Annotated in this window: 51 protein-coding genes and 1 tRNA gene; 25 read left to right on the top strand and 27 right to left on the bottom strand. The window is 35.5% G+C overall.

The features are described 5' to 3' along the window. Positions 1-81 precede the first annotated feature (81 nt). On the bottom strand, positions 82-684 hold the full coding sequence (locus tag NK356_RS15055) for an FMN-dependent NADH-azoreductase (RefSeq protein ID WP_034696548.1): 603 nt from the start codon (positions 682-684) through the stop codon (positions 82-84). Positions 685-802: 118 nt separating this feature from the next. Between NK356_RS15055 and NK356_RS15050 the strand changes: the two genes are divergently transcribed. Beyond that, entirely contained in the window at positions 803-1159 is a 357-nt protein-coding gene (locus NK356_RS15050) for a helix-turn-helix domain-containing protein (RefSeq protein ID WP_034696547.1), read from the top strand. 113 nt (positions 1160-1272) lie between these two features. After that, on the top strand, positions 1273-1869 hold the full coding sequence (locus NK356_RS15045; RefSeq protein WP_253317359.1) for a Crp/Fnr family transcriptional regulator: 597 nt from the start codon (positions 1273-1275) through the stop codon (positions 1867-1869). A gap of 28 nt (positions 1870-1897) precedes the next feature. Here the strand turns inward: NK356_RS15045 and NK356_RS15040 are convergent, their stop codons facing one another. Both NK356_RS15040 and NK356_RS15035 read right to left on the bottom strand, forming a co-directional pair. Beyond that, positions 1898-2740, bottom strand: coding sequence for a universal stress protein (locus NK356_RS15040; protein ID WP_253317358.1), 843 nt, complete (start codon positions 2738-2740; stop codon positions 1898-1900). After that, on the bottom strand, positions 2737-3213 hold the full coding sequence (locus tag NK356_RS15035; RefSeq protein WP_253317357.1) for a MarR family winged helix-turn-helix transcriptional regulator: 477 nt from the start codon (positions 3211-3213) through the stop codon (positions 2737-2739). Before NK356_RS15035 ends, NK356_RS15040 begins: the two co-directional genes overlap by 4 nt. A gap of 254 nt (positions 3214-3467) precedes the next feature. On the opposite strand from NK356_RS15035, the gene sph reads away from it, so the two are divergent. Next, positions 3468-5036, top strand: coding sequence for a sphingomyelin phosphodiesterase (gene sph / locus NK356_RS15030; protein WP_253317356.1), 1569 nt, complete (start codon positions 3468-3470; stop codon positions 5034-5036). Between the two features lie 122 nt (positions 5037-5158). Here sph and NK356_RS15025 read toward each other — a convergent pair whose 3' ends face one another. From NK356_RS15025 to NK356_RS15015, 3 genes are all read right to left on the bottom strand, one after another. Continuing rightward, complete coding sequence (locus NK356_RS15025; RefSeq protein ID WP_253317355.1) at positions 5159-6364, bottom strand: MFS transporter; 1206 nt, start codon at positions 6362-6364, stop codon at positions 5159-5161. Positions 6365-6452: 88 nt separating this feature from the next. Further along, positions 6453-7367 (bottom strand): AraC family transcriptional regulator, encoded by a 915-nt coding sequence (locus NK356_RS15020; RefSeq protein ID WP_034696540.1) that lies wholly within the window; start codon positions 7365-7367, stop codon positions 6453-6455. Between the two features lie 166 nt (positions 7368-7533). After that, the gene (locus tag NK356_RS15015; protein WP_253317354.1) at positions 7534-8049 is read right to left on the bottom strand and encodes a hypothetical protein; all 516 of its coding nucleotides are present in this window, start codon (positions 8047-8049) and stop codon (positions 7534-7536) included. 118 nt (positions 8050-8167) lie between these two features. Between NK356_RS15015 and NK356_RS15010 the strand changes: the two genes are divergently transcribed. From NK356_RS15010 to NK356_RS14995, 4 genes are all read left to right on the top strand, one after another. Then, positions 8168-9583 carry a PLP-dependent aminotransferase family protein gene (locus NK356_RS15010; RefSeq protein WP_253317353.1) on the top strand — a complete coding sequence of 472 codons (1416 nt, stop codon included), beginning with the start codon at positions 8168-8170 and terminating at the stop codon, positions 9581-9583. Positions 9584-9891: 308 nt separating this feature from the next. After that, positions 9892-10068 (top strand): histone H1, encoded by a 177-nt coding sequence (locus NK356_RS15005; RefSeq protein ID WP_002978882.1) that lies wholly within the window; start codon positions 9892-9894, stop codon positions 10066-10068. A gap of 218 nt (positions 10069-10286) precedes the next feature. After that, positions 10287-11435 carry a carboxypeptidase-like regulatory domain-containing protein gene (locus NK356_RS15000; protein WP_253317352.1) on the top strand — a complete coding sequence of 383 codons (1149 nt, stop codon included), beginning with the start codon at positions 10287-10289 and terminating at the stop codon, positions 11433-11435. A 189-nt stretch (positions 11436-11624) separates the two neighbouring features. After that, positions 11625-13196: a M20/M25/M40 family metallo-hydrolase gene (locus NK356_RS14995; protein ID WP_034696536.1), complete on the top strand. Its 1572-nt coding sequence runs from the start codon at positions 11625-11627 to the stop codon at positions 13194-13196. 34 nt (positions 13197-13230) lie between these two features. Here NK356_RS14995 and NK356_RS14990 read toward each other — a convergent pair whose 3' ends face one another. The 4 genes from NK356_RS14990 to NK356_RS14975 form a co-directional block, all read right to left on the bottom strand. Next, positions 13231-13797 carry an RDD family protein gene (locus NK356_RS14990; RefSeq protein WP_034696535.1) on the bottom strand — a complete coding sequence of 189 codons (567 nt, stop codon included), beginning with the start codon at positions 13795-13797 and terminating at the stop codon, positions 13231-13233. A 99-nt stretch (positions 13798-13896) separates the two neighbouring features. Further along, the gene (locus NK356_RS14985) at positions 13897-14535 is read right to left on the bottom strand and encodes an HAD family hydrolase (RefSeq protein ID WP_253317351.1); all 639 of its coding nucleotides are present in this window, start codon (positions 14533-14535) and stop codon (positions 13897-13899) included. Positions 14536-14581: 46 nt separating this feature from the next. After that, positions 14582-16705 carry a Tex family protein gene (locus tag NK356_RS14980; RefSeq protein WP_253317350.1) on the bottom strand — a complete coding sequence of 708 codons (2124 nt, stop codon included), beginning with the start codon at positions 16703-16705 and terminating at the stop codon, positions 14582-14584. A 116-nt stretch (positions 16706-16821) separates the two neighbouring features. Further along, positions 16822-19209 (bottom strand): hypothetical protein, encoded by a 2388-nt coding sequence (locus NK356_RS14975; RefSeq protein WP_034696531.1) that lies wholly within the window; start codon positions 19207-19209, stop codon positions 16822-16824. Between the two features lie 327 nt (positions 19210-19536). Between NK356_RS14975 and NK356_RS14970 the strand changes: the two genes are divergently transcribed. Then, the gene (locus NK356_RS14970; protein WP_034696530.1) at positions 19537-20214 is read left to right on the top strand and encodes a YceI family protein; all 678 of its coding nucleotides are present in this window, start codon (positions 19537-19539) and stop codon (positions 20212-20214) included. 90 nt (positions 20215-20304) lie between these two features. On the opposite strand, the gene NK356_RS14965 is transcribed toward NK356_RS14970, so the two are convergent. Then, a complete protein-coding gene (locus tag NK356_RS14965) occupies positions 20305-20661 on the bottom strand; it encodes a hypothetical protein (RefSeq protein ID WP_034696529.1) in 357 nt (118 codons plus the stop codon). Between the two features lie 309 nt (positions 20662-20970). Between NK356_RS14965 and NK356_RS14960 the strand changes: the two genes are divergently transcribed. From NK356_RS14960 to ychF, 6 genes are all read left to right on the top strand, one after another. Then, positions 20971-21225, top strand: coding sequence for a DUF1294 domain-containing protein (locus NK356_RS14960; protein WP_034696528.1), 255 nt, complete (start codon positions 20971-20973; stop codon positions 21223-21225). 109 nt (positions 21226-21334) lie between these two features. Then, positions 21335-21541, top strand: a complete 207-nt coding sequence (locus tag NK356_RS14955; RefSeq protein WP_034696527.1) for a hypothetical protein — start codon at positions 21335-21337, stop codon at positions 21539-21541. A 136-nt stretch (positions 21542-21677) separates the two neighbouring features. Continuing rightward, positions 21678-23483 carry a translational GTPase TypA gene (typA, locus tag NK356_RS14950; RefSeq protein WP_034696525.1) on the top strand — a complete coding sequence of 602 codons (1806 nt, stop codon included), beginning with the start codon at positions 21678-21680 and terminating at the stop codon, positions 23481-23483. Positions 23484-23618: 135 nt separating this feature from the next. Further along, positions 23619-25229 carry a glycoside hydrolase family 10 protein gene (locus NK356_RS14945; protein WP_367399308.1) on the top strand — a complete coding sequence of 537 codons (1611 nt, stop codon included), beginning with the start codon at positions 23619-23621 and terminating at the stop codon, positions 25227-25229. Positions 25230-25474: 245 nt separating this feature from the next. Then, the gene (locus tag NK356_RS14940) at positions 25475-26026 is read left to right on the top strand and encodes a ferritin (protein WP_034696518.1); all 552 of its coding nucleotides are present in this window, start codon (positions 25475-25477) and stop codon (positions 26024-26026) included. A 178-nt stretch (positions 26027-26204) separates the two neighbouring features. Continuing rightward, positions 26205-27296, top strand: a complete 1092-nt coding sequence (gene ychF / locus NK356_RS14935) for a redox-regulated ATPase YchF (protein ID WP_253317348.1) — start codon at positions 26205-26207, stop codon at positions 27294-27296. A 420-nt stretch (positions 27297-27716) separates the two neighbouring features. On the opposite strand, the gene NK356_RS14930 is transcribed toward ychF, so the two are convergent. The 3 genes from NK356_RS14930 to NK356_RS14920 are packed head-to-tail and all read right to left on the bottom strand — an operon-like array spanning position 27717 to position 28344. After that, positions 27717-27875 (bottom strand): hypothetical protein, encoded by a 159-nt coding sequence (locus NK356_RS14930; protein ID WP_185103701.1) that lies wholly within the window; start codon positions 27873-27875, stop codon positions 27717-27719. 53 nt (positions 27876-27928) lie between these two features. Next, on the bottom strand, positions 27929-28117 hold the full coding sequence (locus NK356_RS14925; RefSeq protein WP_034696516.1) for a bacteriocin: 189 nt from the start codon (positions 28115-28117) through the stop codon (positions 27929-27931). A 35-nt stretch (positions 28118-28152) separates the two neighbouring features. Then, positions 28153-28344 carry a hypothetical protein gene (locus NK356_RS14920; RefSeq protein WP_156106467.1) on the bottom strand — a complete coding sequence of 64 codons (192 nt, stop codon included), beginning with the start codon at positions 28342-28344 and terminating at the stop codon, positions 28153-28155. A gap of 236 nt (positions 28345-28580) precedes the next feature. Here NK356_RS14920 and NK356_RS14915 point away from each other — a divergent pair, with 236 nt between their 5' ends. From NK356_RS14915 to cls, 3 genes are all read left to right on the top strand, one after another. Further along, a complete protein-coding gene (locus tag NK356_RS14915; RefSeq protein ID WP_253317347.1) occupies positions 28581-29519 on the top strand; it encodes an AraC family transcriptional regulator in 939 nt (312 codons plus the stop codon). Between the two features lie 89 nt (positions 29520-29608). Continuing rightward, complete coding sequence (locus NK356_RS14910) at positions 29609-30373, top strand: SDR family NAD(P)-dependent oxidoreductase (protein WP_034696514.1); 765 nt, start codon at positions 29609-29611, stop codon at positions 30371-30373. Between the two features lie 80 nt (positions 30374-30453). Continuing rightward, on the top strand, positions 30454-31920 hold the full coding sequence (gene cls / locus NK356_RS14905; RefSeq protein ID WP_253317346.1) for a cardiolipin synthase: 1467 nt from the start codon (positions 30454-30456) through the stop codon (positions 31918-31920). Positions 31921-32011: 91 nt separating this feature from the next. Here cls and NK356_RS14900 read toward each other — a convergent pair whose 3' ends face one another. From NK356_RS14900 to NK356_RS14880, 5 genes are all read right to left on the bottom strand, one after another. Next, on the bottom strand, positions 32012-33160 hold the full coding sequence (locus tag NK356_RS14900; RefSeq protein ID WP_034696511.1) for a methionine aminotransferase: 1149 nt from the start codon (positions 33158-33160) through the stop codon (positions 32012-32014). Positions 33161-33257: 97 nt separating this feature from the next. Then, positions 33258-34280, bottom strand: coding sequence for a hypothetical protein (locus tag NK356_RS14895; protein ID WP_253317345.1), 1023 nt, complete (start codon positions 34278-34280; stop codon positions 33258-33260). A 74-nt stretch (positions 34281-34354) separates the two neighbouring features. Continuing rightward, on the bottom strand, positions 34355-34555 hold the full coding sequence (locus NK356_RS14890) for a hypothetical protein (protein WP_034696507.1): 201 nt from the start codon (positions 34553-34555) through the stop codon (positions 34355-34357). Positions 34556-34662: 107 nt separating this feature from the next. Then, entirely contained in the window at positions 34663-35394 is a 732-nt protein-coding gene (locus NK356_RS14885) for a LytTR family DNA-binding domain-containing protein (RefSeq protein WP_253317344.1), read from the bottom strand. Continuing rightward, positions 35384-38212 (bottom strand): histidine kinase, encoded by a 2829-nt coding sequence (locus NK356_RS14880; RefSeq protein WP_253317343.1) that lies wholly within the window; start codon positions 38210-38212, stop codon positions 35384-35386. Before NK356_RS14880 ends, NK356_RS14885 begins: the two co-directional genes overlap by 11 nt. 219 nt (positions 38213-38431) lie before the next feature. Here NK356_RS14880 and NK356_RS14875 point away from each other — a divergent pair, with 219 nt between their 5' ends. From NK356_RS14875 to NK356_RS14845, 7 genes are all read left to right on the top strand, one after another. Continuing rightward, complete coding sequence (locus NK356_RS14875) at positions 38432-40318, top strand: DNA topoisomerase IV subunit B (protein WP_079241968.1); 1887 nt, start codon at positions 38432-38434, stop codon at positions 40316-40318. Between the two features lie 111 nt (positions 40319-40429). Further along, positions 40430-40936 carry a hypothetical protein gene (locus NK356_RS14870; protein WP_034696501.1) on the top strand — a complete coding sequence of 169 codons (507 nt, stop codon included), beginning with the start codon at positions 40430-40432 and terminating at the stop codon, positions 40934-40936. After that, on the top strand, positions 40911-43502 hold the full coding sequence (locus NK356_RS14865) for a DNA gyrase/topoisomerase IV subunit A (protein WP_253317342.1): 2592 nt from the start codon (positions 40911-40913) through the stop codon (positions 43500-43502). The genes NK356_RS14870 and NK356_RS14865 overlap by 26 nt, the downstream gene beginning before the upstream one ends. A 45-nt stretch (positions 43503-43547) precedes the next feature. Next, a complete protein-coding gene (locus NK356_RS14860; RefSeq protein WP_034696498.1) occupies positions 43548-44189 on the top strand; it encodes a rhomboid family intramembrane serine protease in 642 nt (213 codons plus the stop codon). 31 nt (positions 44190-44220) lie between these two features. Beyond that, complete coding sequence (locus NK356_RS14855) at positions 44221-45309, top strand: AraC family transcriptional regulator (RefSeq protein ID WP_253317341.1); 1089 nt, start codon at positions 44221-44223, stop codon at positions 45307-45309. 158 nt (positions 45310-45467) lie between these two features. Continuing rightward, positions 45468-46253 carry an SDR family oxidoreductase gene (locus NK356_RS14850; protein WP_034696496.1) on the top strand — a complete coding sequence of 262 codons (786 nt, stop codon included), beginning with the start codon at positions 45468-45470 and terminating at the stop codon, positions 46251-46253. After that, positions 46250-47239, top strand: a complete 990-nt coding sequence (locus NK356_RS14845) for an NAD-dependent epimerase/dehydratase family protein (RefSeq protein WP_253317340.1) — start codon at positions 46250-46252, stop codon at positions 47237-47239. Before NK356_RS14850 ends, NK356_RS14845 begins: the two co-directional genes overlap by 4 nt. 17 nt (positions 47240-47256) lie before the next feature. Here the strand turns inward: NK356_RS14845 and NK356_RS14840 are convergent, their stop codons facing one another. The 8 genes from NK356_RS14840 to NK356_RS14805 all read right to left on the bottom strand — a co-directional run bounded on the left by NK356_RS14840 (position 47257) and on the right by NK356_RS14805 (position 54281). Further along, a complete protein-coding gene (locus tag NK356_RS14840; RefSeq protein ID WP_253317339.1) occupies positions 47257-48798 on the bottom strand; it encodes a hypothetical protein in 1542 nt (513 codons plus the stop codon). A 7-nt stretch (positions 48799-48805) separates the two neighbouring features. Beyond that, on the bottom strand, positions 48806-49378 hold the full coding sequence (locus NK356_RS14835) for a hypothetical protein (RefSeq protein WP_051934356.1): 573 nt from the start codon (positions 49376-49378) through the stop codon (positions 48806-48808). Positions 49379-49911: 533 nt separating this feature from the next. Beyond that, on the bottom strand, positions 49912-50271 hold the full coding sequence (locus tag NK356_RS14830) for a DUF4180 domain-containing protein (RefSeq protein ID WP_253317338.1): 360 nt from the start codon (positions 50269-50271) through the stop codon (positions 49912-49914). A 4-nt stretch (positions 50272-50275) separates the two neighbouring features. After that, on the bottom strand, positions 50276-51301 hold the full coding sequence (locus NK356_RS14825; protein WP_253317337.1) for a serine hydrolase: 1026 nt from the start codon (positions 51299-51301) through the stop codon (positions 50276-50278). A gap of 27 nt (positions 51302-51328) precedes the next feature. Beyond that, positions 51329-52177, bottom strand: a complete 849-nt coding sequence (gene prmC, locus NK356_RS14820; protein WP_253317336.1) for a peptide chain release factor N(5)-glutamine methyltransferase — start codon at positions 52175-52177, stop codon at positions 51329-51331. Next, a complete protein-coding gene (gene yaaA, locus NK356_RS14815) occupies positions 52178-52936 on the bottom strand; it encodes a peroxide stress protein YaaA (protein WP_034696491.1) in 759 nt (252 codons plus the stop codon). It lies immediately after the preceding gene. Positions 52937-52940: 4 nt separating this feature from the next. Next, entirely contained in the window at positions 52941-53642 is a 702-nt protein-coding gene (locus NK356_RS14810; RefSeq protein ID WP_253317335.1) for a CPBP family intramembrane glutamic endopeptidase, read from the bottom strand. Between the two features lie 27 nt (positions 53643-53669). Then, positions 53670-54281 carry an L-threonylcarbamoyladenylate synthase gene (locus tag NK356_RS14805; RefSeq protein WP_034696488.1) on the bottom strand — a complete coding sequence of 204 codons (612 nt, stop codon included), beginning with the start codon at positions 54279-54281 and terminating at the stop codon, positions 53670-53672. A 101-nt stretch (positions 54282-54382) separates the two neighbouring features. On the opposite strand from NK356_RS14805, the gene NK356_RS14800 reads away from it, so the two are divergent. Next, positions 54383-54455: transfer RNA gene (locus NK356_RS14800), tRNA-Met, on the top strand. Positions 54456-54459 lie beyond the last annotated feature (4 nt).

Here is a 54459-nt window from a genome sequence, read left to right as displayed (position 1 = left end):
AAAATCATCCTAAAAAAATAATATGGGTAGTTTATAAACAAAAACCGCCTCAAGGAAAATGAGACGGCTTCTTTTTAATTTTTACTCTACAACAATACTTTCAATGCCTTTTTGCAGGGCCGTATCCTGAATAACCGGAACAGAAAGTCCTTCTGCACGGACAACGGAAATATCAGTCATTCCCATAAATCCAAGCGTTTGTTTTAAGTAAGGAACTACAAAGTCATAAGCTTGCCTTTCTCCTTCAGAATATACTCCGCCACTGGAAAAAGCAAGATATACTTTCTTATTTTTTACCAGTCCTTCAGGTCCATTTTCGCTATAGCTGAATGTTTTTCCTGCTCTGGCAATATGATCAAGCCATGATTTCAATGTAGACGTGATACTAAAGTTGTAAAGAGGAGCTTCAATAATGATAATATCTGCTTCATGCAATTCATCAATTACGGTATCTGAAAGTTTTACTGTTTCCAACTGCTCAGAAGTACGGTTTTCAGCGGGAGTAAAAAATGCATTGATATGTGTTTCTTCCAAATGAGGAAAAAGAGGATTGGCTAGATCACGTTTTTTTAAAACACTGTCAGGATATTTGGATGTAATTTTTTCTACAACAGCATTTCCCAGTTTTTTACTGATTGATGACTCGCTTCTTGGACTTGAAGTAATATGAAGTACTCGTTTCATTTTTTATTTTTTTTTAAAATTGATGTTTCAAAATTATTTATATTTACTAATAAAAAGATAGTAGTTACCGAAAGGTTAGTAATAACATTTAGGTTAGTAACAACAGAAAACAGAGACAATGGAAGAAGAAAAAATAGTGTACTCAAGGCCGCAGTGCAGTACTCATCTGGCTGCTACAGAGGATGCTTTGTACGTTTTGGGAGGCAGGTGGACCATTCGGGTTATGATTGCTATTCTGGGTGGGCATACACGCTTCAATGAACTCCAAAGAACCATCAGTGGTATTTCGGCAAGAGTATTATCCAGTGAATTGAAAAAGCTGGAGGTGAATCATCTGGTGGAAAGAACCGTTATCACAGACCAGAAGCCGGTGTTGGTAGAATATGTTCCCACAGCATACAGCGAGTCACTGAAAGATGTTATTGCTGCACTGGCAGATTGGGGAGCAAAACATAAAAAGAAAATTACAGCCTGATATCAGGCTGGATGAGTAGTGTTGATAGTAAAATATACCATGTTTTGGGTATTTGATAAGTTACGGCATTGCTTATGCTTTAAGTATTTTTTATTTAAATTAATAATAACAAGATGGTCATAAATGAAGACTTATTATTTTCTCACGGAGCCACTCTGGAAAACTATGAAGCAGGAGATGCTGTTTTTCAGGAAGGTACCGCAGCAAAATATTATTTCCAGATCAGGCACGGCACTGTGAAACTCAATACGTTTTTGGAAGACGGAAAAGAATTTGTTCATGGGCTTCCCTTTGATGGACATTGTATTGGTGAAAGCTATTTATTTACCGATCATCATTATGCCATTAATGCCATTGCTGTTACCCATTGTGAAATTATTAGAATTCCCAAAACTAAAATTCTCGAAATACTGCTGGAAAAGCCTGAATTAATGCTTGAGATTAATAAATACATGGCTGACAGAATGCATTTCAGATTTATGATTTCCAGCTTTCTGGCAATTTCAGATCCAATCATAAAGCTCATGAAGCTTTTTGATCATATTAAAAAATATTTCGGATTTGAAGAACCTTATTCATTTCTGGTTCCTTACACCAGACAGCAAATAGCAACCTTAACCGGTCTTCGTGTGGAGACGGTGATTCGATATGTCAAGAAAATGGAGGAGCAGAAAATGGTTAAAATTGAAAGCACCAAAATTTATTATTAGCTTTCATTCACTTTATTGGGTTCTTTTATTATTTTAAAATTAAAACAGGCTGATGGGTGTTCTGGTAAATTCCTTCAGAAATACTTCTGCTTGCCAGATAATACAAAAAGCTGTGTTTACCGGGTAGTGCTATAATAAGATCTGCTTTATCAGATATAGCAAAGTTAAGGATACCCTTGATAATATTCTCATCATGAGAATAATGAATACTGCTTGGAATTTCCGTTAAATGTTCACGGATATAATCTTCCAGTTCCTTTTTTTGGCTCTCGTCCTCTTTTTCGCTGGTGTTAATATTCAAAAATGAAAGACGAACATCTTGTTTATGAATAACGGATTTGTGATGAAAAAGTCTTTCCAATCTTTTAATACCTTTGATATCACAAGGAATGAATATATTCTTAACAGGAGTATAATGGTAGCTGTGAGGTACAATCAGGGTTTTCACCGGACTTGTTCTGGCAATACTTATAATATTCTCAGAAACAAAACTATCAGTGGATGAAGTCTGGTCATCACTGCCCAGAATAATCAGTTCCACAGACGGTTGGTTTTTTAAAAGCTCATTAATACTTCTGGTAAGAGTCCAATCACTCAATACTCTGGAAACTTTAACTTCAGGTGACTTTTCTGTAATAATTCTGCTTAGCTCATCAAATAATAATTCTGTTCTCTGCAGCAAATTATTGACACTTTCTTCATTCACAAATGAATGCCCTTCTGCAATATGCAGATAATCAAATTCAGATTCTCCCGCTGTTTTGAGTAAGATGATGTTTTGATATTCGTAGGTTTTTGCCCAATCTGCGGCAATTCTTACTGCATTTTCCGTAGTTGATGTAAAATCAACAGGTACAAGGATTGTTCTCATATTGTATTATGTTTTGGTCCTGATTCTTCCAGGTTGGCTGTCATTTTTTTTACCAGAAGCAATGCTTTAATGATCTCTTCTTCATGAATGCCATCAGCTGCCTTTTTATAAAGATCCAACGCCCAGGGATAAACAGTTTCTACAATCTGTCTACCTTTTGGAGTTAAAAAGATCTGTTTATTTCTCCTATCGTTTTTATCAGCGATCCGCTCAACAAGATCTCGTTTCACAAGACTGTTGATAAGATAGGTGATACTTGACTTGTCTTTGCTTACCTTATTTCCTATTTCCTGCTGGTTGATGCCACTATTGCGTGAAAGCAATCCCAGGATTTCAATCAGTTCAAATGACAAATCCGGATCATATTCATTAATAATAGTCTGGATTTTCTGTCGAAGACGGCTTTTCATTTCACTCATTGCAAGGCCAAGCTCCAGAGCAAGTTCCGATATGTTATTCTGTTTTACGGGCATACTTTTATAATGAAATAGACGGCTAAAACGCCTGTTAAAAAGGATTTTCAGCAAGATTTATCCTAACAAATATACGAAAAATTAGTTTTAATTAAAACTAATTAGGCCGTTAGATTATGATAATTTTTAATAGTTAAATGACGAACCGGAAAATTATTATTTAGATAACATTCAGTTCATTTTTGTTTATGCTGTAAATTTTACTTTGGCCGCAGCAAAACAAAACAATTTTAACTTAAAAACTTATGAATCAAATGAAATTTTCATTATTCCGGTTTCTTCCGGTACTTTGTCTTTTAACCCTTTTATCGTGTAGGTCAGATCAGTTTCAGCCAGATGAGACTCTTCCTAATGCACAGGAAAATGCCATGAGAGGTGGTTTTCCAAATATCAAAGTATTATCGTATAACACATTCCTGTTGAAAGAACTCGCAGTGTCAGGTATGACACAATGGTCACAACAGGCGAGAGCTCAGAAAATTGGTGAAGCTTCCTTTTTGAAGAACTATGATGTACTGATGCTTCAGGAGTGTTTCGATAATGCAGCCTCCGATAAGCTGCGTGAAAAACTTCTTCCTACTTTTCCTTATCAGACTCCAATAGTAGGACGCACAAAAAATGAGTGGAACAATACTTTCGGCCATTGGCGTGAGATTATCTCCGGAGGATTTGAAGACGGTGGTGTGATGATTGCCAGTAAATATCCTATAGAAAGAATGGATCAGTATATTTTTCCGGCAGGATGTGATTTTGATGGTTACTGCCTGAAAGGCTTTGCTTACGCCAGAATAGTAAAAGGAGGAAAACGGATCCACTTTATAGCAGTTCATGCTCAGTCTACACAGTCATCGTGTAATGGAAAAGATGTGGAAATCCGTAAACAACAGTTGGGAATGATGAAATCATTTGTTGACCGTCTGAATATCCCTGAAGATGAAATGGTAATCTACGGTGGAGATTTTAATATTATAAAAGATACACCTGAATATTCTGATATGCTGCAAACCCTGAATGTAAATGCCCCTACATACAGAGGATTAAAATATTCATGGGATACGAAAACCAATACGATGGCTTCTTATCATTACCCTTATCCAGCCAATAAAAGAGAATATCTGGATTATATTTTGGTTTCTAATGATCATCTTGTGCCTCCAACCTGGCAAAATATTGCATTCGATCCTGTGGCTTCAACCCTTATGACGTATACGAATGTAACTGGAATTAAATATCATTGGACAGAATATTCAGATCATTATCCTGTGGAAGCCAATGTTTACTCCGATCAGAAGACTCCTACGAAAAGTTTGAAATTCAGAAAGCATGATCGTATTTCACTGAGATCTGTGGCAACAGGAAAATATATCAGTTCGAACCTTTCAACACCTAATGATTGGCTGACGGTTAATTCTGTACTGCCAAGTGATGCAAGAACCTGGTTTAATATCGTGAATATCGGAGATTCTGACAATTATTTTGATCTGAAAGAAGGATATGTAAGAGTAGAGAGCAGTGAAAGGCTTAACCATTTCTGGTATTGGTTTTCTTCAGGCAGTGGTAGCTATTATTTTTATCCAAAATATGGGAAAACGACTTATAACCTAAGGATTCAAATTGTAAAGAAAAAGGCAGGAAACTTTTCAACAAGTGTGGAAGATGGAGATATTGTTGCCTTCAAGGATACCACGGGAATTGGGAATACCTATTATCTGCAGGTTTATAATAAATCAGGAACAGACTGGATTTACCTGAACGGGACAAGCTTAACGCCTGATGTTCAATTTGAAGTTAAAATGAACAATACAGTTGCACAGCCTTTTTAGAATTATTGATTATCAATTTACACAACAATGTAATAAGCGGTTGCCCTATGGTAGCCGCTTTTCTTATGAATGTAAAGCAACCTATATATTTTGAGCATTTAATATCAATAAAAAAGCAGAGGTTAATTCTCTGCTTTTTCTTTTTTAACGGCCTGATGCATAATAAGAATGATCCCCAAAAGGAAACATGCAATAATCAGATAACGCCAGGAAAGACCTTTTTGATCCGTTACAGTTCCGCTTACTGAGATGATAAAACTTGTTACAGAAGTGATCACATATACCAATCCACCCATCAATCCGCCGGCAGTACCTGCATTTTTCGGAAAGTAAAGCATACTTGTCGTAAAGAAAGAGGTAAATAAAATTCCGGAACAGATATGAATAAAAAAGGCAAAAGGGATCATAATGAAAAGACTTTCTGTAAAATAGCTGGTGATAATCAAGGCTGAGATCAGAATCAACTGAAGAAGGATGGGTTGTAAAATCCTTGGTTTAAAATCAAGAGTCAGTCTGCGTTTTCCAATGAACCCTCCGATCATCCATGAAAATCCTAAGATCAGTGTACAGTATCCAATAACTACAGGGGTAAAATGGAAGGTGTTTTCAATAATAAACGGGCCTGTAATATTAAATAACATCACGATAGAATAGCTCAGTCCTAAGATAAAAATACCCAGCATGAAAATCCTGTTTTTAAGCATCATTTTGTAAAGGCTGATATTCTCTGAAAGATCCAGTTTCTTTTTCTGGGGAAGACTCTCTTCACTGAAGAACCATTCAAAAAGGAATAGGAATCCTGCATATCCGGCCAGAAAATAAAAATTAGCATGCCAGTTAAAGATTTTCTCAAGATATCCTCCGAGGAAAGGAGCCAGAATAGGTCCGCAAGACCATACAATGGTAAAATAGCTCAGGTAATGTTTTACCCTTTCAGCATCATAAATATCCACAAAAATAGCACGAGTGGCCACAACAAGTACGGAAACTGCAGCTCCCTGAAGAATACGAAGCAGACAAATCAGTAAAATGCTGTTCGTCATCGTAATTAAAATACTGGTCAGGATCAATAGGAATAATGCTATCAATTTAGGACGATAGCGCCCGATGCTATCCAGAATTCCTCCAACAAACAACTGTGAAATCCCGTAACTAAGAAGATATGAAGTTAATGTAATCTGGATATCTTTTTCCGATACCATCATTTCTTTGGCCATAGAAGGAAATGATGGCAAATAAATATCTGTGACAAACCCCGAAAGCGGGATAGACACGAAAGCCATAATGGTAATTAATCTGATTCGTTTTTCAGATGCTTCTCTCAACATGTTCATTCATTTTTTACTATGCAAAAATAAGTCAAGAAACAGAAAAGTGAATTTTAAAAGACAAAGTAAAAATTACAAAAATCAAATATTAAGATAAATTCTTAAACTTTAATGGGGAAGTACGGGCATGCTTTTTAAAGAAGTTATTAAAATGTGCAGGCTGGTCAAAACCTAATGTATAACCAATCTGAGCAATATCCCAATTGGTATATTTCAGCAGATTTTTGGATTCTTCAAACATTTTTTCTTTAATAATCTGTGTTGTAGTAAGATGGGTTACAGATTTTACCGAAGAATTTAAATGATTGACATGCACATTCAGATGCTCAGCAAAGTCTGAAGGAGTTTTTAAAGCCAGCGGATAAGCAGGGGAGTCCAACGGAAACTGCTTGTTGAGCAATTCATCAAATAGCTTGTAGAGACGTACATTGGCAGGAAGCTCATTAGGATTGATATCTTCCACACGGTTTTCCAGTGCCAGATGCATAACAGAAGCAAGATTACTTTTGATGCTGCTGCAGCGGAAAGGATAGGTAGAGTTATTCATTCTGTAAATCTGATCAAAATAAAGAGTGGCTAGTTGGGTCTGTTCTTCCGTCAGAAAAACAACCGGTTTGCTCCATTCCTTGAACATTGATGTCTTTTTAAACAGATTGAATTCTGAATTTCCATTAAAAAATTCCTGATTAAACAGGCAGAAATATCCTTCCTGTATATCGCTTTCACATTCCCAGGAATAAGGGATGCTTGGGGAAGGGAAGAATAGGGCAGGACCATCTATAAACAGCTGATGTGAACCATAGTGGATGGTGCCTTTTCCGATGATAAAGCTGATTTTATAATAATCACGACGGTTATAAGGGCTTTTAAAGCTGCAGTATCTCCGCATCGAAATGTTGAAATGGGATTTTCCTGTTTCAAAATCCTCAGAATCAAACATTTTAATCTGATTTTTACGGATACGTCTGTAATAATCTTCTATAGTTTCCAGCTGATCACTCATAGGTAAAAATTATAAAAATCAAAGATAGGTAAACAATTGCTTACCTAAAATAATTTTTAGTGAGATAATAAAAATAAGAACTATAGTCTTTCTCAATATCAATAAAATAAAAAGAAGAACTACCATTAAAGCATACACAAATACCTGTGCAATCTGTCATTAAGAATTAACTTTTATTGATTTCCAATTCCAAAATATGGGAAGGCATTTGAAAAGGGCCAGCCTTCGAACTTTCCGCAGCTATAAAACCACACTCTTTTAAAAAATCAGCAAGCGGATCATGATCCAGTATATTGATCCAAATAATATCTGTGAAACTTACTGCAGATCTGCATTTTTTCCAAAGAGATTCTCTTGTTTCAGGAGTGTCAAACTCTGAAAGAATCACAAAACTTATTTCTGTTGCTCTTTTTCCATCTGGAATTCCTGGGTGTAAAGAACCGCTTTTTATAATGCTGTATCCGATTGGCTTCTGATCAGCATAAGTCATGATCAGTTGGTTGGAGAGATTGTTCAGATCATTGATCATCTTTCTCGGATCAATTTGTTGCTGAATATATTTTTTGATGTCTTCCTCACTTACAAACTCTTTGTGCAATGTATAAACGGAAGAATCTATAATGGTTATAAGATCAGAAATTCCCTCTTCAGAACCTACTGTAAATTTTGAAATGATATCCATGGGATTTTTTTTTATTCAAAATTATAAGATTAATCCGTTCAAAAGGGGTACAGTTTGCTAAAATATAATCGGTACAGAAAGGTATTTTTGTAAATTTGTTCAGTACAGTTGAAGTGATATGATGAAACCTTATAAGTACGAAGTTTTTACGGCTGAAATAGAGAAGCAGATCTACAGTGGAATTTTACAGGAAAATGACAGGCTTCCATCCGTTCGTGACATCAAAGAAAAATACAAACTGAGTACAAGCTCGGTACAAAGCGGATTTGAATATCTCATGATTAGAGGGTTGATCAGAAGTAATCCACGGTCTGGCTATTTCGTCACAGGGATTCAAGAGGAAAATATTCCCGAACTAAGAACAAAGCTTCCGCCTGTAGTGAGAGATGAGGTATTTATGAAAAATATAATGCTGACTTCTAAAAGAACATCAGAATCAAGTTCTTTCAATACCGCCATGCCCGGAGACCTGTTGATTCCACAGAAGCTTATTCTCAGAACAATGCAGGAAGTCATTCGTGAAAAAGGAGCAGCACTGCTCAGATATTACCCTTCAAACGGTTTGGAAGAGCTGAGAAAGCATATTGCAAAACAAATGGGAACCTATGGCTGTGCATTAAACCCTGAAGAAATAATTATTACTGATGGTGCTTTGCAGGCACTGACAATTGCTTTAAAATCAGTTACAAAATCTGGGGATGTGGTTGCTGTTGAAAGTCCCTGCGTGTTTTCTGTATTGGAAGTGCTTGCTCATCTCGAACTGAAAGTTATTGAGATTCCTGTGCATTATAAAACAGGCTTTGACACTGAATATTTCCAGAAGATCTGCAAGGAAAATAAAATCTGCGCTCTTATTACGACTCCCAATTTTCACAATCCCACAGGTTTTGTAATGAAGGATGAAACAAAAAAAGAAATTCTGAGCATCGCCGAAATTCATCAGTTCTGTATTATTGAGAATGATATGTATTCCGATCTTTATTTTGGAGAACAAAGACCGAGAAGTATCAAAAGCTTTGATAAAAAGGGAATAGTGATGATGTACTCCTCATTTTCAAAGACGTTAGCTCCCGGAATTCGTTTAGGCTGGTTGTATGCGGGCGATTTCTATGCAAAATCCGAAAGGGTAAGATTTGCTTTAGGGCGTACAGTTTCTCCCATTTATCAGGAACTGGTGTTGAAGCTGCTGCAGGGGAATAGTTATGAAAGACATCTCCGTTCATTTCGGAAAAAACTCAATCAGCAGGCTGTTCAGGTATTGGAAGCGTTAAGGAAATTCTTTCCGGAAGAGGCTTATTTTCATAGGCCACTGGGAGGTTACAGCATTTGGGGAGAGCTTCCGGAAAATATGGATATGAAAAGATTTTATCAGTATTGTGAAGAGCATCAGATTCTGTTTACTCCCGGAAATACCTTTTCGTTCACTGACAAATACCATTATCATTTCAGGATTGTTTTTGCCGAAAGAATTACTCCTGAAAGCATTGTTTTATTAAAAAATGCAGGCAGGAAAGCAAAAGAACTACAGTTTTGAACGGTTAAAAATAATTAAGTATGATAAGGAAATCAAATGGCTTTGTCAATAAGCTTTTTTAAGAGAATCTTGTTTGTTGTTTTTGTTGATTCTTATTGATTCTGAGTGGTTTATTTAAATATTGATTTCTTCTGTATATAAACCCTCAGATACGTGGTTGATTTTCTACAATAATTTGATTTTATTTTAAAAATTAAATTGAATTTAAGAAAGACTCAGAAAAAATGATTAAATCCACTATTTTTTTTCAACACAATTAGGCTGGAATCACCATAAAACCTATATTTGCAGCCTAAATTTTTAAATAAATGAAAGAACTAATTGAAAAAATCAACGCAGAATTTGAAGCGTTCACAACTGAGGCAAACCAACAAGCGGAAAAAGGAAACAAAGCAGCTGGTACAAGAGCTCGTAAAGCAGCTTTAGAACTAAGCAAATTGTTCAAAGAATTCAGAAAAGTTTCTGTAGAAGAAGCTAAGAAATAATTCACCTTTAGCCGGCTTTTGAAGCCGGTTTTTTTATTTCCGGAATACAAAAAGTGTTTTAATGTGAAATAGATTAAAAATTCCCAGTTTTAGAATGCATTTTGCTGAATTTAAATTTTTAGTGTTAAATAGTATTAAAGTGTACTAAACTTCTGTTCTTCTATGTACTTCCTGATCTATATTTGTGTTATTAATTAAAACTAATATAACAAATAACCATGAAGTCCTTTTATCTTTTATTCATTTTCTTTTTCGGCTTTTTTTCTGCACAGAAATTAAGAGTAGTGGATTCCGAAAATGGAAATCCTATTCCCAATGCAAGAATTATCCTTCAGGATCAAATCATTTATACCAATGAAGATGGTTTTGCTCCAGTGAACTCAGATGCTGTCAATTTTGAAATTTCTGCTTCAGGTTTTCAAAAAGAGAAAATACAAACCTATAACGCCCAGGTAAAACTTAAACCTGTCTATAAAAATATCGATGAGATCAAAATCATCAATGTAGACATCAAAAAAATATTTGAAGACATCAGTAAAAATTATCATAAAAAATATTATGATGATCCTTCTCTTTATGACGTTGTATACAAGGAAAAAGGTTTTGATAATAATAAGCTCTACTTTCTGGTCATTGCAGAAGCCAAGTTCTGGAGTAAAAATAACCAATATAATTTTAAAGATGGTTTTCGTAAAAACTATGATGAAATCCTTCAGATGCAGCTGAATAACGTTAAATATCTGAAGAAAGTAAATACTGATAGCATTTTCACGGGAAAAACCAATGAGTTTTCACATGAATATCTAGGAAACCTCTTTCTGAATTATGAACTTTACAGAACACTCCAGCATCTGAGAATGAAGGATTGTAAATATACCGGAAGGTTGATTTTTGAGGAAGGTGATGAACAGCTGATTACCTTTAAAATAGAATCGGTAAGAGGAATTCAGATGAAAGGTGAATTTAAATATAATAAAGCAGATAAAGTGATTACTTATTTTGAAACGCATTATTATCAGACAGATTTTCCTACCATGAAGAAAACTACAACAGATGGAAGAGAATTTCAGTACAAGCTTGGTGATGCCACACTGATTTTTGATTTTTATAAAAAAGATGGTGTCTATGTACCTGCATTGACGAAGCTGGAAGGAGATGGTTTTACCGTTTTTTATAAAGATGAAACTCATGTAAGGAAATTCAGTCGTGAAATTATCTATACTACTTTTACCAAAAGTGATAAGAAAGGGCTTAATCCGAAGGTTGATTTTAAGATCAGTATCTGGAATAATGTTCCTGTAAAAGAAAAAAAAGCTGGGATAACACTGCTTTCCAAAGAAGAACAGGCGTTTCTCAATGAAAAATAAAGTGTCATTTCTAAAGGCCACAAGACTGTCGTATTGATGGTCTTTTTTTATTAATTATGGTTACTTTCGGAATTTTATTATTTCTTTTGGATGAAACTATTAATAATATAATTGAAAAACCTCTTTTTTAGGCTTAATTCTTCACTATCTCCCCGATTTCTTTTATCTTTAAACCAATCAATAAATAGTATGAGGATAAATAGATTTTTTGCAGTTCCTGCAGTAGTGCTGGCTGCCCAGTTTTCATGGGCTCAGGTAAAGGTTGACCCAAAAGAAAGGCTTAACCCTATCGTAAAAAGTTTTGTAGATGAAGTAAATAATAATTCCCAACTGGAAAACCTTGCGTCTGAGTTGCTTGACGGGATCGGTCCCCGTCTTGTAGGAACTCCCGAAATGCTACAGGCAAACGAATGGAGTGCCAATAAACTTCGTTCTTGGGGAGTAGATGCCAATCTTCAGCAATTTGGGACATGGAAGGGATGGCAAAGAGGAACGACTCATGTTGATATGACATATCCTCGTGTAAAATCTCTTTCAGCAACACAACTTGCATGGAGTCCGGCTACTAAAAAAGCAATTGAAGCCGAAGTGATTATCCTTCCGAAGGTATCTTCTAAGGCTGAATTTGACCAATGGCTTCCTTCTGCGAAAGGAAAAATTGTGCTGATGGCACAATATCAGAAAATAGGACGTTCTGATGAACAAATCAAAGAATTTGCAACTCCTGAATTGTATGAAAAGCTTAAATCAGAGAAAGAGCAGGCTACCAAAGATTTTGCAGCTTACATAAAGAATATCGGATATGATAATAACAGTCTGCCGGAAGCACTGGAAAAAGCAGGGGCGGCAGGAATTGCTATTTCAAACTGGACCGGAATCATGGGAGCAAACAGGATTTTTGGTGCTAAAACAAGCAAAATTCCAATGATCGATATTGATGTGGAAGACTATGGAATGCTTTACAGAATGGCAGAAAAAGGAACTCTGCCTAAAATCAAAATTGATGCTCAGTCAAAAATACTTCCTGAAGCCAAAAGCTTCAATACAATCGGAATGATTAAAGGAAAAGAAAAACCTGAAGAATATGTGATTCTTTCCGCTCATCTTGACTCTTGGGACGGTGCTCAGGGAGCTACAGATAATGGAACCGGCACGATTACGATGCTGGAAACTATGAGAATTCTGAAGAAATATTATCCTAATAACAAGAGAACTATTGTAATTGGGCTTTGGGGAAGTGAAGAGCAGGGATTAAACGGATCGAGAGGTTTTGTAGCAGATAATCCTCAGATTATAAAAGGAGTACAGGCTGCTTTTAATCAGGATAACGGAACAGGGCGTGTGGTGAATATCAGCGGTCAGGGATTTGTAAAAGCTTATGATTACGTAGGAAGATGGCTTGACGGTGTTCCAAAAGCAGTAAGAAGCCATATTAAAACTGACTTTCCAGGAATGCCTGGCGGAGGAGGTTCTGATCATGCTTCATTCGTAGCAGCTGGAGTTCCAGGGATTTCTTTAGGGTCTTTGAACTGGGGATATTTTGGATATACATGGCATACCACAAAAGATACTTATGACAAGATTGTTTTTGACGAAGTGAAAAACAACGTAATTTTAACAGCAGCATTGGCTTACATGGCATCCGAAGATCCTGAATTCAGTAATAGAGAAAAAAGAGTAATGCCTCAGGATGAAAAAGGGGAGACGGTAAAATGGCCGGAAGTAAAAGAACCCAGAAGAAGTTCTAGAGACTATAAATAATAGTTTTTCTATAGAAGAAAGAGTAAAGGCTGTCCTACCGGGCAGCCTTTTTATCTTCTTGTAACAGCATTTCTTGTATTTCTTTTACTTTGCTTTCTTTTACAACATAGGTTTTACAGATCTTATTATTAAGATGCATACTGAAGTTCATATGAGTTCTGGTTTGTGTTCCCATTGCAACAGTTTTTGAAGTATGCTCTGTAAAAACCGGCCTGAAGTTGGCCAGACACAAAAAATTTCTTTGCAGTGATATCGGAAAATCAAGCTGTCTCCCATAATCATCAAGAACTTTAAGGTTAAAAATTCTCTTGCCGAAAGTTGTACCGAAATACCCTTCACAAAAAGCTCCGGAGATGATCACAGACGGAATAGAAAGCAAGATGCCAAAGACGAAAGACTGATGAAAGATCAATACGATGATCATGATAAAAGGAGCCATATCAATCACTTTAGCAAAAAGGCGTTCCGTTTCATTTCCTTTATGAACAGGGTTGTAAGGGAGTTCAAATTCAAACTCGTTATAAATTCTATTGCCCGATTCATCAAAGGATCTGGTAGGCCTATGAATAATTTTCTTTACTTTAAGTTCGGATATTTTCAATGAGTGCTTGTAATTTGTTTTAATGGATTAATGCTTCAAAAAGCTATATTTTTTTAAAAAAGATATGACAGTTTCTCATTATCAATCAGCTGTCACTACTTAAATGTGGCTTTTCAGTTCGTGAAATTTTAAAAGAGAAGGTTTATATCCTGAATTATTCAATGTTCCAAATCCGTATTCACAGAAAATAAACGGTACTCCGTTTACCAGAGCAGAGTCCTGATCTGTTTGGGTATCACCAATATAAATGGAATCTTCGGTCGTCAAATGATTTCTTTCCATAAGAAGCTTTATGTTTTCAGACTTTGGCTTTTGGGTTCGTCCGTGAGACTCAAAATCAACAAACAGATCATTGAATTGATAATAATCTAAAAATGATTCAATATACCCATCCTGACAGTTGCTCACTATGAAAAGGGAATAAGTGTTGGCCAGATTCTTTAAAGTATCTTCTACGCCATCGTATAAAATTCCACCTTCTAAGTGAAGTGTTTTATTTTCTTCGGCTACAATTTCAGAAAGGATTTCTTTGGCTTGCAGATCCGAAATGCCGGGAATAATATCTTTTACAATATCGTGAGCTAGCAGTCCCATATACTGATCCATGTCTTCTGGTTTCAGGGCTTTTTTGATCAACTGATGTTTTTTGCCCAATACCTCATTCCATATTTTGATGATTGTAGCTCTGGAATCCCATAATGTTCCATCCAGATCGAAGATTAGATTCTTTGTTTTCAAAATGATTAATTTGTGGTTTAAATTTAAATAGGGTAATATTTAAAAATTACAAAATCATACTCAGCTGGACTCTTTTTCTTGCTTCATCCACTTCCGTTACTTTTACACGAACATGTTGATGAAGTTTTACTACCTCGTTGACATCCGATACAAATCCTTCTTTCAGCTGGGAAATATGAACCAGTCCGCTTTCTTTGATTCCAAGATCTACGAAACATCCAAAAGCAGTAATGTTATTGACAATTCCCGGAAGAATCATCCCTGCTTTTAAGTCTTTAATGCTTTTAACATTCGGGTCGAATTCAAATACTTTTGCTGCTTTTCTTGGGTCCAGTCCCGGTTTTTCAAGCTCTTTCAAAATATCTTTTATTCCTAAAATCCCGATTTCACCTGTGATATAACTTTCGGGTTTTACCAGGGCTATTTTTTCTTTATTGGCTATCAGTTCATTGGTTTTAATACCTAAATCTTTTGCCATTTTCTCTACAATTCCATAAGCTTCAGGGTGTACAGCAGAGTTATCTAAGGGGTTTGTGGCGTTTGTGATTCTTACAAAAGCAGCGGCTTGCTGGAAAGCTTTTTCTCCAAGTCTTGGAACTTTTTTCAGCTGTTTTCTATCTTCAAAAGCACCGTTTTCAGTACGGTAATTCACAATATTTTCTGCCATTTTTTCTCCGATTCCGGAAACATAACTTAATAGTGACTTGCTGGCGGTATTTAAATTAATTCCCACAGAGTTTACACATTTCATCACGGTAGAATCCAGCTCATTTTTTAATTGAGTCTGATCTACATCATGCTGGTATTGTCCGACACCAATAGATTTAGCATCAATTTTCACCAATTCTGCCAACGGATCAGAAAGTCTTCTTCCGATAGAAACTGCTCCACGTACCGTTACATCATACGACGGGAATTCATCTCTTGCAATTTTACTTGCAGAATAAACAGATGCTCCTGCTTCTGAAACTACAAAAACCTGCAAAGGTTTATCAAAAGCAATTTTTTTGATAAAGAATTCTGTTTCACGGCTTGCTGTTCCGTTACCAATAGAAATAGCCTCAATATTGTAAGCATTCACCATAGAACGGATTTTTTTCATAGCCATTCCACTTTCATTCTGTGGAGCATGAGGGTAGAGGGTTTCGTTGTGTAATAAATCTCCCTTTTCATCCAGGCATACTACTTTGCATCCGCTTCGGTATCCGGGATCTATTGCCAGAATCCTCTTTTCTCCTAAAGGTGGGGCAAGAAGGAGTTGGCTTAAGTTCTCAGAGAAAATTTCAATGGCTTTTTTGTCCGCTTTTTCTTTAGCTTCCTGTAATGCTTCATTCGAAATAGCAGGCTCCAGTAGTCTTTTATAGCTATCTTTTATGGCCAGTGCAATTTGTTCAGAACTTTCATTATTAGATTTGATAATTGCTTTTTCAATGAAATCAATGGCTTCGTCTTTGTCTATTCCTACATTTGTTTTTACAAAACCTTCTGTTTCAGCTCTGAGCATGGCTAAAAGCCTGTGAGAAGGTGTTCTGCTAAGGCTTTCTTCCCATTCAAAATATTGGGAGAATTTCTGGGCTTCTTCTTCGTCTTTTTTAGCTTTTACAACCTTGGAGGTAACTACTGCTTTGCGCTGAAATAGTCTTCTAAGGTTCTTACGGACATACATATTTTCGTTAATCCATTCTGCCATGATGTCTCTTGCTCCCTGCAGGGCTTCTTCTTCGGAAGCAACTTCATTATTCAGATATTTTGAAGCCAGAAAAAGAATGTCATTACTTTTCTGGCTCATAATAATTTTAGCTAAAGGTTCCAGACCTTTTTCCTTGGCTGTATCAGCTTTGGTTTTCTTACGTTTTTTGAAAGGCAGATAAAGGTCTTCCAGTTCCTGAATGTCAAAGCTTTCTTCTATTCTCTGTTGAAGTTCAGGAGTCAATCCATTCTGTTCTTCTATTGATTTTAAAATGGATTCTTTTCTCTTAACAATTTCATCAAATTGCTTGCTGATTTTTGAGATCTGTTCGATTTGTATTTCGTCAAGGTTTCCGGTTTTATCTTTTCGGTAACGGGAAATAAAAGGAATGGTACAGTCTTCAGATAATAGTTGTAAGGTATTGTTGATGCTCTTTTCAGAAATATTGAGCTGTTTCTGTATAAATTCTACGGTCGTCATTGTTCTGTTTTCGGATAGCTAAAATAGGGTTTTGGAATGGAAAAAATGAAATTGAAATATAAAAAAAGCCTGATTACAGAAAATGTAATCAGGCTGTATGAGAATTTTTAAATTAATTAAGGCAAAAATTCATTATAATAAAGTGGGGTATCATTGTTTTTATCATATCCCATGATGATTATTTTATATTTTTTTGTATCATCATTGTTATAAAACTGTACTTTGGATGACTCTTCAGGCTGTGCCTCGAGAAAAGAGTTCCAGTAAAGGACACTTCGGGTATCCTGTGTAACGCTCTTGAATTTTTCATTTCCATAATCAGGACTTTCAAAAGTTGCTTCTTTGTCATATCCTGTTAGAGAGATTTGTCTTAATTTTGACGATACGATTTTGTTAGAGGATGCACCACGACGACTATAAATGGCAATAGCTCCGTTGCCACCACCAAAACCACCAGCAAAAAATCCTTTTATCACCTTTACCATAGCAATATCGGAGGGAGATATATTATCTATTTGACTAGGATCAACAAGCATTTCATCAAGATAGATCCCCACTTGCCCACCTCTCAGAGAAGCAGTGTAACTTCCACGTTGCATTTGAATTGTTAAGCCTGCAACTCTTCCTTGCAGCCATTTCAAAATATTTGTGGAGGTAACCATTGTGGAATCATTTACAAAGTCGAAAACTTGTTCATTCATACTCTTGAATCGTGGGCTGCTCAATTCGTCGTTTAATTTTTTCGTCTTATTCTTTACTTCTCCTTTTAATTTTATTTCTTCAATATTGGTGATGTTTTCACTGATAACTTTCTGAGTATTAAGAGCGGTAAGTGATCTATTGACTTCATTAGAGGGTTTATCATCAGCCGGACGAGGAACCAGTTTGTAGGAACTTGGCGGAAAGTTCTTTTTGTAAGGGATAAAAGCAAATGTAGGTTGGAAGTAAACAGAATAATTATTATTAAGATCTTTTGGCTCAGAATTTAACTGATAAAAAAATTTCATTGTGTCTTCAAAAACCAAATTATTCAATGTTAGAAAACCATTGTTGTCAGATTTTATTTGAGACATTCTGGAACCCGGTTCTGAACCGAAAATTAAATTTACTTCTGTATTAGGAGCGGTTTTCCCCTGAATATTTACTTTCCCTTTATAAGAAAGATAGCTTTCCGGTTGATATTTGATCATAGGATAGTTTCCTGTCATAATTGATTTCCATTCAAAACGCTTCCATTTTTCTGAAATTAAAAGGGCATCCAACGCTTCTGTATTACGGTTTTTTGTAAAATATTGAGCAGGACTAGTAACGGGTGATGTTATGTCTCCGGTCAGCCATAAAGAGCTTAATAAACTTTGATCCTCTTCTGTACTTTTGGTGTTGGCATCAAGTACTAAAACTGTGTAATTGGAATAATTAGCATCCTTAGGAATATCAAACGAGTTCTTACCCCGTGGTATATCTTTTAATGAAACAGCCTGTAATAATGGTTGCTTGAACTGCAACAACTGAGGTTGTACAAAAGCAAGCCTATTAGATACAACATTTTCTTTGTCATCAAAAATGGTAAGTTGTAGGATTCCACTCACAAGTTGGTTGTTGGAGATAGAATATTGAGCTTCGTTATTGATTTTATTAATCTTAGCTTTGTAAACAAGCTGATTGTTGATGGTTCCTAAAACAGTATAATACTGTGAGTCCTGAGACTGATTTTTGGCTTTTATGGTGTACTTTACGTGGTCTTTATCACTTACTACTTGTAGGTTTATTCCAGATGCAGAGACTTCAGGAAGAGCAATATTTTGTTTTTGTCCGCTCTTATCCTGAACAGTCAGTTGGTATCTTTTTCCGGTTTTAGGAGTGATATTAAATAATCCGATATTTTGATCAAACCCTTTAAATGTTGTGATTTTTATATCAGGATTATCAGAGTCTGTGACATACCCTTCCCAGTCAGAAGGCGTTATTCCATTAGATTGTAGCCTTACTGCTACTTTTGTACTGATTCCGTCTATAAAGCTTCCGCTTTCAGGATAAGCTGATACCATCCATGGAGTTGGATTGATTATTAATTTTTCTGGCGATGAAGGGTTATAGACTGTAATAGGTTTTATAAGCTGAAAATCTTCATTAAAGTTAGCCATCCAGCTGGTGTACGCTCTAATATAGTAAATGTCCTCTTTTAAAGAATCCTTAAGGGCAATGTTGCCACTTCCTTCACCATTTATTAATGGAATTAATTTTTTGCTGATCTGATTTTTATTGCTGTCGTACAATTCTACAAATAAGGTAGTCGAAATAGCAGATGTAGTATAGCCATCAAATACAAATGACTTAAACCATAGGTTTTCTCCCACAGTATAACTGCTTTTATCCAATAGCAAGTGTATTTTTTCCTGAGGATATTTTTGCTCAAATGTTTTGAGAGCTTCTTCAGCTTTGGTTTGTGCATTAAGACAATAAATTGTGCTTATTGCTAATAATGTTATTAGTTTTTTTGTCATGTTTTTATTAAAATTTGTGTTTTTCCTACAAAGTGCCAAAAATACATTTTTATTGTGATCTGGAATAGTGAAAAATTATAAAACAATAAAAATCTATAAAATTTAGAGTTAATTTAAGAATGTATTAGTATTGTAAGGTTTCCGTATTGTGGAGTAGAATGATTTTTTATACTTTCAGCCAACAAAATTAAAACTGATGGTGGAAATCAATAAAAAAATCAAAAAAAGTCATTTCTTGATATATGTTAAGATGATGCAAAGCAGGTTTTTCTATTTTTGTACCCGAAAACAACAAAATTTTAATAAACTTTTTTAAAACAGTTCAATATGAAAAAAATTAGCGTAATTGCATTAGTAGGAATAGGATTGCTTTTGGCGTCATGTGATAAAGGAAAAACAGCAGAAACTGCAGCTACGGCTCAGGAACAAACTGTAGCAGAGAGCAAAGGAGAAACGCTGGCAGTAGATACAGTAGGCTCAGTAGTAAACTGGAAAGCTTTCCACAAAGGAGGAATGGCACCTCGTTGGGGAACTCTTACGGTAAAGTCTGGAGATATCAGTGTTGATGCAGGTCAGGTTTCTGCAGGAAACTTTGTAATTGACATGAATTCTATCAAAGTAGATCCGGCTTCAGTAACAGAAAAAGATAAAAAACCAGCTGATCTTGAGGCGCACTTAAAAAATCCTGATTTCTTTGATGTAGCGAAAAACCCTACTTCAGATTTCAAAATTACAAGTGTTACAGATTTGAAAGAAGCACCAAAAGATGCAGTAGCAGGAGCTAATAAAACAGTAAGTGGAAACCTTACTTTATCAGGAAAAACAATGAATGTTACTTTCCCTGCGAAAGTAGATGTTGCAGAAAATTCAGCGGCTATTCAGGCTAAATTTACCGTAAACAGAGCAGATTGGGGACTTAAATTCGGTACTTCTGAAGCAGATCCAGCAGAATGGATGATCAGCAAAGATATCGAGATTGCAATCGACGTAAAAGCTAAAAAATAAGTTATTTAAACTTTAATAATTACAAGAGCTGTCTTCACGAAGACAGCTCTTTTTATTTAGAAATCTTTTTTGCTCAAATGGATAAAGAAATTAATTTACAATCTTGGAGTTCTGGATTCTAACACAATATTCACTTCCCAGATATAAAGGATTTCCGTGCTTCTCAGACCAGAATCCATCCAGTACGTCTTTACTCAGGCAGCGGTACACAGCAACTCCTTTATAGATTTTATCATCTTCTCCTTCGTAGTTGAAATTAATCACTAAAATTTGGTCTTTATAAAATCCTGTACCGTTTTGCTGATGGTCACCAATCATCCATTGGGCAATAATACGGTTGTTTTCATCAATGGTTAAGGTTAATATTCCATGATAAGAGGGTTGGGAAGATTCTTCCTGATTACTTCCCTCAATTGAATAGCTTCCTGCAAGATCCTGTACCGTCATTAATTTGTTTTTTAAGAAAGACAAATTTAAAAAATCCTGTTCTGATAACCTTATAAATATTTTCTGTCCGGGTTTTAAACTTTGGAATTTCTTTATTGATGAGTCTGTTGAAATTTTTATTTTTAAACCATTAAGATTTAATAAGAGTTTAAGAGTATTAAGATTAGCTTCGCTTTAAGCTTAAAAATCAGAATGATTTACCTTAACTGTACTTTACTTCTTAAATCTTCCTTAATGGTTTAAAAATATGGAATGGGTACGTGTATTTTTATAAATTAAGCTCTATTTTTGCGGCAAATTAAATGAAGAATGATTCCTTTTCTGTTGATAATAAACGTACTTGCATTAGGTACTTTTGGTTTTGATAAGTGGCAGGCCCAAAAGCATCAATGGAGAATTTCCGAAAATACCCTTTTAGGAATTTCTTTGCTGGGCGGAATTATAGGAGCTGCTATGGGAATGATTCTCTTCAATCATAAAGTTTCCAAGAAATCTTTTCTCATGAAATTTATATTGGTTGTTTTAATTGATCTTGTTTTGTTTTACAGGTTGCTAAGGCATTGAATGTGAATGTTAAAAATATTTCTCCGAAATGTTAAATATTTGAATAACATATTAATTATTGTGTTTTTTTTATATTTTTATCATGCTAATAACAAATAAACAAAACAACATGAGAAATCTTAGAAAAATTTCCAGAACTGAAATGAAATCAGTTCAGGGAGGAATCGTTAAAGGAATGGTAAAATGCAAAGATGCTGACACATGTGCCGTAAGATGGGGATGGGCAACCGGATTCTCCAGTAATTGCGCAGAATTTGACATCATATGCGGAGAACCGCCTGTAATAGATCCATGCGAAATACAAGCTTGTGTATAAATAACTTAAAGAGTGTTTTTCGGACACTCTTTTTTATTGTCTTGTAAATAAGTATTTTAAACAAATTATTAAATATTTAGATAACTAAATATTTTTTCATTAAAAATCACTACTTTTGCACCCGTAAAAATCTTTTATGCAAAACATTAGAAATATTGCGATTATCGCACACGTTGACCACGGAAAGACGACTTTGGTTGACAAGATCATTCACGCTACCAACATTTTCAGAGAAAATCAGGAGAGTGGGGAGTTAATTATGGATAACAACGATCTTGAAAGAGAAAGAGGGATCACCATCTTATCCAAGAATATTTCTGTTACTTATAAAGACACAAAAATTAACGTAATTGATACTCCTGGTCACGCCGATTTTGGTGGAGAAGTAGAAAGAGTATTGAAAATGGCTGATGGGGTTATTTTGTTAGTGGATGCGTTCGAAGGACCAATGCCACAAACAAGATTCGTACTTCAGAAAGCATTGGAATTAGGATTGAGACCATTAGTGGTTATCAACAAAGTAGATAAACCAAACTGCCGTCCGGACGAAGTTCACGATAAAGTATTTGACTTATTCTTCAACCTTGAAGCTACAGAAGAGCAATTGGATTTCCCTACGTTCTATGGATCTTCAAAACAAGGATGGTTCAACACTTCATTAGAGCAAACTGAAGATATCTTACCACTATTAGATGGTATTTTACAATATGTTCCTGAACCGAAAGTAACAGAAGGAAATCTTCAGATGCAGATTACTTCTCTTGACTTCTCTTCTTTCTTAGGAAGAATTGCAATCGGAAAAGTGACAAGAGGTGAAATCAAAGAATCTCAATGGATCGGTCTTGCTCAGGCAGAAGGTAAAATTGTAAAAGGAAAAGTAAAAGAACTTTACGTTTTCGAAGGATTAGGAAAGAAAAAAGTAACTGAAGTAAAAGCAGGTGATATCTGTGCTGTAGTAGGTTTCGATGCATTCCAGATTGGTGATTCTTTCGTTGATCTTGAAAATCCTGAGCCATTGGAAAGAACAGCAATTGACGAGCCTACGTTGAACATGACGTTCTCTATCAACAACTCACCTTTCTTCGGTAAAGATGGTAAATATGTAACTTCAAACCACCTTAAAGAAAGATTAACTAAAGAATTAGAGAAAAACTTAGCATTAAGAGTTCAACAGACTGATGATGCAAACACTTTCTTGGTATTCGGTAGAGGTATTCTTCACTTATCTGTTTTGATCGAAACAATGAGAAGAGAAGGGTACGAAATGACAATTGGTCAGCCGCAGGTTATCTTCAAAGAAATAGACGGTGAAAAATGTGAGCCTTATGAATCTTTGGTTGTTGATGTTCCTGAAGAATTTGCTTCAAGAGTTATCGACTTGGCAACTCAAAGAAAAGGTGACCTTCACATTATGGAAACTAAAGGTGAAATGCAGCACATGGAATTCGAAATTCCTTCAAGAGGTTTGATCGGATTACGTTCTCAGATGTTGACAGCTACTGCTGGTGAAGCTATCATGGCACACCGTTTCACAGAATATAAGCCTTTCAAAGGTTCTATCCCTGGAAGAAACAATGGTGTTTTGATCAGCAAAACTACAGGTCCTGCTACAGAATATTCTATTGCTAAACTACAGGATAGAGGTAAGTTCTTCGTTGATCCGGGTGAGGAAATCTACACAGGAATGATCATCGGTGAACAAAACAAACCTGGTGACTTGGTAGTAAACATCGTTGAAGCAAAACAGTTGAACAACATGAGAGCTTCAGGAAAAGATAAAGACACTGGTGTTGCTCCAAAAATCTTATTCTCTCTTGAAGAATGTATGGAATACATCCAGGGTGATGAAGCTATCGAGGTTACTCCAAACTTCATCAGAATGAGAAAGAAAATCCTTTCTGAAGAAGAAAGAAAAAGAGTTGAAAGAGGAGCGAAAGCATAATCTAAAATTCTTAAAATATAATAAAGCCTCGATTTTCGGGGCTTTTTTTCTATGCCAACCCATTAAAATGCTTATTTTGGCATAATAATCTCTAAGAATAAAAATAAATTTTAATGTAGTTTTGTGACTATGAGAATGAATAAATTAAAACTTATCGTTTTACTGGGCTTTTTTGCATCTTACACTACCTCATGTTCCGTTCAGAACAATGTTGTAAAAACACCTTCCACAAAGAATCCGACAAAACCAACCAACAATACAAATCCACCAAAAGTAAATCCAACAGCTACAAAACCTACAACAGGAACAGTAGCTTCAAGTGATGAAAATTTCAGAACCAATCTTCCGGAAATCAAAAGAGAATTCCGTGGAGCATGGATTGCCAGTGTTGCCAATATCAACTGGCCTTCAAGAAATGATCTTACGGTGGAACAACAGAAAGCAGAAGCAATCAGTATGCTTGATATGCTGAAAGACAATAATTTCAACGCTGCTATTTTTCAGATCAGACCTTCCGCAGATGCACTTTATACAAGTAATATCGAACCATGGTCTTACTTTCTGACCGGAGAAACTGGAAGAGCTCCATATCCAAACTATGATCCGCTTCAGTTCTGGATTGAAGAAGCTCATAAAAGAGGGTTGGAACTTCATGTCTGGTTAAATCCTTACCGTGCCCACCATACAAATGGCGGAGCTGTTAATAACCTGTCGATGGCCAATAAGCTGTCTGATATTGTAGTAAGATTAAAGAACGGAATGTACTGGTTTGATCCGGCTAATCCGAAAACTCAGGGTCACGTATCCAATGTGGTGAAAGATATTGTAAAAAGGTACGATATTGATGCTGTGCATTTCGATGATTATTTCTATCCTTATGCTACTTACAATAAAGGGGCAGATTTCCCGGATAATGCAAGCTGGAATGCCTATGTAAGCAGTGGAGGAACCTTATCCAGAGCAGACTGGAGAAGAGATAATGTGAATAAATTTGTAGAGCGTATCTACAAAGAAATTCATGCAGAAAAGAATAATGTAAGATTTGGGATCAGCCCGTTCGGAATTTGGAAACCCGGATATCCTATGGGAGTTATAGGTTCCTCTCAATATGACGAATTGTATGCAGATGCTAAATTATGGTTAAATAAAGGCTGGGTAGATTATTTCTCTCCACAGCTGTACTGGCCCATAGATTCTAAAGGACAAAGCTTCGAAGCTCTGCTGAGTTGGTGGCAGTCCGAAAATACAATGAATCGTCACTTATGGCCGGGATTGAATACTGTTGAGATTAAAGTATCAGACCGCCCAACGGAAATCAAAAACCAGATTGCTATTTCCAGAAATATCCTTAAAAGTGATGCCGGAGAAATTCACTGGAGCATTGCAGGGCTTACCAAAAACCCAAATATGCTTCCTGCTTTGAAAAACGGGCCATACAATGAGAAAGCATTGGTTCCGAAATCACCATGGATAAAAGCAGTTCCATTGCAAACTCCTACCTTATTTATTGCTGATAACGGAAGCTTCGCTCAGACAAGCTGGAGTACAAAAAATGCTGCCGATGTATTTCTATGGGTGCTTTTTACTCAATATAACGGTGTATGGCAAACAGAAATTTTAACGCTGGATACCCTTTCAAAAGACATTCCTAAATCTAAAGACGGGAAAAAACTGAATGCAGTTGCCATTAAAGCTATTGATAGGTTAGGGAATGAAAGTGATTATACAGCAAGAAAGATTAAATAGTTGGGATACAACCCATTCTAAATATGTCATTGCGAACCTTTAGGTAAAGCAATCTCAATCATGAATTTAATAAAACCGGTTCTGTCTGAGAACCGGTTTTTATTTTAGAATAACTATAAATTATTAGCTTAAATGATTGTAAATCAGTTGTATTTTTAAGTGTGGTATGCAATTTTATATAAAATAATGAACTTGTCGGAACTGTTTTTGCATGATTCATTCCATAATCACCAAAATATAACATTATGAATACTAAAAGACTTTCCACCAGCATGGAAAAAGCACTTAGCGATCAGATGAACAAAGAAATTCATGCATCACACGTTTTTTTATCTTACGGAATCTGGGCCGACGACAAAGGCTATCAGGGGATTGCTAACTTCCTATACCGCCACGCTCAGGAAGAGAGAAATCACTCCATTAAATTCATGGAATACATTTTAAACAGAGGCGGAAAACCAAAAGTAACAGCCATTCCGGCTCCTCCGGCTGATCCTAAGACTCTTACAGCCTGCTTTGACGGTGTTTTTAAACATGAAGTTGACAATACAACTGCTATCTACAAAATTGTGGATTTGTCTATGGAAGAAAAAGACTGGGCAACATGGAATTTTATGCAATGGTTTGTACAGGAACAGATTGAGGAAGAAACATTAGCTCAGAATTTGATTGACAAGCTGAAAATTGCAGGTGGAGACAGAGCTACTGACGAATCTTTATTTACTTTAGATAAAACTTTACAGGAAGCACCCAATGATGTTCCACTGGCTCAGAATGCTACGGGTGCTAACCCATAAAACATCCGGTGAATTCAAACCTTTTGAAAATCTGTCAGAATATTGGCAGATTTTTTTATTATGAAACTCCCCCAAAAATCACTATCTTTGCACACTCGTAATTCAAGGTTCTGAGATCAATGTTTAAAGTTGAAGATACCTTGGGTTGCCCTAAACCTTAAACTTTGAATTTTACAATATGAAATGTGGAATCGTAGGCTTACCGAATGTAGGTAAATCAACTCTTTTTAACTGTCTGAGCAATGCAAAAGCTCAATCAGCAAACTATCCTTTCTGTACTATTGAACCGAACCTAGGAACGGTTTCTGTACCGGATCAGAGATTGTTTGAACTGGAGAAAATCGTAAAACCTGAGAGAGTTTTACCCGCTGTAGTTGAGATTGTTGATATTGCAGGTCTTGTAAAAGGAGCCAGCAAAGGAGAAGGATTGGGAAACCAGTTCTTAGCTAATATCCGTGAGTGTGAAGCGATTATTCATGTTTTAAGATGTTTTGACAATGGAAATATCGTTCACGTAGAAGGTTCAGTAGACCCATTAAGAGATAAAGAAATTATTGATATAGAGCTTCAGCTGAAAGACCTTGAAACTGTAGGAAAAGCAGTTGAGAAAGCTAAAAAATTCATCAAGTCAGGGAAGAAAGAAGATATTCTTACTTACGAAACGCTTCAGAATTTACAGAAATTCCTTGAGGATGGTAAAAATGCAAGAGAATTCGCGACTGATGATTTTACAAAATCAATTATCGGAGAAGTTCAGTTATTGACAAATAAACCGGTTCTTTACGTTTGTAACGTAGATGAAAATTCTATCAAAAACGGAAATGAGTGGATTGCTAAGATTGAAGAAATGGCTAAAGGTGAAGGTGCTGAAGTAGTAGTACTGGCAGCACAGATCGAAGCTGATATCAATGAACTTGAAACTTTCGAAGAAAGAGAAATTTTCCTTGATGAACTTGGTCTTACAGAACCTGGTGTAAACCGTTTGATCAGAAAAGCATATGATCTTTTGAAACTTCAGACGTATTTTACAGCTGGAGTAAAAGAAGTAAGAGCATGGACTATCGGACAGGGATGGACAGCTCCACAAGCTGCAGGAGTTATCCACACAGACTTTGAAAAAGGATTTATCCGTGCAGAAGTAATCAAGTATAACGATTACATTACTTACGGTTCTGAAGTAAAAATAAAAGAAGCAGGAAAGCTTTCTGTAGAAGGTAAAGAATATATCGTACAGGATGGTGACATCATGCACTTTAGATTCAACATATAAGAAAAGTATTAAAGTTAGTTATAAAAAAAGCGCTTCCATGAATTTGGGAGCGTTTTTTGCATTTATTCAGAATAAATATTGTTGATTAAAAGAACTGCTCCTGAAATCAGAGAGCAGTTCTTTTTGTTTTTATCATTAAAGCGGAATACCTATATCGAATCGGCATTTTGGCTCTATACAGGATAGAGAGAAAACTACACAGTGATTGGCTATATCTGTACATCTTAACTGTGCCTCTCCAGTTCGGCACTCCGGTTCATAACATGAAGGATGAACTTGTGCGCAAATACCTTGATGGCTGCATATCATTACACCTCCTTTAATGGTCTTCAACTCTTTTTTATTGAGTTTTTTACCATTGTTTAAATATTGATTTCTCATTCGTTAAAGTTTTTATGGTTTTAGTTTTTCGGGAGCTTATTACAATTCAATACCGGGCTGGCATTGTAGTTCTGCACAGGCAAAAGAATATTTCTTACATGTAAGGTCTGGAAGCAGACACATTTCTTTTCCTCCGGTTATTACTCTTAATTGTCTTTTGTTCAATTTTTTTCCGTGAGTTAAATCTTGATTTTTCATAGTGTTTGGTTTAGTGATTATTGATATAATTAGAATTCAATAGATGTTAGGTCTTAAGGTCTGCAAATTTTTTGAGCACAACTTGGAGAAAATATAGTACAGTTTCTAATATCCCCAGGAGGATAAGTCTCGCAAGGAAACTCTGTACATGGGACAGCTTCCATACAGTCCAGCAATCCCCCTTTGATAGTTTTTAATTCTTTTTTGTTAAGTTTTTTACCTTTATTAAGTTCCATTTTCATATTATTTTTATTTTTATTTAAAGAATTATTAGATATTATAATTGTGGTCTACACTCCTTTTGAGCACATTTTGGAGAAATGATCGTACATCCATAAGGATCAGATGAAGGTTCACATGGAAGAACAGGGCATAGAACTGGTTCGATACAGTTGATAAGACCTCCTTTAATAATACTTAATTCTTTTTTGTTTAATTTTTTTCCAATTTGATTGATTTGATTTTTCATTGATTTGATTTTTAATAAGTTAGTTTTAACGAAAGTAAGTAAAATAAATGAATTATATCACTGTGTTTAGAAAAAATGAAGAATTTTAAATAAATCTTCGGAATTTTCAATGGAGTAATGAGATATTCATTATAACAATATTTTCAGAAATGAGAAGTTCAGATGAACAATCTGGAAACATTTTAAAGCAGTCTGTTTCATAACTTTGTATATTTGAATTTTACAAATCATTTGTGATGGAAAAAATAGCACACACTTCACTGGAAGATTTTTATAAAGCGATGGCAGCCAAGCTGGGAAAAGATCTTGAAAGTATTTTTCCCAAAGGGCTTCATAAAGATATCGGTCACTTTAATGTTTTTGATATTGCCCAAACGATAGAAAGAGCAAAGGCCACTTCCGAAATGCCTTATAACAGGAGGAAATACTATAAAATCAGCTTTATAAGAGGGCGGAATAGGGCAGAATATGCAGACAAAGTAATTTCAATAAAACAGAATGCTTTATTATTTGCTACGCCTAAAGTTCCCTATCACTGGGTTCCTGAAGATCCTGAACAGTCCGGAAGTTTCTGTGTATTTACGAAAGATTTCTTCATTAAGGATAAATCTTATTATAATCTGGAAGATCTTCCTATTTTTCAGCCAGGTGGAGTTCCGGTTTTTGAAATTGATAATGAGCTTGCAGAAGAGATTGAAAGTCTATTTAAAAAGATAAAAAAAGAAATAGATTCAGATTATGTATTTAAATATGATCTGATCAGAAACTATGTTCTGGAATTGATTCATTATGGGCAGAAATTACAGCCTGCATCTAAAATATCAGCTTCAAATGATGCATCCATGCGAGTAGTTTCTTTATTTATAGAGCTGCTGGAAAGACAGTTTCCTATTGAATCAGGGGAACAGAGACTGCAATTGAAAACCGCCAAAGATTATGCAGACCGATTGGCCGTTCATGTCAATTACTTAAACAAAAGATTAAAAGAAAGCACCGGAAAGACAACCACAGAATTTATTTCGGACCGGATTATTCAGGAAGCTAAAATACTTTTAAAACAGACAAAATGGAATGTTTCAGAAATATCTTACGCTCTGGGATTTGAGGAGATTGCTCATTTTTCCAATTTCTTTAAAAGGAAAACAACGTTTACTCCATTGGAATTTCGTTCCTGATTTGAATTTTGCAAATTTCAGATTGATTCAAGCAAACACTTCAGTCTGAAAATATCCCAACTTTGTACCATCAAAATAATCAAAATACAATGAACACAAAAACAAATATTGCACTGGTAACCGGAGGAAGCCGTGGATTAGGGAAAAACTCAGCGCTTAAAATTGCTCAAAAAGGATTAGATGTTATCATTACCTACAGAAGTAACAAAGAAGAGGCTGATGCTGTTGTCAATGAAATCAAATCAATGGGAAGGAAAGCTGTAGCATTTCAGCTTGATACAAAAGATATTAAAAGCTTTGATACTTTTGTAAAAAACGTAACAGATCATTTGCAGCAAAATACAGGAAGTACTCATATCGATTACCTGATCAATAATGCAGGAACAGCCTTATATTCCCCGATTACAGAAGTAACGGAAGAGCAATTGGACGATGTGGTAGATATTCACTTTAAAGGAGTGTTTTTCCTGACTCAAAAATTATTACCATTTATTAATGATGGAGGAGGTATTATTAATGTCTCTTCAGGGCTGGCAAGATTTGCAACACCGGGATCTTCTATTTATGGATCAATTAAAGCAGGTGTAGAAATGCTGACCAAATACATGGCTAAAGAATTAGGTTCAAGAAAAATCAAAGCCAATGTTGTAGCTCCGGGAGCTATTGAAACAGATTTTGGTGGCGGAAGAGTAAGAGACAATGAAGAGATCAATGCAATGGTAGCGGGAGCTACAGCACTCGGAAGAGTAGGTCTTCCGGATGACATTGGTGGAGTGGTGGCATTCCTGTGTACGGAAGATGCAAGATGGATCAATGGACAAAGAATTGAAGTTTCAGGAGGAATGTTCCTATAGAACTTTAAAAGGCCAAAAAGAGAAATTTTTAATTTCCTTTTTGGCCTTTTTCACTATCTTTAACCTAGAGATCAGTCAATATGGTTAAAGAATTTCTTGATCAGTATCCATACATTTTGTTGGGATTTGAGGCCCTTTATCTTCTCGGGGTTACTTTCCTTGCGGGTAAGATCATTATGGATACCAGAAATACAAGCAAAACACTGGCTTATCTTCTGCTTATTATTTTTCTTCCGGTGGTGGGAATCATCATTTATTTTGTTTTTGGAGTCAATTTCAAAAAGAATAAATTTTATACCTTCAAAATAGAACGTAATGAGCAGATATATCAAAAAGTACAGCAATATATTGAAGAAACCCATCATAAAACACTGATTGCTCATCAGGAAGAATTACAGAATTTTTTGCTCACTGTTAATTTTCTTTACAATGCCGGAAATGCGCCTGTTTCTCAGGGAAATCATACAGAAGTCCTGATCAATGGTGAAGCTAAATTTGAAAAAGTTTTTGAAGTACTTGAAAAGGCAGCGCATCATATCCATCTGGAATATTATATTTATGATAATGACGATGTCGGAAACAGGCTTGCTGATCTGTTGATGAGGAAAGCAAAGCAAGGTGTTAAAATACGTTTTCTTTATGATGATCTGGGAAGTGGAAAATTAGGCCGGAAGTTTTTAAGAAAATTACAGGAAGCAGGAGTGGAAGTATCTCCGGTCAACAAAATTACTTTCAGGCTTCTAGCCAACAGAGTGAATTACAGAGATCACAGGAAGATCATCATTGTAGATGGGACTGAGGTTTTTACAGGTGGCATTAATGTTTCGGATAAATACATCAATCCTAACCCAAAACAGTACTGGAGAGACGTTCATCTTTATATTAAAGGAGAAGCCGCTTTTTATTTTCAATTTTTGTTTTTCAGCAACTGGGTTTTTGCTACTGAAAAATTTCCTGAAATCTCAACATCGTATTTCGATTATAAAAAAACAGAAGCAGGAAGTTCCCTCGTTCAGGTTGCTGCAAGTGGCCCCGATACCAGGCCTTCTATTATGTTGAGCACCAGTTCGGCAATTCTTTCTGCCCAAAAAAGAGTATATATTGTAACGCCTTATTTTATCCCTGTTGAAACGGTATTGAACGCTATAAAGCAGGCTGGTCTTTCCGGACTTGATGTAAGGCTTATGGTACCAAAATCAGGAGATTCTGTAGTGGTGAATGCCGCAGCCTATTCCTATTATGAAGAGCTTCTGGAGAACAAAGTGAGAGTATTCTTTTACAAAAAAGGATTTATTCATGCCAAAACAATGATTGTTGATGACCATTTTTCGTCTGTAGGAACTGCGAATATGGATGTCAGAAGTCAGGAACTTAATTTTGAGGTAAATACATTGATCTTTGATGCAGAAATTAATCAGAAGCTTAAAAACCTTTTTATTGAGGATATGAATGATTGTGAAGAAATCTTCCTTGATGCCTGGAAAAAAAGGTCAAAATTCAAAGTTTTTTTTGAACATCTGGCCAGACTGCTTTCACCGCTAATTTAAAATTCACCTGTGAATAAAAAATAAAAACTCCGGAAACATTTCCGGAGTTTTATGTATAATTTCTTTACCTCTTTGTTTTAATCAGGAAGTATTAAATCTTTGATAAATTCTCAAGTGCTTTTTCCAGAGTTTCCTGTTTCTTGGCAAAGCACAACCTGATCACATTCTCATTCAGCTTGTTTTTATAAAAAGAAGAGAAAGGAACACTGGCCACCTTATGATTGATGGTAAGTTCTGAAGCAAAATCAAAATCATTTTTATCTGATATTTTATCATATTTCACCGCCTGAAAATAAGTTCCTTCACAGTCCAGAAGTTCGAACGATGTACCTGTAAGACCTTTTCTCAGAAAGTCTCTTTTCTCCTGGAAAAACTGATTCAGATAAGTATAGTGTTCATCATTTTTCATGTATTCTGCCAGAGCCAGCTGAATAGGAGTGTTTACACAAAACACATTGAATTGGTGTACTTTCCTGAATTCTTCCGTTAAGCTTTTAGGTGCTGCACAATAGCCTACTTTCCATCCGGTAACATGAAAAAGCTTCCCAAAAGAGGCCACAAGAAGGCTTCTTTCTTTCAATTCCGGATACTTACAGATGCTTAAATGCTGTTTTCCATCAAAAACAATATTTTCATACACTTCATCACTCAAAATAAGAATAGAAGTTCCTTTTACCAGTTTAATAAGTTCCTGTATATCATTTTCTTTCAGAATTTTTCCTGAAGGATTGTTAGGGTTATTAAGAATGATCATCCTGGTTTTTTCGCTGACAAGATTTTTTACTTCATCCCAGTTGATTTCATAATCCGGAGCTTTCATTTCAAATCGTTTTACAATACCTCCGAAAAGTTCTACCGTAGGCTCATAACAATCATATGCAGGTTCAAAAATAATCACTTCATCATCTTTTTTAATAAATGATGCAATAGCCGTGAAAATTGCCTGAGTACCGCCTGCAGTAACTGTTATTTCAGAATCCGGATGGTAAATTGCCTGATGACTATTTTCAATTTTTCGTGCAATTTCTTCCTTTAAGCCAATCATTCCGCCAAGAGGAGCATACTGATTGAAGCCTTTTTTAATAAAATGATCTACATGATTTAATAATTCTGAATCTGGCATAAAATCAGGAAATCCCTGAGACAGATTGATGGCTTCATTTTCATTGGCAAGCTGAGTCATCTGGCTGAAAATAGTAGTTCCTACATTGGAAAGTTTTGATAAAGGAAGTTGTATCATAAAAACAGTTTTGTGGACCGAATTTAAGGAAAAACTATAAATAAAGGACAGTTTATAACTGTCCTTCTTTAATAATAAAATTATTTGTCCTTATTATTTAGTAATCCTCAATATGTAATGTGTGTGTACCACCACATCCTACAATGTTTGCATATACATTGTACTCCTTTAAAGCATGTGTACTCTGATAAGGTCTGAAAGTAGCTTTATTCCCGTCACTTGACCAGGCTAAACTGCCAGTCCAACTATCAGGATCTCCACCCCAGCTTTCAGAACTTCCACATCTCTTTTTCAGAGTATATGAAAAATAAGATATATCAGGGTATTGATAATTGTCTGCTACCCATATAAGGAATGGTTTTTTTTGACCTTTAGCTTCACCAACTATAGAGAAATAAATTCCTGCTGCCTGGTAGGTCAGTTCTTTTTTTGTTCTTTTCTTGTTAGAACAACGTACGCTCTCATTATCTAATTTTTCTTTTTTATGAATTGCCCAGCGATCATTACAACCCAACAGATTGAATAAAATAGGAACGAGTTCGGTGTTATTATCATACTGTGTAATGAATTCATTTCCAGATTTGTTTAGGATAGTGTTTACTGCGTCTGGCGTATCAGAAGGGATGGTATATACGGTATTATTGGCAAGATCAACTCTCACAATATAATTGCCAAGTCTGACTAACTTTTTCTGATTTAATATATCAAGTAATAATCCGTAATTATCATAAATAGCATCTTCCATTATTGGATTCGTATCCATATTGGGATCTTCAGAATCCATGAGCTTGTTGATTTCCTCAATCGTATTTCGAAGTGGAGAATAATCTGTGGTTTCAATCTTTAAGTTTGCAAACTCAGGATTGTTGAAAAAGTTTTCATACTCATCTAATGTGGCAAAATATAACATCTTTTCAGGGGATGCGTTTATTGTTTTTTGAACATTGGTAATGTTCTTTTTTTCAACAGAAGAATCATTAATATCCTCAATACTTTTCTGACAAGCTAAAGAAAGTAGTGATAGAATCATTAATAAAAATGAATGACTAATGGATGTCTTAAGTCTTTTAATATTGAAATGTAGTGGTTCAATATTTTCAAAGTTTATTCTTGTTTTCATGGTCATTGATTATTGGTGTTTGATGTACTATTAAAAAAAATCCCGATCCGAAGACCGGAACTTTAGAATTTTCCTTATTTAGGTTCAATCCAGGGAAGTCCATTCCATGGCATTGTGTAAATAAAAGGAAGTCCTCCAATAGGTTGTTGCGGATTAGTTGCAATAGGAGGCTGGGGTTGAGGGATTGTTCCAGGGTTGCTTGGGGTAACAAATGCTGTTCCTCCGGCAATGGATCTCATTTGATTTCTCTTGAGTACTTTTCTAGTGATTTTCATGATAATTTTTTTTGTTTAACATGACGAAAGTAGAGAAGAGTCTTAACAAAAAACAGCTCCAACTAATAAGTGCGGAGGTTGAATAAGTAAGTGCGAAAGAAAATATTTTATTCGGGTTTCCCTATGGTGGAAAGGAAGTCATTCTTCTTGCGGTAGGAGACATCCAGAACGGATCCGTCGCTCATTACTACCTGTCCGCCTCTGCCTTTAATATATTCCTGAAGATGATTAATATTAATAAGATGCTTATGATGTATCCTGAAAAAATGATGTTCCATCAGAATGGGTTCAAATTCATGAAGCGTTTTGGATACCATTATTTTTGATTTATCGGCAAGATAAAAAAGGGTATAGCTCGAATCTGCTTCACAACGGATGATATTGGATATTTCTACCAACTTAAATCCCTGAAGGGTAGAAAGAATGATTTTGTTATCTTTAAGAAGAGTAGGATTGGGAGTCTGTATTTTTTTAATATTGTCCAGGGTTTTATTGACAGCAATCATAAAATCCATTTTTTTTATAGGCTTTAAAAGATAATCTGTAGCTCCATTTTTAATTGCCTGAATGGCAAAATTTTCGTAAGCTGTGATGAAAATAATCTGGGAATGAACTTCATTCAGCTTTGAGAGTAAATCGAAAGTGGTTCCATCACCCAACTGAACATCGAGAAACAGAATGTCGGGAGAGTTTTTGATAAGGTAAATATAAGCTTCTTCCACGGAGGAAGCCTGGAATTCAATATTGATTTCAGGAAATTCATTTTCCATAAGTAATGCAATATAATCTCTTCCATCTTGTTCATCATCAACAATACATGCGTGTATTTTATTTCTCATAAGGTTTTATATAAAGTTTGATTTGTGTTCCCTGTCTGTTGCTTTCCGGAAACGCATTGATTTCTAAAAATATATTGGTATCAAAAAGCTGTTTAAAAGTCTCAATTCTTTTATGAGAAAGCTTTACCCCAAAGGAGTTGTCTTTTTTCAAAGATTCCTGGTTGGGGATTCCTACACCATTATCTTCAATGGTGATGCATAAAGAAACATTCGTATAATCAAAGCGGATAAGAATTTCTCCTTTTCTGTCTTTTAACCCTGAAATGCCATGCTTTATCGCATTTTCCACAAAAGGCTGAATCAGTAAAGAGGGAATCGTCCAGTTAGGATCTACCTGTTCAGAAATAATAATTTTATAATCAAAAAGATCTTTTACACGAAGCTTTTCCATGTCAAGATACAATGTGAGATATTCAACTTCATCTTTAATAGGCATGAAGGTTTTTTCTGAATAATAAAGCGTTTTTCGGATCATCTTGGCGAAAATATCCAGATAGTTTTCTGTTTCTTGATAATCTTTTTTATACAATAAAAATTGAATGGAGTTCAGGCAGTTATAAATAAAATGAGGATTGATCTGAGCTTTAATAGCCTGGAGTTCAAGTTCGGCAATCTTTTTTTCGTACTCCATTTTTTCCAGTTTCTTATTCCTTTTTTTATGCAGATAAGAAAATATAATCATCAATAAAGCTCCGATGATGAAGATGGCCAGTATCAGCCTGAACCACCATGTCTGCCAGAAGAGAGGCTTTATATAAAAAGTAAGGTCAGAAGAAGCATAGGATTGTTTTCCGTTATATCCTAAACCGTAAACCCGGAAGGTATATTTGCCTGGAGGAATAGAGTTGAAGATGACTTTAGAAGAATTATTGATTTGCCATGAGTTATTTAACCCTTCCAGCTTATATTTATAGCTTATTTTTCCCAATGAGGGATAATCAAGAAAGCTGAGATTAAAAATAACGGTATTGTGGGGATAAGCAGTCAGGCTTTTCTGCAGGTCGTAATGCTCATTATTTTCAATAGATACAGAGTTAATAACTACTTTTTTGTGAATGAATTTTTCCTGAGTCAGTAATTTTTTGATGGAAAATATTCCAAGTCCTTTAGAAGTTCCAATGAAGATGGTGTCATTTTTTATCACGCAACCGGCCACTGCATCAGAGGGAAGTCCGTCTGTCTGGGTGAAGTTATTGATATGTTGATTCTTTGCTGTCAGTTCAACTCTGGATATCCCTGAATTGGTGCTGGCCCAGAATGTATTTTTATTTTCTACTTCTATTTTTTTTACCTGGTCATTGATTAATCCATCATTCTTTCCGATTTTTCTTATAATTCCTTGAGTATTAAAAATAATAATCCCGTGGAGATTAGTTGCTCCCAAATAAGTATGATCATCTAATTTTTTAATATCTGTAAAATAGTATCCCTTTAAGAATAAAGTTTTTTTCCGGTTTCTGATATTGTATTTGTACAGATCACTGAAGCTGCCGATAAACAGATTCTCTTTATCATAGGGAAAAACGGTGTATACCCGCTCCTGAAAAAGAGTGGTTGTTTTTTTAGTTTTTAAACTGTAGGTCAATAAGCCGCCAGATGTACAGAAAAATAAGGAATCCTGGGTGTAAGAGACAATGTTCTTTAAGGAACAATATATCTTTTTAGAAGTATTATTGGTCATATCATGAACAATAACTTTACCTGATAAACCGAAAATGGAAATATTGGCTTTTAAATAAACCGAGATGTTTTCATCTTTATCACCCTTATCCAGGATAATATTTTGTATTTTATTGTTTTTGCTGATAAGAGCACCGGCAGATTGATTGTAGCCGAGAAGAATATTTCCGTTATCTTTTGCAATGGCTTTTATATACTCAGAATTACTTTTTACAGGCAAATTGATATGATTGGCAAAAAGGGATTTTGATATGAAAAATACACCATTATTCCGTGAATTGAACCATACGTTATCATCCTTGTCTACAAGAACATTATTGATCACATAACGGTCCAGTATTTTGATAGGCTTACCAAGGTTTATCTTTTTTTCAGTCAGTGATTGGTTGAAATATAAAACGCCTCCATTACTTATATTCAGCCATAGTTTATTGTTTTTATCAATAAGCCCGTAGAAAACATTCTCTTGTTTACCACAATCATAAGATAGAATCTTTTTTATACCTGAAGGAGCAGAAAGTTGATACACTTCAATTGTATTTTTATTTAAGAAGACAAAAAGATCATCCTTTTCACAGATCATACTTCCGGTTTCTGCTTTTAAATATTGCTTTTTTCCGGTGAGGATATTGTAGACAAGTATATTTCCCTGATGAGAATCATGCAAATAGAGATTGTAAGTATGCGGCTCAAACCTGAGCGTTGCAAAATATCTTTTCCCGTAATCTAATGGGATGGGGATCTTTTTAACTTTTCCGCTTTCATAGATGAAAATATTCTGAGGGTTTAAATTTCCATAAAGATAAAGTCGGTTTCCATCACGGGTAACTTTCGGAATAGAGCTTGAAAACTGATTTTTTACATAGTCATTGATGTTCAGATTGATAACACGACCGTTTTTTAAATAAGCAAAATCATTCAGAAAGGGAAGAATGAATACCTCGCCGTTGGGCAAAGGCTCACAGGATATAATATCAATATTCTTTAACCCTTCTTTCTTACCGTATTGTTTAAATTCTTTTCCGTCAAATCTGAATAAACCATTATCGCTGCCTATCCAGATGAAGCCATTTTTATCTTGTCTCAGATGATAGGTATAGGAGCAGTTTAATCCTTCCTCATCGCTATAGTTCACCATCCCGGGGATCTGTGAAGAAAATAATGAGGGAAAGAATAAAATTACAGATAATGTGAGGAAAGTAAATAAATTTTTCACATGATAATGATAATTTCGTAAATATATAATTTGATTGAGAATAATACAATGTTTGTAGTAGAATATTGAAAAAAAACAAGAGGAAAAAATTCGGATAATTTTGGACAATTTTGTACTTTTGTATGTTTGCTGAAATCATATATGTCACAAGAAATAAATCCAACCTACTCCGAAGATAATATCAGAACCCTCGATTGGCAGGAACACATCCGTTTGCGCCCCGGTATGTACATCGGGAAGCTCGGTGACGGTTCTTCCGCTGATGACGGTATTTATATCCTGTTAAAAGAAATCCTTGATAACTCTATTGATGAGTTCAGGATGAGATCAGGGAAAAGAATTGAAATAAAACTGGACGATGGTAAAGTTACCATCCGTGACTTTGGACGTGGAATTCCACTAGGGAAAGTGGTAGACGCTGTCTCAAAGATGAATACCGGTGGTAAGTACGACAGTAAAGCGTTTAAAAAATCTGTAGGTTTGAATGGTGTCGGGACCAAAGCGGTAAATGCCCTTTCAGATTACTTCAGAGTTCGTTCTTTCCGTGATGGGAAAATGAAAGTTGCTGAATTCTCCCGTGGGATGATCACTGAAAACTTTGATGAAAAAGAAACCTCAGACAGAAATGGTACTGAAATTTCTTTTATTCCTGATGGAGAAATCTTCCTGCATTTCAAATACAGGAAAGAGTATATCGAAAGAATGCTCCGTAACTATGCGTACCTGAATCCGGGACTTAAAATTCTTTTCAACGGAGAAACCTATTATTCTGAAAACGGTCTTAAAGACCTGTTGGAAGAAGAACTGGAGAGTGAGATTCTTTATCCAATTGTTCATTTGAAGGATGAAGATATTGAACTTGCTATTACCCATTCTGATAAATCACAGACTGAAACCTATTTTTCATTCGTGAACGGACAGAATACAACGCAGGGTGGAACACACCTTAATGCATTCCGTGAAGCATATGTAAAAACGATTCGTGAGTTTTTCAATAAAAGTTTTGATGCCTCTGATATCAGAAAATCTATCATTGCTGCGATCTCGATCAATGTAGAAGAACCGGTTTTCGAATCCCAGACCAAAACAAAATTAGGGTCTAATGATATGGGACCAAACGGACCTACCGTAAGAACATTCATTATTGACTTCCTGAAGAGTAAACTGGACAATTTCCTGCACAAAAATCCGGAAATAGCTGAAGCAATTCAGAGAAAAATATTAATTTCCGAGAGAGAAAGAAAGGAACTTTCAGGAATCCAGAAACTGGCAAGAGAGAGAGCAAAAAAAGTATCTCTTCACAATAAAAAACTTCGTGACTGCAGACAGCATTATAACGATCAGAAAGCCGAAAGAAAAGGAGAGAGCCAGATCTTCATTACCGAGGGAGATTCTGCATCCGGATCTATTACAAAATCCAGAGATGTAGAAACTCAGGCCGTATTTTCACTGAAAGGTAAACCATTGAACTGTTATGGTCTTACCAAGAAAGTGGTGTATGAAAATGAAGAATTTAACCTTCTTCAGGCCGCTTTAAATATTGAAGAAAGTCTGGAAGATCTGAGATACAATCAGGTAATTATTGCTACCGATGCCGATGTGGATGGGATGCACATCCGTTTGCTGATGATTACTTTCTTCCTGCAGTTCTTCCCGGATCTGATTAAAAACGGACACCTTTACATCCTTCAGACTCCGTTATTCAGAGTAAGAAATAAAAAAGAAACAAGATATTGCTATACAGAAGCAGAAAGAATAAAAGCACTAAACGAACTGGGGAAAAATCCTGAAATCACCCGATTTAAAGGATTGGGAGAAATTTCTCCGGATGAATTTAAACACTTCATTGGTAAGGATATCCGTTTAGAACCTGTAGTAGTGGGAAAAGACCAGACGATTGATCAACTTCTGGAATTCTACATGGGGAAAAATACGCCGGACAGACAAACCTTCATCTTAGAAAACCTAGTGGTAGAAGATGATACTGATATTGATAAAAAAGAAATACTGAATGAAGTAGAAAATTAAAAAAAAACTTATAACTTAAAAAACTGGTTGTAAGAGCCATTGCAGACTGAAAAAAAGCACAATTTTGGATGAAGTAGGAAATTATAATACTTACACAGCCAAAAAAATAAAATGAGACTAAGTAACCGTAATAAAGCATCAATTTATAACTCTTTGAGTACACTGCTTTTGATGATTGCAGTGTTTGGGATAATTGCGTTTGTCGCTAATGAATACAGATTTCATGCGATGGGTAAAGAAAGTTATTTATTAATTATTGTTCCTGTTTTGCTGCTGATTATCTTTTATATCAGCGGAAGACAGATTTTTGAATACGACAGTGACGGAGAAGCTTTGAATTTTAAAAACAGGAATGTGATTCCCTTTTTAAACAAGCCTCTTCATGACGAATTTCCAAAATACAAACTGATAAAATATGATGTGGTCAGTATTCTCTTTTTCAAAAGATTATACATTACCGTTTCCAGTAAAAATAATGGTTCTACCATACTCAAATACCAGATCTCTTATTTGAGCAACAAAGAAGTAAACGATTTAAAACTCTCTCTGAACAAAGTAGTGAAAGCTAATAAAGAGAAAAAAGATAAAATAGATGACGACAGAAGAATATTCGCATGAGGGTGAAAGCTTAAAAAAAGTTTCCGGGCTGTACAAAGACTGGTTTCTTGATTATGCTTCCTATGTAATTCTGGATAGAGCTATCCCTTCAATATATGACGGTTTAAAACCCGTTCAACGAAGAATTATGCACTCCATGCGGGAGCTGGAAGACGGCCGTTACAATAAAGTGGCCAATATCGTGGGAAATACCATGAAATATCACCCACACGGTGATGCTTCCATTACAGATGCCATGGTGCAGATTGGGCAGAAAGAACTGTTAATTGATACTCAGGGAAACTGGGGAAATATTTATACAGGTGACTCTGCAGCTGCCGCGAGATATATTGAAGCAAGACTGACTCCTTTTGCCCTGGAAGTAGTCTTTAATCCTAAAACTACAGATTGGACAAAGTCTTATGACGGAAGAAACAATGAACCTATTGATTTACCGGTAAAATTCCCCTTGCTTCTTGCACAGGGAGTAGAAGGTATTGGAGTAGGACTTTCCACAAAAATACTTCCTCATAACTTTAATGAACTTATTAATGCCTCTGTAGCCTATTTAAAAGGTAAGAAATTTGAACTGTATCCGGACTTTTTAACAGCCGGTTATCTTGACGTTTCCGAATATAACGATGGTCACAGAGGAGGAAAAGTAAGAGCAAGAGCCAAAATTACCCAAACGGATAAGCATACATTGGTAATTTCTGAACTTCCTTACTCCAAAACAACAACAGATCTTATTGACTCTATTCTAAAGGCCAATGAGAAAGGGAAGATCAAAATCAAAAAGATTGAGGACAATACTTCAGATAAAGTAGAAATCCTGATTCATATTCACAATGATGTTTCACCGGATAAAACTATTGATGCACTGTATGCATTTACAGACTGTCAGGTGACGATCTCTCCGAATGCCTGTGTGATTGTAGGTGATAAGCCTATGTTTCTGAATGTATCCGATATTCTGAAAACCAATACAGATCATACCGTTTCATTACTGAAGAAAGAATTGGAAATCGAACTTCATGAACTTCAGGAAAGCTGGCATTTCTCTTCATTGGAAAGAATTTTCATCGAGAACAGGATTTACCACGATATTGAAGAAGTGAAAACCTGGGAAGATGTATTGAAAACCATTGATGCCGGATTAAAACCTCATACCAAACATCTTTTGAGAGCCGTTACGGAAGAGGATATTTTAAAACTGACAGAGATCAGAATCAAGAGAATTTCAAGATTTGATTTAGATAAATTTAAAGAAAATATTGCATCGCTGGAAGGTAAAATAGAACAGGTAAAATACCACCTGGCTAACCTGATTGCTTATGCTATTGATTATTATTTAAATATTCAGAAAAAATACGGTAAGGACAAACAAAGAAAGACTGAACTTAGAATCTTTGATACCATTGACGCTACAAAAGTTGCCGTAGCCAATGAAAAATTCTATGCGAATTTCGAAGAAGGCTTTATTGGAACATCTCTGAAAAAAGATCAGTATTTGTTCGACTGTTCTGACATTGATGACATCATCACATTCAGAAAAGACGGAAGTATGAAGGTTGTAAAAGTGGAAGCGAAAACGTTCATCGGTAAAGATATTCTTCACGTTGCCATTTGGAAGAAAAACGATAAGAGAACGGTCTATAATATGATCTATCGTGAAGGTAGAGAAGGACCTTATTATATGAAACGATTCTCTGTAACCGGAGTAACCAGAAATACAGATTATCCGTTAGCTTCAGATAAAAAAGGTTCTGAAACACTCTATTTCTCAGCCAATCCTAATGGGGAAGCAGAAACTGTAACTGTGCTTTTAAAGCCTAATCCTAGAATCAGAAAGAACAAAATGGAGATCAATTTCTCCGAGCTTGCCATCAAAGGGCGTGATTCCAAAGGAAATCTGGTGACTAAGTACGCCGTAAAGAAAGTAGATATGAAAGAAGAGGGAGTTTCTACTCTTGCTCCTAGAAAAATCTGGTTTGATGATACGGTAAGAAGACTGAATGCCGATGTAAGAGGAACATTATTGGGAAGCTTCAAAGGAGATGACAAAATCCTGACCATCAATACAAATGGTGAAGTAAAGCTTGTTTCTTTTGATTTGGGTAACCGTTTTGATGATGAATATCTGGTGTTGGAAAAATGGAGACCTGCACAGCCGATTACCTGTATCTATTACGACGGAGAAAAAGATATTTACTTCATTAAGAGATTTTTACTGGAAAATACAGTGAATGTGCAGACTTTCATGCCTTCTGAGCACCCGAAATCTTTCATCGAAAATGTAATTGTTGCCAACGATGTTACTGCAGAAATTATTTTTGCTAAAGATAAAGGGAAAGAACGTGATCCGGAAACCATCAATATTGATGAATTCATAGCGGTAAAAGGTATAAAAGCCATTGGAAACCAGTTTACGAAATTCAAAGTAAAAGCCATCAATATTACCATTCCTGAACCTGTGGAAGAAGAACCTGAAGTCTATGAAGATCCGGAACCTACGGGCGAAATGGATGAAGACGGAGGAATGATTGGGGATCTGTTCCAGGATGACGGAAATAATGAAAATGAATAGACAAAACTAAAGATGTCTGTTCAGATATAACATAAAAAGAACACAATGGATATAGTTGTTATCATTATCATTGCAGCTACATGTATTTTTAGTTACATGGGGTTCAATAATACAGCATTATTTGAAAAATATAAATTCAATGTCGGAGCAATTGCGAATCGTAAAGAATATGTAAGACTTATCAGTTCGGCATTTTTGCATGCAGACTTTATGCACTTATTTTTTAATATGCTTTCCCTGTATTTTTTCCAGGGAGTAGTTATCAGTTTCTTTGGAGAAATAGGATTTCTGATTCTTTATTTCGGATCTATGATTCTTGGAAACTTATTCAGTCTGCAGATTTATAAAAATCAGCCTTGGTACTCTGCAATCGGAGCATCAGGTGCGGTTTCAGGAATTATTTTTGCATCCATAGCCATGGCTCCGAATGAGATCAGCGTCAATTTCTTACCAGGATGGTTATTTGGAACCCTGTATTTCGGATACTCAGTGTATATGATGCTGAATCCTAAGCAGTGGGATAATCTGGGGCATGCCGCTCACCTTGGAGGAGCATTTTTCGGGTTGGTTTACTCTATTGTAATGCATCCGCAGCTGGCCATGAGCAATATTCTTTTCTTAGGAATCATGTCACTTCCACTCATTTATTTAGGATATGAAATTTTTGTAAGGAAGCGAATAGGATAAAAGACTATTTTTAATCAAAATATCAAAACCAATGAACACATCAGAGTTAAACAGTTTCATCGTGATACTTATCTATGGTTCATTGGTTTTGCTTTCTCTGCTGAAGCTGGCCAATCCTTTACAGGTAAATCATAAAGCCAATTTCTGGTTCGGAATATTTCTCTTTCTGTGGTCTACCTTTTGGCTGGATGAAGTTCTTTTTCTTATTACAGGTTCAATCGTAGAGTTTCATTCCCTGTTTTGGGTTAGAATTATTCAATTTTTTACACCTATTGTTTTTTACTTTAGCGTACTGTTTTATACCAATCCATCTTTTACCTTTAAAACCAGGGATTTTAGATTTTTGTTGCTTCCTGCAGCCTTTGTGCTGTGTCTGGTACTAGTAAAATTGGGTTATGAAAAACCATTTGAATATCTGAGTGTTATTTTAATTCTCATTCAGGCTCTTTTCTATACAGCACTTTCCTATATTACCATCAGGAAACATCAGAAAAAGATCCAGCAGTTTTCTTCCAATACCGAAGGAATCAATCTGAACTGGCTGGAATATATTATTCTGGTACTTCTTATGGTGAATATCATCTATGTTATTTATAATCTGTTCTATGATCCAAAATCTCTGAATTTCTTTATCAATGCTGTCTTTTTATCGGTTATTTACTGGGTAGGGTATTATTCTCTGAAACAGAAGGAAATTTATCCTTTAGAAGAAAAACAAAGGCAGGAACTGATCTCTATTGATGAAGATTCCGATCCGGAAGAAGTAAAAAGAAAACTGATCTCTGATGAAGAATTACTAAAGATTAAAACCTCACTGGAAAGAATCATGGAACTCCAAAAACCTTATCTTGACAGCGAACTTAACCTTATCAAACTGGCTGAAATGCTGTCCGTTTCTACCCATCATCTTTCGTATGTGATCAATACAGGCTTTGGGAAAAATTTCTTCCAATATGTGAATGAATACAGAGTAGACTACGCCAAAAAACTTCTGAAAGAACCCAACAGCAAATTATACATTCTCGGGATTGCTTACGAATCCGGGTTCAATTCTAAAACATCTTTTAATACAACCTTTAAAAAAGTGACCGGACAAACACCTTCCGAGTTCAAAAAATAAGTTCCGATTTATAAACTTTTACTTTTTGTGTTTTTAATTAATTGATTTGTAGTCGATTGATTGTTTTTGTTTTTCTGGGTTAAAATCGGTTCGTTCAGATAATCCGGAACATTCAAATCCACCTTTCCCAATAGTTTTGTACCATAAAATGTAAACTTATGGATACCCAAGAATCATATGCTGTCGTTACGGGAGCAAGCCAGGGACTCGGAAAATCATTCGCTGAACATCTGGCCAGGAAAAAGATCAATGTCATTCTTATAAGCCTTCCGGATCAGAATCTTAAAGAATTTTCCAGAGATCTGGAAGAACAGTATGAAATAAAAGCCCATTATTATGAAACAGATCTTTCAGTTCATGAAAATGTGATGAAGCTTACAGAATGGCTCAATAGTTCTTTTGATATTCATATTTTGATTAATAATGCAGGACTTGGCGGAACGAAGAAATTCACAGAAGCTTCTTCGGATTATATCAACACCATTCTACAGGTGAATGTAGCGGCCACTTCACTGATTACCCATCAGCTGCTTCCCAACCTTTTAAAACAACCCAAAGCCTATATTCTGAATGTTTCAAGTATGGCGGCCTTTTCACCCATCGGTTTTAAGACGGTATATCCAGCTTCTAAAAGTTTTATCCATTCATTTTCAAGAGGGCTTCATGAAGAATTGAAAGGGACCAATGTCTTTGTAAGCGTTGTAAATCCGGGAGCAATGAAAACCAATAAAGATGTTTGTGAAAGAATAGAAAAACAAGGCCTTATGGGAAGATTGACCCTTTTAAATCCTGATAAAGTAGCTTCATACTGCATCCGGCAATTGTTTAAAAAAGATTCCGTCATTATGGTGAACCCAATCAGCTGGCTGGTGATGAAAATTTTGCCCATATGGATCAAACTGCCATTAATGACTCAGGCTATAAAAAGAGAAATCGAAGCATGAAAAAAGTGTGTGTAACCGGAGCAACAGGGCTTCTGGGAACTAATGTTATCCTTAAATTATTACAAAATGGTTATTCTGTTACTGCTCTGGTGCGCAAAAAAAGCAGCTGGCTGGGCGAAGAAAACAAAAATCTGAAGCTGTTGGAAGCAGACCTGTCGTCCGATATCTCAGTACATCTTACCGATATTGACTGTATCATTCATATTGCGGCAGAAACACGCCAGAATCTCATCCGTTATGACGAATACAGAAAAGTGAATTATGAAGCGGTTGTGAATCTGTTTACCCATGCAGAATTGATGGGTGTAAAGAAGTTTTTATTTGTAAGTACCGCAAATACTTTAGGATTTGGAAATACAGCCTTCCGGGGAAGTGAAAAAGCACCACAGATTTATCCTTTTACCCATTCATTCTACGCCCAAAGTAAACAGGCCGCAGAAGATTATCTTTTAAAAAAATGTAAAAATACAGAGGTTATTATCGTTAATCCAACCTTTATGATCGGAGCTTATGACAGCAAACCGAGTTCCGGAAAAATCATCTTTTGGGCCTGGAAGAAGAAACTGATTTTCTATCCGAAAGGAGGGAAGAACTTTGTACATGTGGAAGATGCAGCCAACGGAATAGTAAATGCCGTTGAAAAAGGAAAGAATGGCGAAAAATATCTTTTAGCTAATGAAAACTTAAGCTACAGAGATTTTTTTAAGAAAGTAAACCGGATTACGGAACAAAATCCAATCATGATCCCCATCCCCAACAAGCTTTTGAGTTTCCTTGGATTAATGGGTGATGGTTTGAGAAAATTAAAAATAAAAACGGATCTGAGTTCTGCCAATATGAAAGCCCTGCAGATCTTTAATTATTATTCTAATCAGAAATCAATAGAAGAGCTGGGAGTTCAATATCGATCGATTGATAAAGCCATTGAAGAGGCTGTACAGTATTTTATTGAAAATCCTGTCAGGAATAAAAAAACCAGCTCTTAAAAGCTGGTTTTATCAAATTATCTTGTTATTTTCTGAGTTACATTTTTATTGGAAATAACGCAGGCTTTACTGCAGTTATTGGCACTTGAAATATTAACCTGTACCAATGCCGGCAATGATCTGTATTCTTCCTTATTGTAAGGTGCTTCAGTACCATTGCTTCCGCCACCTTTAATATCATATTGTACCTGGGCTACTCCCGTGAACCCCGTTGCAGGTTTGAAAGAAAGTGCTCCGGTAGTGGGAAAATAAGTCCATGTTCCCTGGCTGTTGGTATAAACTCCGCCTGTTATATTGGGAATTACAGCTCCGTTGCTATCCAGAAAACGGAATGAATTAAAATCAAGGTTGTTATATGAAAGTGTTGGCGGATTCTGGCCATTTGCTGACGAATAAGCCGCATCATTAAGCAAAGGGTAATAGATTGACTTTATCCCTGGGCAACCCGCAAACAAATCATCCGTTACTTCCGCAGCATAAGGTCTTGTAACCCCTAAGTTTTTCAATAAATGGATATTTTTGGCAGCTCCGGTAGAAGCGGCAAATCCAATTCTGAAAGTAGAAGGTGCTGAGGTATCCAGCGTTCTTACCGTAGTGTTGGATATCGTAGTTTCAGTGTATTTCAGAGATGTTGGATAGTAATAATTATCAATCACTTTTTCTTTTACCGTTCCATGCTGTATTTCCAGGGTTATATTGTAACCGCCGGCAGGATTGGGAACTAATGTAATATAGGCTTTACGGAATCTTGCATCATTTTCATTTTGAGGAATTGTTGTTCCTCCACTTTCAATGCTGAATTGCTGAAGAGTCGTATTTTTAATACCAATATATTTTCCAGTTGCAGGATCCAGATAAGCGGTTCGGTTGCTGCTGGAAGGTGAGGCATTGGTAGCTGTACTGTAAAGTAAAGGATAGCCATTATATCCTACCGGTTCAGCAGACGAAAGATATTGGTTTCCACGTTTACCTCTTAAAGATATGTTACTTCGTCCATCGGCTAATGTTACCCCAAATATTCCATTTCGAACCCTTTCACCCTGGTTAAAACTGGTTTTAAAATTTCCGTATTCATCCAGACCTATTCCCAGATAAGCACCTCTCAGTCCTTCTGTAGATTCTCCACCACGTACAAAACTATATCCTAATCCTCCACCAAAATATCCGAGATTAAGCTGGTCTTTAGGAATAGATCCATCTACTAAGAATATAGAAATCCCATCTCCTCCGTTGGTATTTCCTCCATAAATAGCAAATTCGAATTCAAACTTGATTCCCTGATCACTTTTGAAAATTTTATCTGCAAGGATAACTCCTCCCGAAATATTATTGACACTTCTGGTAAGTCTTAGCCCGTCTGTAGTAAACGTTGCATCATTCTGAACACCACTGGTAGCCACCTTATAGGCTTCCTGAGGCTGTAATCCCTGTGTGAAATTAACAAAGTACGGATAACCGGTTCCCTGTTCATTTTGTGCCTGAATATTTTGTGAGAAAATAAATAAGGAAAAAGTAAACAGAAATCTTTTGTATCGTAAAATTGAGCTGTTTTTTATCATCACTCAATTATTTAACAACGAAAACAATATTGATAAAAGAGCAGTCAGTTGCTGCAGCTTTTACATCATAAGTCATTACTCCATCATCAGAAATAGAAATATTACTGAATACATTAGGATCTGCATCTGTTACATAATAGTAAAGATCTTTACTGGATGGGAAAAAAGGTATTGCCGCAGGAGCGCTGGTACTCTTCGCTTTTGGGGAACCAAACTGAGTTTTATACAATGTATATAAATCTTTGGTTCTGCCATTGGCTGTGGTGGAAGTATCAAAAGAAACACTAGGCATATAAAACATTTTTACGGCATTACTGCTGATACAAAGCCAATCAGGTTTGGTAGGAGTTCCAATATTCTGACTTAAGCATTTCTTATCAGTATCATAGATAAGAAGCGAGTTGGCCGGATTCGCAATTGCATCTCTTTTTGCTGTGGTCAATCTAGGGATCAGCATCCCTTTATTTTGGCTGTAAACATCCAGAATTGCACTTTGATCAGGTGTGGATATGTTAATCCCTACTTGAGCGAAAGAAAATGAACTGGCAAAAATGATTGGTAGAAATAATTTTTTAATCATGATGTCTTAATAATTTTTTATCTGTGTGTATGTTTTTTTAGAGAAAAGAATATTTTTAGGCTTAATTCTACAAAGGCAATAGTTATCACTGACAAATTCATTAAAACAATGAATTGTTCTGCTCAAATAATAGCCAAATGAGACCTTTGGTTCAAAAGCTCATCAACAGATATAGCAAGTATACTTCATCAAGAAATATCTTATGCCTACCTGGGTGGTTAGTCGAAAAAATAAATTGATTATGTAGCCGTATAAGCTCTTAAATAAGTAAGATTCATATTCCCTCGTGTTTTTTGCAAATATACAAAGAAATATTCAGTCGTTTGTGTTTATAGAATTAATTCTAAACTTCTCTTAATAATTAACATATTTTGGTTTAAATTTTTACATAATTTGCAAATCAATAAGATTGTTTTTATTATGTAAATCTTTCTATTCTATTAAGAAATCTTAAAAAGGATGATATTGAGGTGTAGATATTTTAAAATAAAGAAAAATATTACTATTTTTAATATAAAGGATTGAAAAAGAGTCTATTTTGAAAAATTATTCAATGCGTCATTCAGAGTGCTTACAAAATTGACATGCCTTGTTTTATTACTTTCAAAAATAAAATCTTTCATACTTTTACTTTCATATTTACTGAAATCCCCTACAATAGCTAATCCTATACGATAGTTTGAGAATTTTTGAAGAATTTCTCCGGCAATTTTGGTCTTTAAATCGAAGAATTCAGGGGTAATATTTCTTTCATAGAGAATCACTTTATCAAATCCCTGATAATAGATGTTTCCCATCAAATCCAGTCCGTCCTGTGCAGATTGGATAATGAGGTCATCGGAAATAATTTCTGCGATTTTTATATTATTAATTTCGTGAGATTGGATATTCATTTTGTTATTGAATTGTTTTTTTTATATCATGTAAAAAGTTTTCTAAAGGAAATGCATCTCCCTGATTGGTAAGTGCAATGATACAGCTGTTATGCTGCAGATCTCTCCAGAATAAAGCTTTAAAACCATTCAAACCACCTGTATGCATTGCGTTTTTTCTACCATTATTTTTCTCCAAAAACCACGCAAATCCATAGTTTGAAATCTGTCCGTCAGATAATTGAGAAGGGGTGTGCATAAGGGCTGTGTTTTCTTTACTGATAAGAGTATAATTTCTCAATGCCTGATCATATTGATAAAGATCTTCAGGGGTAGAGTAGATCCCGCCATCTCCGGTTGTTGCAATAGAATAATCATCAGGTTTTTTCTTTTCATTATATCCTAATGCAATATTCGGAATAATTGTACCTGGTTCATATACATGGGTATGGTTCATTTTTAAAGGAGTGATAATCTGCTCATTGATAAAACTCGGATAAGATTTTCCTGATACTTTTTCGATAATCTGCGAAAGAATAATATACCCGCTGTTGCTGTATTTAAAATTACTGTCAGGAACAAAATCAAGACCATTAAGATTGAACAGCCAGTTAATGACCTCCTGATTGGCCAGTCCTTTTTTTGAAAATAGATTCTCATAATCTCTAATCCCCGAAGTATGATGCAAAAGCTGTCTGATTGTAATACTCTTCGCATATTCAGGAAGTAAAACAAATTGAGAGGCTTTGTCATCAAGTTTCAATAGCCCTTTTTGCTCTAACATTAAAATAGCAACAGCAGTGAATGATTTACTGAGAGATGCAATATAGAACGAAGTTTTTTTATCTGCTTTCAGTCTTTTTTCTATGTTACGGAAGCCCAGCGCTGTATCACAGACAATTTTGCCGTTTTTTACAACCAGAACAGAGCCGTTGAATTCTCCTTTATTGTAATAATCATTGACAACATCATTAGGCTGCTGCTGTTTGCAGGATATCAGTTGCGTAATCAGTGAAATAGCAATGAGAACATTGCCTGTCAAAGTTTTCATAGGTTAGATGTATAGAAGTAAAATTACTTATTTCTTTCCATAAATAAACCTGTCATTCTCTGATAAATCCTTCAATAATTGTGCGTTAGAAAAATACTGATACAATTCCAGTGTTTCAGGACCCAGTTTCTGGTTAATCTCTAAAAACAAAAGACCATTTTCTTTCAAATGCTTTTTGGCATCTTCCGCAATTTTTCTGTAAAAGATTAAGGCATCTGAAGTAGGAGAGAAAAGAGCCATTTTAGGTTCAAATTCTTTCACGGAATCGGCAATTTCAATCTCTTCTTCAATTCCTATGTAAGGCGGATTTGAAATGATGATATCATAGTTTTCAGCCAGTTCAAAATGGAGATAATCAGCGTGAATGAATTGTATTTTCAATTGGTGATATTCTGCATTCTTTTTAGCTGTATTCAAAGCTTTTTCAGAAAAATCAATGGATGAAACTTCCGCTTCCGGAAAATGTTTCTTTAAAACCAAAGGAATAATTCCGCTTCCGGTTCCTATATCCAAAATCTTTAAACCTTGAACCTTAAACCTTGAATTTTGAATTTCTCTGATAGCCATTTCCAACAGCTCCTCAGTTTCAGGGCGGGGAATCAGAACATTTTCATCCACAAAGAATTTCATTCCGTAAAATTCTGTTTCACCAAGAATCTGCTGATAAGGTCGTCCGGTTTTAAGTTCCGAAATAAGATGATCAAGTTTTTCTTCATCATCAATCAAAAGTTCCTGCTCAGCGAATCTTCTTTGCTGAAATGGATCAAAACCTACGATTTGATGAATGAACAAAGACGATAAAAACATACTTTCCGACTCTGTATAAAGATCGGAAAGTTCTGTCTTGAAATATTTCTTAAATGCTGAAATTGTCATTTATCTTGTAAAAACCAGTTTTGTATCTGTAGACTTCTCTTCATCAATTCTGTATCCTTCATAGTTGAATGCTTTTACATCCTCCAGTGTTTTGGCATTGGTTTCTGCACAGAATCGAACCACAAGACCTCTGGCATGTTTGGTATACACAACAATGGTCTTCAGTTTTCCATCTTTTAATTCATAGAAATCGAAATCAATTACGGTATGGTTAAGTTTCTTTCTGTCGATTACTTTTCCATATTCATTACTGGCAAGGTGAAGAAGGATTTCTCCTTTTTTCATTTCAGAATTCAATTGTTCCGTAATCTTTTCTCTCCAGAATTCATACAGGTTTTTGTATTGCTCAAATTCAAAAGGGCGACCCATTTCGAGCCTGTAAAGCATCACTTTATCAGAGGGTTTCAGTAAACCGTAAAGTCCGGAAAGCATTCTGTAGTTTTTCTGCAGGTAATCTACAGCATTTTTATCCAGTGTTTTGGCATCCAGCCCTCTGTAAACCTCTCCTGTAAAGGCAAACATTGCGGGAGCAGATTCTTTTGCTGTAGGTTTGGATTTCCATTTTTGATTTCTTTCCCAGTTTTCATCAGCAAGCTTAGGTGATATTTCCATCAACTCGGAAAGATATTTAGGTGATTTTTCTTTTAAATAAGATTGTATCAATGCTGCATCTTCAATGAATCTTGGAGTAGAAGATTTCAACAGATCTGTTGAATTTTCCACGTTCATTAATTTGGCAGGAGATGTTATAATTTTCATAATGTTAAAATACAGATAAGTGTTTAATATCAATAAAATTCATCATCATAGCGATAAAATCAATCATAAAATGACAGATGATCAGAATTTTAATATTTGAATAGCGTTTATAAAATACAGCAAACACGATTCCGATAAAGAAAGGTCCAAGAACCTGGCTTATGGTACCGTAAGTACTATGTAAAATTCCAAATAAGACCGATGAAATAACAATTGCAACGGTGGGGCTGTTGTAGATTTTTTCAAGCCTGGACTGTACATAGCCCCGCATCAGGAATTCCTCTACAATAGCAGCGGTAAGGCATGTAAAAATAACTAAAAAATAATTATTTCTAAAAATGGGTACAAGGTTGAGAAGTTTAGTGCTTATTTTTTCCTCTATAAAAAACAGGATGACCGCATTCAGAATCCCTCCGCCAATCAAACAGATAAAATATAAGCTCAGTACAGCTTTGACATAAAATGCAGCTGAATATTTTTTCTCTTCTTTAAGTAAAAAAACACTTTTTTCAATAAAAATAGTGTAGAGAAATACGAGAATGAGAATTATCCATAAAACAATTCTGCTGAGAAAGAAATTGACTTCTGTAATTCCTTTTATTCCGGTTATCATGATGACAGCTGGAAAAGCATACAGCATGGCTGCAGCCAAAATAGTAAACGTGAGTAAAATTCCTACAGCATATTTCCCGGTAAGACTCATCATTAAGTACTCTAAACCTTGAACTTTGAATTAAATGATCCCTTTTCCCTGACGGATAATCTCCGGTTCACCTGACGTAAGGTCTACAATAGTGGAAGCTACATTATCTCCATACCCTGAATCAATAACAATATCTACCAGATGATCATATTTTTCAGCAATAAGTTCAGGATCGGTAGAGTATTCGATAATTTCATCATCGTCTTTAATGGAAGTAGATGCAATCGGGTGGCCCAGTTTTTCAACAATAAGCTGTGGAATCGGATGGTCAGGAACACGGATACCAATCGTTTTATGTCCTTTATAAGCTAAAGGTAAACTTTTATTGGCTTCCAGAATGAAAGTAAACGGTCCGGGAAGATGACTTTTCAGAAATCTGAAAACGGAGGTATCAATAGGTCTTGTAAAGTCCGAAAGATGGCTAAGATCATTACAGATAATTGAGAATTTTGACTTCTCAAGCTTCATTTTTTTGAGCTGAGCCAGTTTTTCCATGGCTTTTATATCAAAAATATTACAGCCTAAAGCATAAATTGTATCAGAAGGATAGATAATCAGCCCGCCGTTGTTTAAAGTTTTAATAACCTCATTCACAAGATTTTCCTGTGGGTTGTCCGGATAAATTTTTAATATCTTTGCCATAAAACAAAGATACAAATAATAAAATAGTTTTCATAAAAGTCCTTTATTTAAAAGAAAAATTAGGATTTGTGAAAAATATTCGTACCTTTGCAATCCAATATCGCGGGATGGAGCAGTAGGTAGCTCGTCGGGCTCATAACCCGAAGGTCATCGGTTCGAGTCCGGTTCCCGCTACTAA

The sequence above is a fragment of the Chryseobacterium sp. S0630 genome (genome assembly GCF_024158915.1).
Taxonomy (GTDB): Bacteria; Bacteroidota; Bacteroidia; order Flavobacteriales; family Weeksellaceae; genus Chryseobacterium.
This window is presented reverse-complemented; position numbering and strand designations above follow the sequence as displayed.

Bases quoted from the DNA above. Each gene is read 5' to 3' on its own strand.
- NK356_RS15055 (WP_034696548.1), bottom strand. From the start codon at position 684: ATGAAACGAGTACTTCATATTACTTCAAGTCCAAGAAGCGAGTCATCA.
- NK356_RS15050 (WP_034696547.1), top strand. From the start codon at position 803: ATGGAAGAAGAAAAAATAGTGTACTCAAGGCCGCAGTGCAGTACTCAT.
- NK356_RS15045 (WP_253317359.1), top strand. From the start codon at position 1,273: ATGGTCATAAATGAAGACTTATTATTTTCTCACGGAGCCACTCTGGAA.
- NK356_RS15040 (WP_253317358.1), bottom strand. From the start codon at position 2,740: ATGAGAACAATCCTTGTACCTGTTGATTTTACATCAACTACGGAAAAT.
- NK356_RS15035 (WP_253317357.1), bottom strand. From the start codon at position 3,213: ATGCCCGTAAAACAGAATAACATATCGGAACTTGCTCTGGAGCTTGGC.
- sph (WP_253317356.1), top strand. From the start codon at position 3,468: ATGAAATTTTCATTATTCCGGTTTCTTCCGGTACTTTGTCTTTTAACC.
- NK356_RS15025 (WP_253317355.1), bottom strand. From the start codon at position 6,364: ATGTTGAGAGAAGCATCTGAAAAACGAATCAGATTAATTACCATTATG.
- NK356_RS15020 (WP_034696540.1), bottom strand. From the start codon at position 7,367: ATGAGTGATCAGCTGGAAACTATAGAAGATTATTACAGACGTATCCGT.
- NK356_RS15015 (WP_253317354.1), bottom strand. From the start codon at position 8,049: ATGGATATCATTTCAAAATTTACAGTAGGTTCTGAAGAGGGAATTTCT.
- NK356_RS15010 (WP_253317353.1), top strand. From the start codon at position 8,168: ATGATGAAACCTTATAAGTACGAAGTTTTTACGGCTGAAATAGAGAAG.
- NK356_RS15005 (WP_002978882.1), top strand. From the start codon at position 9,892: ATGAAAGAACTAATTGAAAAAATCAACGCAGAATTTGAAGCGTTCACA.
- NK356_RS15000 (WP_253317352.1), top strand. From the start codon at position 10,287: ATGAAGTCCTTTTATCTTTTATTCATTTTCTTTTTCGGCTTTTTTTCT.
- NK356_RS14995 (WP_034696536.1), top strand. From the start codon at position 11,625: ATGAGGATAAATAGATTTTTTGCAGTTCCTGCAGTAGTGCTGGCTGCC.
- NK356_RS14980 (WP_253317350.1), bottom strand. From the start codon at position 16,705: ATGACGACCGTAGAATTTATACAGAAACAGCTCAATATTTCTGAAAAG.
- NK356_RS14975 (WP_034696531.1), bottom strand. From the start codon at position 19,209: ATGACAAAAAAACTAATAACATTATTAGCAATAAGCACAATTTATTGT.
- NK356_RS14970 (WP_034696530.1), top strand. From the start codon at position 19,537: ATGAAAAAAATTAGCGTAATTGCATTAGTAGGAATAGGATTGCTTTTG.
- NK356_RS14965 (WP_034696529.1), bottom strand. From the start codon at position 20,661: ATGACGGTACAGGATCTTGCAGGAAGCTATTCAATTGAGGGAAGTAAT.
- NK356_RS14960 (WP_034696528.1), top strand. From the start codon at position 20,971: ATGATTCCTTTTCTGTTGATAATAAACGTACTTGCATTAGGTACTTTT.
- NK356_RS14955 (WP_034696527.1), top strand. From the start codon at position 21,335: ATGAGAAATCTTAGAAAAATTTCCAGAACTGAAATGAAATCAGTTCAG.
- typA (WP_034696525.1), top strand. From the start codon at position 21,678: ATGCAAAACATTAGAAATATTGCGATTATCGCACACGTTGACCACGGA.
- NK356_RS14945 (WP_367399308.1), top strand. From the start codon at position 23,619: ATGAATAAATTAAAACTTATCGTTTTACTGGGCTTTTTTGCATCTTAC.
- NK356_RS14940 (WP_034696518.1), top strand. From the start codon at position 25,475: ATGAATACTAAAAGACTTTCCACCAGCATGGAAAAAGCACTTAGCGAT.
- ychF (WP_253317348.1), top strand. From the start codon at position 26,205: ATGAAATGTGGAATCGTAGGCTTACCGAATGTAGGTAAATCAACTCTT.
- NK356_RS14930 (WP_185103701.1), bottom strand. From the start codon at position 27,875: ATGAAAAATCAAGATTTAACTCACGGAAAAAAATTGAACAAAAGACAA.
- NK356_RS14925 (WP_034696516.1), bottom strand. From the start codon at position 28,117: ATGAAAATGGAACTTAATAAAGGTAAAAAACTTAACAAAAAAGAATTA.
- NK356_RS14920 (WP_156106467.1), bottom strand. From the start codon at position 28,344: ATGAAAAATCAAATCAATCAAATTGGAAAAAAATTAAACAAAAAAGAA.
- NK356_RS14915 (WP_253317347.1), top strand. From the start codon at position 28,581: ATGGAAAAAATAGCACACACTTCACTGGAAGATTTTTATAAAGCGATG.
- NK356_RS14910 (WP_034696514.1), top strand. From the start codon at position 29,609: ATGAACACAAAAACAAATATTGCACTGGTAACCGGAGGAAGCCGTGGA.
- cls (WP_253317346.1), top strand. From the start codon at position 30,454: ATGGTTAAAGAATTTCTTGATCAGTATCCATACATTTTGTTGGGATTT.
- NK356_RS14900 (WP_034696511.1), bottom strand. From the start codon at position 33,160: ATGATACAACTTCCTTTATCAAAACTTTCCAATGTAGGAACTACTATT.
- NK356_RS14895 (WP_253317345.1), bottom strand. From the start codon at position 34,280: ATGAAAACAAGAATAAACTTTGAAAATATTGAACCACTACATTTCAAT.
- NK356_RS14890 (WP_034696507.1), bottom strand. From the start codon at position 34,555: ATGAAAATCACTAGAAAAGTACTCAAGAGAAATCAAATGAGATCCATT.
- NK356_RS14885 (WP_253317344.1), bottom strand. From the start codon at position 35,394: ATGAGAAATAAAATACACGCATGTATTGTTGATGATGAACAAGATGGA.
- NK356_RS14880 (WP_253317343.1), bottom strand. From the start codon at position 38,212: ATGGTGAACTATAGCGATGAGGAAGGATTAAACTGCTCCTATACCTAT.
- NK356_RS14875 (WP_079241968.1), top strand. From the start codon at position 38,432: ATGTCACAAGAAATAAATCCAACCTACTCCGAAGATAATATCAGAACC.
- NK356_RS14870 (WP_034696501.1), top strand. From the start codon at position 40,430: ATGAGACTAAGTAACCGTAATAAAGCATCAATTTATAACTCTTTGAGT.
- NK356_RS14865 (WP_253317342.1), top strand. From the start codon at position 40,911: ATGACGACAGAAGAATATTCGCATGAGGGTGAAAGCTTAAAAAAAGTT.
- NK356_RS14860 (WP_034696498.1), top strand. From the start codon at position 43,548: ATGGATATAGTTGTTATCATTATCATTGCAGCTACATGTATTTTTAGT.
- NK356_RS14855 (WP_253317341.1), top strand. From the start codon at position 44,221: ATGAACACATCAGAGTTAAACAGTTTCATCGTGATACTTATCTATGGT.
- NK356_RS14850 (WP_034696496.1), top strand. From the start codon at position 45,468: ATGGATACCCAAGAATCATATGCTGTCGTTACGGGAGCAAGCCAGGGA.
- NK356_RS14845 (WP_253317340.1), top strand. From the start codon at position 46,250: ATGAAAAAAGTGTGTGTAACCGGAGCAACAGGGCTTCTGGGAACTAAT.
- NK356_RS14840 (WP_253317339.1), bottom strand. From the start codon at position 48,798: ATGATAAAAAACAGCTCAATTTTACGATACAAAAGATTTCTGTTTACT.
- NK356_RS14835 (WP_051934356.1), bottom strand. From the start codon at position 49,378: ATGATTAAAAAATTATTTCTACCAATCATTTTTGCCAGTTCATTTTCT.
- NK356_RS14830 (WP_253317338.1), bottom strand. From the start codon at position 50,271: ATGAATATCCAATCTCACGAAATTAATAATATAAAAATCGCAGAAATT.
- NK356_RS14825 (WP_253317337.1), bottom strand. From the start codon at position 51,301: ATGAAAACTTTGACAGGCAATGTTCTCATTGCTATTTCACTGATTACG.
- prmC (WP_253317336.1), bottom strand. From the start codon at position 52,177: ATGACAATTTCAGCATTTAAGAAATATTTCAAGACAGAACTTTCCGAT.
- yaaA (WP_034696491.1), bottom strand. From the start codon at position 52,936: ATGAAAATTATAACATCTCCTGCCAAATTAATGAACGTGGAAAATTCA.
- NK356_RS14810 (WP_253317335.1), bottom strand. From the start codon at position 53,642: ATGATGAGTCTTACCGGGAAATATGCTGTAGGAATTTTACTCACGTTT.
- NK356_RS14805 (WP_034696488.1), bottom strand. From the start codon at position 54,281: ATGGCAAAGATATTAAAAATTTATCCGGACAACCCACAGGAAAATCTT.